The organism is Actinomycetospora sp. C-140, from assembly GCF_054796175.1.
Map to the genome: position 1 here is coordinate 113,785 of NZ_JBTWNF010000009.1, position 57,671 is coordinate 171,455.

A 57,671-nucleotide genomic window follows, 5' to 3' on the forward strand; every position below is an offset into this window, starting at 1 on the left:
AATCCCGAAGTGACACCTTGACCCCCCAGTCGTGTCGCGTTGTTGCTCAGGGTGGCGTACCGAGCGGCTCCCGTGCACCCCGTTGACACCGGAACCGTCTGGGTTTAACTCTATCGGGTGTACGTCACGCCACCAGAAAACACAAGCTGTGACCGATGACTGATGACTTGATCGCTCCGGGGGGGGCAACGTGCATCGTCCTGCGCTGTGGGAGGCCGAACGTCGACACCTCGCTTTGTTGGGTGTCGACTGCGTTGCGTGGGTAGTCGCGCTGGCTGCGGTGATATTTGCGCCGCTGTGGGCACCGGGTACCGACGTACATGATCGCTTCGTCGAGTTCGCGCTCGTGGCGATCGTCGGCACGGCGGCCGCCGGCACCGCGTGCTCGATCTACCGAGGTCTGCACCGCCTGGGCAGCGCCGAAGAGGCCGTCAGCCTCGCGATCGTGTTCGGTGGAGTCGGAGCACTCGTCGCGGGTCTCGCGACGATGAGAAGGATCAGCGAGGGCGCCGTGCCACTCACGGCGACACTCATCGCGGCCGCCACTGCCGTCGGCGCGCGTCTGGCCCTTCGCCGCATGCAGGAAAGGCGTGCTCGCCGGACGCCGGCGACGGAGCGCGTTCTCGTTTTCGGTGCCGGCCACGTGGCGATCGAACTGGTGCGCTCGATGCTGGCCGACCCCCGCGGCGGACACGTGCCCGTGGCGATCATCGACGACAGTCTGAGCCCCCGGCGTCGGCGCATTCACGGCGTCGGCGTCTACCCCGGGGTGGAGTGCCTGTCCGTGGTGGCCCCCAAGGTCGGAGCGACCGCCCTCGTCGTGGCCACCCGAAGGGCTCAGCCCGAGACCGTCCGTCGGGTGTGCGCCGAGGCATGCCGGATCGGGCTGTCGGTCCATGTACTTCCGCCACTCGCTGAGCAGTTCCGCCCGCGGATGACCGATCTCCGGTCGATCGAATTGTCGGACCTGCTCGGCAGGCGGCCGTTGCAGACCAATGTCGCGGCGGCGGCCGGCTACCTGCGCGGCCGCCGGGTCCTCGTCACGGGGGCGGGTGGTTCGATCGGATCGGAGCTGTGCCGGCAGGTCTCCGCCTTCGGTCCGGCCGAGCTGATGATGCTGGACCGCGACGAGTCCGCGCTGCATGCGGTGCAGCTCGCCATCTACGGCAGCGCCCTCCTCGACACACCCGATGTCATTCTCGCGGACATCCGCGATCGCGACAGCCTCCTCGAGATCTTCCTCGAACGCCGTCCCGAGGTGGTGTTCCACGTCGCGGCGCTCAAGCATCTCCCGATGCTCGAGCAGTACCCGGATGAAGCATGGAAGACCAACGTCCTCGGCACCCTCAACGTGATGGACAGCGCGCTGCAAGCCGGGACCGAGACGTTCGTGAACGTCTCGACCGACAAGGCGGCCAATCCCACGAGCGTTCTCGGCCGCTCCAAGCGGCTCGGCGAGCGAGCCGTCGCGGCGCGCTCGCTCACCGCGGGTGGCCGATACCTTTCCGTCCGTTTCGGCAACGTCCTCGGCTCTCGCGGGTCGGTGTTGACGACGTTCACCGAACAGCTCTGCTCCGGCGGGCCTCTGACCATCACCCATCCCGACGTCACGCGGTTCTTCATGACGATTCCTGAAGCCGTCGAGCTCGTGATACAGGCGGGAGCTGTCGGTGGACCGGGCGAAGTCCTGGTTCTGGATATGGGCGACCAGGTCCGCATCGCCGACGTCGCTCACCAGCTCATGGCTCTCTCGGGGCGCCGCGCCGACATCGTCTACACCGGCCTCCGCAGTGGCGAGAAGCTCCACGAGGAGTTGTACAGCGAGAACGACGCCGCCGGCGTACGGGTCCACCCACTGATCACACATGTCGCGGTGCCGAGTCTGGACCCCAGCATTGTCCGTGCGTCATCGGCCGCGGACATGGCGGCGCTCACGACGATGGCGACCGCGCAGCCGGCGATCGCGCCCGAAACCGCGCGGCCGACGGCCGTTTCCGATGGGCGTCAGCCGGCATGACCGACGACCGCGTTCACGACGGCCGCGGCACAGCTCCACCAGGAGCACCAGCGAGGTCTCGTATCAGCCTCTTCACCGAAGCACGATTTCGTCGCACCGAGGACGGGAGCTGGCGAGCGTTGCACCACGCGGAAGCCGCGAGCATCGCCCGCTTCGCCGGCGCGGAGCGGGACGTCGTGGTGGTGGCCAGGGCGACCACGAGACCGACGGACGGCGACGGCGTGCCCGTCGACGCATCGGTGCAGCCCCTCCCGTACTACGTGGGGCCTCTGGCGTTCGTCGCAGCCTTGCCCCGTCTCGTCCCGGCCGTGCTCCGCGCCGTCCGCACGGCCGACCGGATCGTCCTGCGGATGCCCGGCACCATCGGGAGCCTGGCTGCGGTGGGGTGTCGCCTCACGGGACGTCGCTATGCGGTCGAAGTCGTCGGTGATCCCGTGGCCGTCATGCGCAGCGGGGTACTCGGCGCGGGAGGACACCTGCTCGCGGGCCTGTTCGGTCGTCAGATGCAGTGGGTGGTCCGCGGGGCGAGTTCCGCGGTCTATGTCACCGAGAAGACGCTTCAATCCACCTATCCGCCGTCGGTCGGCACGGTGAGCGCAGGTATCTCCGACATCCGTCTCTCGAGGGAGATGGTCGCCGACCGGCCGCCGAGCGCCCACCCAGGATCCTTCCACTTGGTCACGGTGGGCCACCAGGATCAGCACTACAAGGGGCACGACGTCCTCCTGCGCGCCATCGCCCTCCTACGACGGAATGGCGTGGACGTCCGCGCCACCGTCATCGGCGGCGGTCGTCTGCACGAAGAGCTGCGGACGCTGCGCGACCAACTGTCGCTGGGCCCCTGGGTGGAGCTCACGGACACCCTCAACGACCGCAAGGCAGTCACCACGCACCTCGACTCCGCCACGTTGTTCGTGCTTCCGTCCAGGACAGAGGGCCTACCGCGAGCGCTGATCGAGGCCATGGCGCGGGGCCTCCCTGCTGTCGCGTCGCGCGTAGGGGGAGTTCCCGAGCTGCTCGGCGCCGAATGCCTGGTGCCCCCGGGGGACCCGGGCAGCCTTGCCCGGAAGATCGGTGCGCTGCTCGCGGACCCCCAGCAGCGCATTGCGCTGGGACGGCGAAATCTCGAGCACGCCCGTCGCTTCGACGCCGCGACACTGGAGAGGAGGTGGGGATCGTGGGTGGACGCGCTGCCAGCATCGATGCCGTGACGGGACAGTCGGCGACTCGCACCCGAGCCTTGCTGCCGTCGGGTCTGGCGGCCAACGGCGCCGCCCTCGCGCTGTCGGCGTTGGCCGTCCTCGTCACCGCTGTCGTCCTCGGCGCGGCCGGACGTGGCCAGATCGCCGTGCTCACCGTTCTCGCCTCGTACAGCGTCGTGGCAGTCGGCTTGAGCCTGGAATCCGGCATCCTCCACTTTGGGTCCGGGTCGACATCACGCCGTGCTCGCTCGCTCCGACGCGACACCGCAGTCATCACCGGTGTCACCTTCGTCGTCGGTGTCGTTGTCCTGGCGATCGCCTGCCGCCTCCTGGTGCACCCACCCCTCTCCGCGGCGCTGACGGTCGTCTTCGCCCTGGGGTACGCATCTCCGGTGCTGATCCCGCCGGCGACCGCTTGGGACCGCTTGCAGGGCCGCCACCACGCCGCGACCTGGCGCCCGGTCGTCGTGCTGATCGCCCAGCAGCTCGGCGGTCTGGTCGGGCTGTGGCTCGATCCGTCCGTCGCGGCTTTCGTCGTGTGCGGGGCAGTGGCCTCTGTGCTCGCAGTGATCGCGACGCTGGCCCTCCACCTGCGGCCGGCGGCTGGCCGACAGCTCGGGCCCGGAGGAGACACGCGGAACGCTGCGACGACGCCTCCAGGCGACTCCGCCGGGGATCACCCGACGCCGCCCACCCCGGGCCGCCGGGAACTGATCACGTACTCGGTCAAGGGGCATGGCGGGGTGCTGTTGCACCTCTATGCGATGCGGGTGCCGCTCATCGCCGTCTCATTGAGCGCCGGAGCTGCGGCGGCCGGGCTCTACTCGGTCGCGGCGGCGTTGGCCGAAGTGGTCATCGTCGTCAGCCAGGCCCAGCTCGGGCGCGTGCTGGCGGCGGCGACGGGCGATCGGGGCGACTTCACGGTCCTGCGGCACCAGCTGAAGCTCGGCGCCGTCCTGTCCCTGGGGGTCGGACTCATCCTCCTCGGCGTCGCGGCCGTGGCCCCTCGGCTGCTGCCCACCGATTTCGCCACGCTCGTGCTGCCGACCGCGGTGCTGCTGCCCGGCATCGTCGCCCTCGGCACCTGGCGACTCGCCGCGTACGACCTGGCCGCCCGCGGCGGAGCGGGTGCGCGCACGACCTCTGCCGCCTGGGGCGCCTCGGTCGTCACCGTGCTCTTGGTGGTCCTCGTCCCGGCCTGGGGTGTGGTCGGGGCCGCGGCTTCCGCAACGGTCGGCTTCGCCGTGATGTTGGTCGCCCTCTGGTGGGCGGCCGGCCGTCCGTCGCTGCGGGGAGACCGAGGATGACCACGGTCATCACCAGGCCGGAGCGCCCGACACGCACGCTGTCGTCCACGGTGAACCGCCGGGAGGTGCTGCTCGGCGCGGCCGGAGTCGGCGTCACGGTCGCGTCCATCACTCCCCTCGCGGCCGTCGCGGCTGCCATCCCCCCCGTCGTCGTCCTGATCGGCGAGTGGACCGGCCGGCGCGCGTGGACCGTCACCGGCATCGTCGCCTCCACCCTCTACGTCGTGCACGCCCCCGGGGGCTTGCGGGAGTCGTTGCTCGTCGCGTTGTGCGCCCTCGCGGGGATGGTGGCTCGCCTCGTCCTCGGCGGGCTCGAAGCTCCGGTCCACCGCGCCGTCCCGCCGGCGCTCCTGCTGCTGGTCGTGACTCTCGATTTCCTGCTCCGCCCCCCGGTCAGCGTCCCGGGCCAGTACTCAGTCTTCGAGCAGACCGTGCTGCTGGCGTGCTTGATCGCCGTCCTCACCCAGGGCCGGACCGAGCCCGACGAGACGCGCCGCACGGAGGCGGCACTCCACCTCGCCCTCGTCGCCACGGCGCTGACCGCAGGGGCCGACTCCCTGAGCGCACTGAGCACGGCCGACGCCGAACTGATCGCCGCTCGGCAGGTGCAGAGCGTCTTCGGCGCGAGCAACTATGTGGCCGCGCTGCTCGCCCTCGCCGCCGTCGCATGCATCTACAAAGCTTGCAGCGGGTCCGGCTGGCGACTGCCCAACATCATCGCTGCCGTCGCCTGCCTCGTGATGATGGTGCCGCAAGCGTCACGAACCAGCACCATCGTGGTGCTCCTGGTCGTCACCTGGCTCCTGGTGCGCTATCGCCGGTTCGTATGGCTGTTGATAGCCGTGGCCTTCGGCGGCGTCGTCCTCTTCCTCTCCCCATCCATCGCCGTCCTCGACCGGTTCCAAGCTGCCGAGAAAGCGGGCGAAGAGCTGAACGGGCGGGTCGAGCTGTGGGACTTCGCTCTCCGTCTCTTCCGGAGCAACCCTCTCGTCGGTGTCGGCTCCGGCCGGGTGAGCGACGCGCTGCAAGAGGCGGCGTTCGTCCCCACCTACGTCCACGATCTCTGGCTGAGCTTCGCCGCGCAGTTCGGCATCATCGGCGTCGTCTTCCTGGCCCTCGGGACGCTTTGGATCCTTGCGGCCCGGGTCGGGCGCTACGCCCGCGTCCTCGCCATCACCGCCCTGGTGTCCTCGACGGTCGAGCCGGTGGTCGAGACGCTCGAAATGGGGCTTATCTTCACGGCCGTCATCTGCGCCGGCGCTGTACATCTGTCCTGCCTCACGAGCACAGCCAAGAGCGAGGAAGCTCGGTGATCTCCGCAGTTGTCGTCTATCACTCGGACCTCGAGCGCCTCACCGCGACGGTCGCCTCGTTGCGCCACCAGGTCGACGAGCTGATCGTGATCGACGTCAGCCCCTCGGGCGGCGCGGCCGGCCTCCCTGCCTCCGACACGGTCGTCCTGTCGAGGCCCGCCAACGAGGGGTACGGCTGGGCGTGCAACATCGGCATCACCGAGAGCAACGGCGATGTCGTCCTGATCTCGAACGCCGATATCCTCTACGAGGACGGGGCGATCGCGGCCCTCGCGAGGGCAGCTCGCTCGGGCGGTCTGTGTGCACCGCTCCAGACGACACACCGCGATTCCAGGCTGCCCGAGGACACCGCGGAGAGCCTCCAGCTGGGGATCTCGATCGCCGCATCGGCCAACCGCTGGCTCGGTCTGGGGCGACGCCGCTTCGCGGCTCGCCGCAGCGAACTCCTGACAGACCTTCCCGAGCTCCTGGCCGTGCCTACCACGATGACGCTGAGCGGAGCCTCGCTGATGGCCAGCCGCGCCACATGGGACGAGGTCGGGGGATTCGACGAGCGCTTCTTCCTGTACCAGGAAGATGCTGATCTCACCGTCCGATGCCACGAGCTCGGCGTCCCCGTTCACCTCGTCGCCCCGGCGTTGACCTTCCACGAGAGCGGGAGCTCCCGAGGTGGGTTCGACCGCGCCGTTCTCCGCTGGGCCATGACCAGCGAGCTCTCCGCGTGGCGGGCGCATCACCTACCCCGGCCCGTCCTGTGGCTCATCCAGCGGGTCGGTCTCCTCATCCGCGCTGCGCACGAAGCCGCCCGGGGCAACCGCCGACACGCCCACGAGTGGATGCGGCTCGTGCGTACGCAGGCGTCCACGCCGTGAGCGCCCTGGCCCGGCGGCTCAGGCCGACAGCCCTTCGCGCCCTGTGGGCGTTGGAGCGCAGATTGTGGACCTCGGACCTCGAACGACTGCGGCGCACCGGTCGGGTCGTCGTCGGACGCCACTCCTACGGTGAGCCACGAGTTCTGGAGTTCGGGCACGACCGCACGCGCCTCGTGATCGGCAACTACTGCTCGCTCGCGCGCGACAGCATGTTCGTCCTCGGGGGCAATCACCGCATCGACACGGTCACAACGTTTCCCCTGCGGATCCAGCTGGGGCTGGCGGGCGCAGGGTCCGATGGCCAGCCATGGTCGAAGGGCGACATCGTCGTCGGGTCGGACGTGTGGGTTGGCGCCCGCGCCACCGTGATCAGTGGTGTCACGATCGGTCACGGAGCCGTGATCGCTGCGGGTGCGGTGGTCACCCGCGATGTCCCACCGTTCGCCGTGGTCGGAGGTAACCCCGCCGTCGAGCTACGGCGTCGCTTCGACGAGCGACGGTCCCGCGCCCTGCTCGACATCGCGTGGTGGGACTGGGAGGACGAGGCCGTGCGCAGCGCAGTTGGTCACCTCGCGAGCACAGACGTCGATCGGTTCATCGAGACCTTCGGGACGCAGCGGGCGACGACGTGAGGCGGCCGGCCTCGATCGTTCGGAGGACGCCCGCGTCGCCAGCCACGGTCGGTATGGGCGACGCGCGGTCTCTCGTCCGAGAGGACGAGGTCAGACTTCGCCACGTACTGCTATGGCACCTACATCATCGACATCACCCGACCGTGCTGGCTGCGGCTGAGCACTAGCCCGTAACCCGACCGCCCATCACCGGCGACTGAGCACGACGAGCCGTTGTCGAGTGACGGGTACAGGCGACGCCGGACGCCGGCCCTCCGCTGCCAGGAGGTCCTCCAGCCCACCCACGCGCCGCAGCTTCTGCCACCCGAGCCGGATGCCGCCGAGCGCCGTGACCACCGACCGGATCAGCACCGTGTACATCAGCTGCCGGTAGACGATCTGCTGCAGCGGCAGGAACACCAGCACGCCGAGCTTCTCCCGCTCGAGCCGGAAGGCGATGACCGCGGCCGCGATCTGCACGGCCAGCACCGACGACCACATCACCAGCGTGGTGACCGGGTCGAGGAACAGCAGCCCGTAGACCAGGAAGATGTCGACCAGCGGCGCGAGCAGCGGCAGCAGCACCTGGAACACCGCGAGATGCGCCAGCCCGACCCGCCCGAACCTGCCCGAGGCACCGGACTCCACCACCGCGCGGCGGTGCTTCCACATCGACTGCATCGTCCCGTAGCTCCAGCGGTAGCGCTGGCGCCACAGCTGGCCCAGCGTCGCCGGGGCCTCGGTCCAGGCGCGCGCGGAGTCCTCGTAGACCACCCGCCACCCGGACCGGCAGATCGCCATCGTCAGATCGGTGTCCTCGGCCAGGGTGTCGTCGCTGACCCCGCCGACCTGCAGCAGCACCTGGCGGCGGAACGCGCCCACCGCACCCGGGATCGTGGGCATGCAGCGCAGCACGTCGTAGACCCGGCGGTCGACGTTGAAGCCCATCACGTACTCGATGTGCTGCCAGCGCCCGAGCAACCCGCGCCGCGACGCGACCTTCGCGTTGCCCGCCACCGCACCCACCGTCGGGTCAGCGAACGGCTGCACCAGCCGGCCGACCGTCGACGGCTCGAGCACGGTGTCCCCGTCGATCATGACGATGACGTCGTGGCGGGCGTGCGCGATGCCGGCGTTGAGCGCGGCGGGCTTGCCGCTGTTCTCCTGGCGGATCACCCGGACTCGCGGCAGCCGCAGCGCCTCGACGATCTCGGCGGTGCCGTCGGTGCTGCCGTCGTCGACCACCAGCACCTCGACGGGGTGCTCGCTCGCCACCAGCGACCGCACGGTCGCCGCGATGTTCTCCTTCTCGTTGTAGGCCGGGACGATCACCGACACCGACGCGGTCACCGGCGGTCCCCACGAGAACCCGAGAGCGTGCCGGCGACGGTGGTGGCGCACCGCGACCACCAGCATCAGCACCAGGCGGATCACCACGAGCACGCCGACGATCACCAGCAGCCAGGTCAGGACGTCGACGACGACCCCGGCCACCGCGACCAGGCCGATGAGGGTGGCGCCGGCCAGGTGCGCGCTGGTCGACGCGGTCCGGTTGTCGACCGGCAGCCCGACCGCGGTCTCGGCGGTGGCGAAGCGGTAGCCCTGCGCCTGCATCTCGGGGATGAGCCGGTCGAGCGCGGCGATGGTCTGCGAGCGTTCGCCGCCCGCGTCGTGCATCAGCACGACCCCGCCCGCGCCGTTCGCGGGCACGGAGTTGCGGACGATGGCGTCGACGCCGGGCCGCTCCCAGTCGCGGCTGTCGGTGTCGGACAGCACGGTGACGTAGCCATCGGCACCGGCGGCCTGGAAGGAGCGGAGCGCGTCGAGGGTCACCGCGTTCGCTGTCGACGAGTAGGGCGGGCGCAGCAGGTAGCTCGACTCCCCCAGGGCCCCGGCCAGCACGAGCTGTGTCTCGGAGAGCTCGCGGTCGATGCGCAGGCCCGACGCGTCGGACAGGTCGGGGTGGGTGAACGTGTGCAGCCCCACCTCGGAGCCGGCGGCGCGGATCTCGCGCAGCAGCTCGGGGTGGCGCGCGGCGTTCGAGCCCACCACGAAGAAAGTCGCCGGCACGTGGTGGCGGCGCAGCACCTCGAGCACCCGCGGGGTCCACGTCGGGTCCGGGCCGTCGTCGAAGGTCAGCGCGACGGTCTTCGCGGGCATCCGGGCGCTCGTCGGGTTCGCGCCGCGCGCGTCGATCACGGGGCCGCCGTCGGTGATGGCGGGCGGGACGCCGTCGGTCGCGTCGACCTCCGGCACGGCGCCGCCGGCGTCGACGCCGACCTGCGAGCGTGCCAGCCCGTCGACCAGCAGCAGGCAGCTGAACATCGTCAGCGCGATGACGACGAGCACGACGCCCCGGCGCGGCAGCCAGGGGCGCCGGGTGCGGGGTGCGCGCTGCGCGGACCGGAGGTCGCGGCCGCGGCGGGCGGAGTGGCGGGCCACCGTCAGGCTCCGATCGCGAGGATGTCGGAGCCCGCCGCGCCGAGGGCCGACGCGCCGGACGTCGTCGTCTGCGTGCTGTCCGTCGTGGACGCCGCGTGCCGCGGCGCGTGGTGGTGACGGTGGTGGTGCCGCTCGCGGTGCGTCTCGAGGTCGTCGCACGCGCGGTGATGTCCGCCGGTGGGCGAGGAGACCACCACGGGTCGCGACGTGTGGGTGACGACCCGGACGGTCACCAGCGACGAGCGGGTCACGCGGTGCACCACGGGTGCGGCGGCGGGCTCGGCGGCACGGTGACGCCCGCTGCCCGCTGCGGCGTGGTGCGGACGCCCGCTGCCCGCTGCGGTGTGACGCGGGGTCTCGCTGCGGCTCGCGTGCCGCGCCGCCGGGCGGGAGACCGCCGCGTCGGTGACGCGGGTGGGCGCCGGGGTCGCCGCGACGACGGTGTCGGCCGGGACGTCGACGCTGCCGTCGTCGTCCCCCTCGTCGATCTGCGGGCTCGGCGTGAGCGGCACGCCCGTGGCGGCGTCGATCGTGCCGCCGGTCGAGGTGACGGTGAGGCCGAAGGCCGCCAGGTAGGCGACCGACGCCGAGGCGCCGAGGTAGCCCAGCACCGAGAGCCCGCGCCGTCGGCGCCCGCTCGCGTCGACGAACACCGGCGCCGTCGCGACCTTCTCCCCCTCGGCAACGTCCATGACCGTCCCCCCGTGTGACCCGGACCCGCGGAGTGGATCCTCTGATCAGCCATCGCCACGGAGGGTGGTCATCGCTACGGCATCGGTGTCACTCGAAGTAGTGAATACCGGTCACCGGTTCGGCCGCCACGCCGCTCCGTCGCCGTCGGTGACGCTCGCGTCAGCCATCGCCGACACGTTCGGCGCGGGCCACTCGGCACCGATGTCCCGCAGCGCCTGCCCCATGGCGCGCTGCTCCGTGGCGATGCGGTCGGTCAGGGTGTTGATCTGCTGCACCGCCGTGAGGATCAAGGTCGCGGCGCCGCCGACCGCCACGAGGATCGCGCCGCAGGCGGCCGGGATGCCGACCACGGTGGCGGCTCCGACGATCGCGGTGACGACGGCGATGAGCATCAGCGCGGCGGCGGCCCCGAGCGCGAGCCAGAAGGACTCGATCTGGTCGGCGAGCCCGTGCAGCGAGGTCGCGAGCGCCTGGCTCTGCGCGATCATCGTGCCGAGCTGCTCGCCCTGGCGGGGCACCATCGCCTTGTACGCCTCCGCGCCGCCGCCCTCCCACTCGATGTTCGTCCGCATCTGGTCGAGGCCGAGCTTGCCGCCCGCGTCGCTGAGGGCGTCGGCGATCACCGCCCAGCCCGCCGCGGCCTGCCGGAGCCGGTCGGGGTCGCCGGGTTGGTCGAGGAACTGGCCGAACCGGTCGAGCACCGACTGCATCTCCGCCCGCACGCGCCGGAGTCCCTCGCGCACGGCCTCCAGGAGCTCGGGCGAGTGGAGGATCGGCCCGCCCACGGGGACGGGCGCGGACGCCGCGGCGCCCAGGGCCTCCTCGACGGCGGCGAAGAACTGCCGGAGCTTCTGCTCGAGGTCGTCCACCTGGGCGCGGACGTCGTCGACGACGGTCACCGCCCGCCGCCGGAGCGCAGGGCGTCGAGCTCGTGCGCGCCGGCCGCGTCCTCGCGCTCGTAGACGTCGGCCGCGGCGCTCAGCGCGTCGGCGATCGCGCGGAAGGCGGCACTGCCCTGGTCGATCAATCGGCCCATCCGGTCGCGGACGTCCTCGTAGGTGCGGTCGACCCCGGTATCGACCGCCCACATCGAGAAGGCCGCAGGCTCGACGAGCGCCAGTGCCAGCTCGCGGCGTGGCTGCTCGAGCGCCACGATGCCGGCCCGCCACACCTCCGCGTCGGTGCGCAGCGCCGCGAGCTCGACGTCGATGCCGCCGGCGTCCGGGCCGGTCACGGCCGCATCCCGGCCAGCCGGACGAGCCGTGCGGGATCGGCCGCGAGCTGCTGGAGCGCCACGGTCGCCGGGTGCGCCGGGGATGTCCTGGCTGCGTCGTGGCGACCGGAGAGCGCCTCGCCGACCTCGATCTCGATCTCGCGGGCGGAGGCGCCGCGGGCCCAGGTGATGTCGACGGTGACGTCGGTGACCACGCCGTGGTGGGCCGTCGCGGTGACGTGCTGCCGCGTACTGGCCCGCGTCGTGGCCCGCGGCGCCCGCGGCGGCGCCGAGCGCCGGGCGAGGTCCCGGGTGACGTCGGCGAGCAGCCGTTCGAGCGAGCCCTGCCAGGGCGTCAGATCGGGTGCTCCCGACGGCGTCGGGGGCGGCGCGGCACGGAGGTTCTCCTCGAGCCGTCGCCGCACCGCCCGCCCGGCCGCCGCGACGACCTCGGCGCCGAGCCGGCAAGGGTCGACCGACTCGCGCCAGTCGTCCGCCACCGTGACGTCCTCGAGCTCCCCGTCCGGGCCGAGGGTCACGACGACGACCTCGGAGCTCCGCGCCGGCGGCACAGGGGGCGGGCCTGTACGCGCGAACTCCGCGAACTCCGCGTCGTCCAGCCCGGCGAAGCCCCAGCGCCGCTCGTCCACGTGCCCCACCTCCCCCAGCGCACCCGCTCGGAGCGTGACACGGCGATCGATCGCGGAGGGGCCGAACGGAGAACCGGGTGCGCTCCGCGCACGTGAGCACCTCGGAGTGCTCTGGCACGCGGTACTGCTCACGTGCGCGCAGCGCACCTCTAGAGTCGCGCGGTGCGTCGTGATCGACCGGTCCTCCCCCGCCGCGGGTTCCTGACGCTCGGGGCCCTCGGTGCCGCGGCCGCGGGCTGGACCGTGCTCGCCGGGTGCAGCAGCCCCACCGTCGCCGCCGCACCCGGGCCGAAGGACCTCACCGACCCCGCCCGCCGCCACGTCGCCGAGGCGATCATCAGCACCTTCGAGAACTCCACGGTCGAGCTGCCCTACGCCGCCGCACAACGCCTCGACGACGGCCGCGGCATCACCGCCGGCCGCGCCGGGTTCACCAGCGGCACCCACGACCTGCTGCTCGTCGTGGCGCGCTACGAGCAGGTCGCCGGCGCCCCGACCCCGCTGAGCCGCTACCTCCCGGCGCTGCGGACCATCGACCGCCAGGTCCAGGACGGCAGCGACGGATCGAGCACCAAGGGCCTCGGCGGCTTCGAGGAGGTCTGGCGCTCGACCTCCCAAGCCGACCCCCGCCTCAACCAGGCCCAGGACGCCGTCTACGACGACCTCTACTTCCGTCCCGCCATGGACCGCGCCCGCGCGGCCGGGGTCACCACCGCCCTCGGGCAGCTCTGCCTGCTCGACACCGGCATCCAGCACGGCGTCGGCACCGGCCCCGACGACCTCCCCGCCCTGATCACCGAGACCGGACCGCAGGCCGGCGACGACCCCGCCTGGCTGCGACGTTTCCTCGAGGTCCGCCGACAGCACCTCGAGCACCCCGCCTACGAGGAGACCGCCGAGGTCTGGCAGGAGTCGCTCCCCCGCGTCGACACCCTCGAAGCCCTGATCGACCAGCAGCGCTTCGACCTCGACACCCCCATCTCCTGGACCTTCGCCGGACAGCGGTTCCAGGTCTGACCAGCAGCATCGCGGTACGGTGCGCCCCATGGAGATCGCCGAGATCGCTTCGGCCCTCGACGGACATCCGGCCACGGCCGGGCTCGACGTCCTCGTCCTCCACGGCTCGCGCGCCCGCGGCGACGCGGGACCCGGCTCGGACTGGGACTTCGCCCATCTCGCCGACGACGGCTTCGACCCTGTCGCTCTCCTCGCCGTCCTCACCGAGACCCTCGGCACCGACGCCGTCGACCTCGTCGACCTGCGGCGGGCCAGCGCACTGCTGCGCTTCCGCGCGGCCCGCGACGGCGTGCTCCTCCTCGAGCGCCGTCGAGATGCGTTCCTCGAGTTCCGTCTCGACGCGGTGATTTTCTGGTGCGACGCCGGGCCGGTCATCCGCGCCGCGCAGTCGGACGTCCTCACCTCTCTCGGATGAGTCGGGCCATCGACGGCGAGCTCCTCGCCGAACGCAGCGCGACCGTCCTCGCCCACCTCGACCGAGTCGCCGACCACCTCCCCGACGACCCGGCCGACCTTCGCCCGATGACGTCGGCGACCGACACGGTCGTCCTCCACCTCTGGCAGGCGATCCAGGTCGTCATCGACCTGGCCGCCGCGACCTCCGTGCGACTGGGCCTCGGGAGCCCGCCGACCTATGGGGACGCCTTCCGGCTCCTCGCCGACGCCGGCGTCCTCGATCCCGAGCTCGGAGCACGCCTGGGGCGCGCGGCGGCGTTCCGCAACCTGCTCGTCCACGCCTACGGGCGCCTCGACCTGCAGCGGGTCCACGCCATCGCCCGGAGCGGCCCCGACGACCTGCGCGCGTTCCTCGGCGCGCTCCGCGACCTCGTCTGACAGAACCCGGCCACATCGCCTGGTGCCATCTGCGTCAGGACGAGCGCGAGTTCACCGTCGCCAACATCCGGGATGTCGCTCCGCCGCCGTGAGCAGCGCCGACGTGCCGACCCCGAAGCCGGGCCCGCCTCACCCGAACCCGTCCGGCCGTTGGTCCGCCGCTTCCGCGCCGTCGTGGGCGTCGTCGCGCGGCGCGGGCACGTCCGGGTCGGCGCCACGCGACGTGTTCCCCGGGACACGGAACGACTCGCGCGGGCCGTCACCCGTGTCGTCACCCTCGGCCGGAACGCTCCGGACGACGATCGGGACGTCCGGCCCCGCGAGGCGCGCGACGACGAAGGCCACCGCGACAGAGACGACCAACCAACCGCCCAGCCCGACCAGCACCCACCCCACGATCGACATCGCCGCCCCCCGCCCGGCTCGACCCGCGAGACGGGCCCCGATCACCTGCTGACCTCGACGGGTTCCCCGGCCCAGAGTACGAGCGCGGCCGCCTGGCGGACAGACGTCGCGGCGCGCCGACCCTGGCCCGATCAGCCTCAGGCGCCGTCCCCCCGACGGTCCGCCGTCTCGGCGTCGTCATGGGCGCCGTCGCGCGGGGCGGGCACGTCCGCGTCGGGCTCCTCGGGCTCCTCCGGCGGCGACCTCGCGTCCCCCAGCCGGCGGTGCGTGTCCAGCAGTTCCAGGGCGGTCGGACGGTCCTCGCACATGAGACGGGCCAGGACGAGGGCGACGACGACCGCGACGGCCAGCCACACGCCCAGACCGACGAGCACCCACCCCAGTGTCGACACGGCCGCCCCCACGCCCGTTCCAGGGGCAGCACGGGACGCCGTCCCCGCCCGATCACCCGAAGTGACCGGTCAGCTCGACCCTAGGACGCTCGGCCACTCGCCGGGACCAGGCGGCATCACGATTCCGTCGCGAAGCGCGACTCAGGACGGCAGATGGGCGGTGAGCAGGTGGGCGGGCAGCATCCGCCGCCCGTCGCCGTCCAGCGGCAGATCGGGGCCCCACTCCGGCGGGGTGTACGCGTGGATCGCCGACGGCCGGATCATGTCGACCGTCCAGTACGGCGCGACCGCCTCGCGCAGCTCCTCGGCGCTCACGGCGTTCGGGCGGACGTCGTCGGGGAAGGGCGCGGTCACGTCGAACACGAGGACGTGCAGCACCGCGCCCGGCTGTGACGCCCGGGCGATCGCGGCGAGGTAGCCCGCGCGGCGGTCCACCGGCATCGAGTGGAACAGCGTCGAGTCGAGGACCGTCGCGAAGCGTCCGTCGTACCCGGTGAAGTCGGTGATGTCGGCGACCTCGACCTCCGCGCTCAGCCCGCGGTCGCCGATCGCCGCCCGGGCCTGGTCGACGGCCGCGGAGGCCGCGTCGAGGCCGACGACCTCGTAGCCGCGAGCGGCGAGGTCCAGGACGGTGGCGCCGATGCCGCAGCCGGCGTCCAGCACCGGGGAGCGCACCCACCCGGCCTCGACCAGCGCCGCGATCGCCGGCTGCGGCTCGCCGATGTTCCACGGCACCTCCGCGACGCCCTCGGCGACCGGTTCGCCCTGGTAGGCGGCGTCGAAGTCCGGCAACGAGCCCATGGCGGATCCTCCGTGACGCGACGATGGCGGCGAACGACCGCCATCGTCACCCCGCACCCCGACACCCGCAGGACGCGCCGCCTCAGGTCCCGACCGGCGAGCGGTCCGGACGCCGCGCCGTCGCCGCCGCCACGATCATCGCGACGCCTCCGAGCACGACGGTGATGACCGGACCGGCGTAGCCCGCATCGAGCACCGCCAGCTCGAGGAGCGCGGAGACGACCGTGTCCCCGGCCAGCACCGCGACGCCCGCGGAGACCGGCCCGCCGCGCCGAGAGACGGCGACCGCGACCGCCGCGAGCAGCAGAGCCGCCGCCTCCGGCTCGAACGTCTGCCGGACGACGAGCACGAGCGGCGCGACCACCGCGAGCACCGCGACGGCGCCCCCGAGCCAGGCCCACGGGTGGGCCACCTCCGGGAGGGCCGCGTCGCGGTGGAACCCGAGCAGCAGCAGCGCGACCGTCGCCAGCTCGAACAGGGAGAACGCGAGGGTCATGAGCGTCGACGGGCCGGCGGGGAGGACGAGGGCGACCACGTCGGGCACGCACGCCGCGGCAGCGAGCACCAGGGCACCCCCGCGCCGACCCGAGGTCAGCGCGGTCCAGGCCGGCAGCCAGCAGAGACCGAGCACGAACGCGATGCTGCTCCACCAGCCCACACCCGCGGGGTGCAGCAGCCCGTCGGTGACCACCCCCGCCTCGGAGGGTCCGACCACGATGGCGACGAGCTGCCACAGCACCGTGACCGCGGCCCCGGCGGCGTTGATCAGCACGGCACCGACGGCCGCCGCCCGCACCGTGTCCCCGACTCGGCGGGGCCCGGCCGGCGCCCCGTCACCACCCACCCGCGTGCGCACCGCCAGCCCCGCCACCGATGCGGTCTCGCCCCACCCGGGCCAGCCGTACTCGGCGTCGAGGTCGGCACTGTCGTCCCCCGCGCGACCCTCCAGGAAGACGTCGACCATCTCGTCCTCGCGCTCGGCGCGGTACCAGGCGGGCAGCACCCGCAGCAGGCGCCGGTAGCGGTCCTCGAGGCGGGTCATGCGGTGCTCCCTCCGGTCTCCGGGCGGGGTCGTCGGGCGCGCTCCAGGGCCACCCGGGCCGTGACCTCGCGGCGCGAGCCCTCGGCCACGAGCTCGGACAGGCCGAGGTCGCTGATGCGGTAGTACCGCCGCAACCGGCCCTGGTGGACCTCGTCGCGGTCGGGCTCGACGAGGCCGTCGGCGGTCAGGCGGTCCAGCACGCCGTAGAGCGTGCCCACCCGCAGCCGGACCCGTCCCTCGGAGATCTCCTCCGCCACCCGAACGATGCCGTAGCCGTGCATCGGCTCCTCGGCGAGCGCGGTCAGCACCAGGAAGGTCTGCTCGGACATCGATCGTTGTGCCACGAGCGATATATATCGCACACCGATGCATCGTGTCGACCCCCGCGCTCCGCCGACCGTGACCGCGCCGTGACCCGATCGTTGGATCGACGCGCGCCACACATCGACGGGCGCCCCATCGAAGGGACTCCATGCGCACCTCCGCGATGTTGCGGCGCACGCTGCTGGTGATCGTGACCGCGCTCGGCCTGCTGGGCCTCGCCGTTCCGGCCGCTCTCGCCTGGGAAGGCGGCGACGGCCACGGGGGCGGGGGCGGGGAACCCGGTCCGTCCGGCACCGTCGAGTACGTGAACATGGGCGACAGCTACAGCGCGGGCAGTGGCGTGCAGCCGCCCGCGCTCGGCGCGCCGCCGCAGTGCCTGCAGTCGGCGCGCAACTGGGGTCACGTCCTCGCGACGCGCTGGGGCTACGAGCTCACCGACGTCTCCTGCGGCGGCGCGGAGACCAAGGACTACACGACCTCGCAGTACCCCGGCGTCCGGCCGCAGGTCGAGGCGCTCTCGGCGTCGACCGACGTGGTCACCATGACGATCGGCGGCAACGACAGCGGCGTGTTCATCGGCGCGATCCAGGCCTGCGGCACGGCGGCGGCCACGACGGCCGGCACCGGCAACCCCTGCGAGCAGCAGAACGGCGACCGGTTCGTCGACACGATCAACAACGTCACCTACCCGTCGCTGGTGCGGGCCCTGGAGACGGTGAAGGACGCGGCACCGCACGCCCGGATCGCGATCGCCGGCTACCTGCAGATCCTCCCGGCGGAGCGGGGCTGCTATCCGATCATGCCGGTGGCGACCGGGGACGTCCCGTACCTCAACGACATCGAGGCCACCCTCAACGACGCCGTCCGCCGCGCCGCGGCGGCCACCGACGTCACGTTCATCGACGTCACCCCGGCGTCGCAGGGCCACGACGCCTGCCAGCCGCTGGGGACCCGCTGGATCGAGCCCGTCGTCGGCGGCACCAACCCCGTCGTCGTCCACCCCAACGCCCTCGGCGAGCAGGCCATGGCCGACCGCGCGGTGGCCGTCCTCGACTGACGGGCGTCGTCAGACCGCGGCACCGTCCCGCAGCCGCCGCTTGAGGATCTTCCCCTGCGGGTCGACGGGCAGCTCGTCGACGACGTGCACGGCCTTCGGGACCTTGTAGACGGCGAGCTCGGCCTTGCCGTGCGCCACGAGCTCGTCAGGACTCAGCTCGTGCCCGGCCCGGACGACGACGAACGCCGTGACCGCCTCCGACCAGTACGGGTCGGGCAGGCCGACGACCGCGACGCGCTCCACCGCGGGGTGGGCGTAGAGGACGCGCTCGACCTCCTGCGACGACACGTTCATCCCGCCCGACTTGATCATGTCTTTGAGCCGGTCGTGGAAGAACAGGTTCCCGTCGGCGTCGACGCGCACCATGTCGCCGGTGCGCACCCAGCCGTCGCGGAAGACCTCGGCGGTGCGCTCCGGGTCGTCGAGGTAGCCGAGCATCGCCGACGGCGAGCGGCAGATCAGCTCGCCGACCTCGGCGTCCCGGTCGTCGGCGTCGACGACCCGGATTTCGAGGTGCGTGACGGGCTTCCCGATCCACGTCGGGTCGCCGCCGGGGACGTCGTCGAGCGTGCGGAAGAAGCCGACGGTGCCCAGCTGCGAGAGCTCCGACTGCCCCCAGTACGTGCCCCACAGGACCTCGGGCGCCGCCGCCGACCAGGCGTCGATCACGTGCGGCGGGATCTGCCCGCCGTAGGTCATGCAGCGCCGCACCTGCCCGACGGTCTCCGGCCCGAACGCCTCCTGGGCGGCGAGTGCGATGTAGAAGGTCGGGGTCTGGGCGATGACGGTGACCCGCTCGCGCCCGATCACGCGCACCGCGGTCGCGGGGTCGGCGGTCGCCGGGAGCACGAGCGTCGCGCCCATCAGCGTCAGGCTGGTCATCGACCCGAGCCCGGCGATGGTGTGGAACGGCATGACGAACAGCCACGTGTCCGCCGGCCCCGTCTGCAGGCCCCAGCCCCACGCGGGCGCCGTCGACGCGAGGTAGTTGCGGTGCGGGATGAGCACGCCCTTGGGCGCGGCCTCGGTGCCGGAGGTGTAGACGATCAGCGCGACGTCGTTCTCGTCCAGCTCGACCACGGGCTCGTCGGCCGGCTGCTGCGCCAGCTCGGCCTCGAGCGCCGGGCCGTAGGCGAGCTGCTCGACGCCGTCGGGACAGGCGCCCGCGACGACGTCGCGGAACGCGTCCTCGGCGAGCACGAGCCCGGCCCGGCTGTGGGCGAGCTGGTGGGCGACCTCGGGCACGCGGTAGAGCGGGTTGACGCCGGTGAACGCCGCTCCGATCTTCAGCGCCCCGTAGTAGGCGGCGACGACGTCGACGCCGTTGCGCGCCATCGACGCGATGCGCCCGCCGCGGCCGATGCCCCGCGCGGTGAAGAGCTGCGCGAACCGGTTGGCCCGCGCGTCGAGGGCGCCGTAGGTGGTCTCGGTGCGGGTGCCGTCGGCTGTGTAGGCGATGAACGCGACCTTGTGCGGCTGGGTGCGGGCGTGCCGGCGCAGCTGGTCGCCGATCGTGGCGCGGCCCAGCAGGGTGCGGTGGTGCGGGGCGAGCTCGGCCACAGTCAGACGCCGGCCGCGCTGAACAGCGGCTGCCCGTAGGTCTCGCTGGAGACGATGTCCTCGACCGCCGAGCGCGTGAGCTTGCGGGGGAAGCCCTTCGCCGGGTAGCCGATCGCGAGGTGCGCGGCGGTGAGCACCCCGTCCGGGATGCCCAGCAGCTCGCGGACCTCGTTCTCGTGGTGGCACAGCAGCGTCGTCACCGCCGACCCGACGCCCTGGTCGCGCAGCGCGAGGCAGAAGTTCTGCACCGTCGGGTAGATCGACGCGCCGCCGACCACCGAGGCCCGGTCCAGCTCGAGGTCGGTCGGGTGCAGCCCGTCGATCTCGGCGCAGACGACGACGATCGCCGGCGCCTCGGCCAGGTGCTCGGCGAAGTGGTCGGCGTCCTGCACGGTCTTCGGCAGGGCGCCGACGTTCACCGAGCCGTCGCCGATCGCGCCGAGGTACGACTTCCACAACGGCAGGTAGAGATCGGCGAGCGCCTGCTTGCGGGCCGGGTCGCGCACGACCACCCAGCGCACCGGCTGGCGGTTGCCGCCCTGCGGACCGAAGCGCGCGGCGTCGAAGGCCCGGTGCAGCACCTCGTCGGGCACCGGGTCGTCCGTGAAGTACCGGCAGGTCCCCACGGTGCGCATCGCGTCGGTCAGCTCCATCGCCAACTCCTACCTATCCGTGGTTAGGTTCGTTGCGACCGGATCGTGCTGTGGCCCACGGCACAAGTCAAGCTGTTCCCGACGCTGACAGGGGGCTCATGTCCGCAGCAGTGACTGACACCGGCGGGGCGGACCTGGCGCAGGCGCTCGAGCACGCCAACCTGCCCTCGCTCGTGCCGGTCCTGATCCAGCTCACGGGCGACCGGCGCTGGCTCGCGGACCCCTACCGGCCCACCCGCAGCCGCGGCATGGACAACAACGACGGCGGCGGCTTCGCCGACGACGTCGCGGACGAGATCCGGGCGGCCGTGCTCGACGCCGTCGTCGCCCACGAGGCCGGCGTCCCGGTCGCGATCCCAGCCCCGACCGGCGAGCTCCTGCTCGAGCTGCTGAGCCTCGCCACCGGCGAGCCGGCCCCGCCCGAGTACGCCGACATGCTCGCCGAGGACCTCGGCTTCGCCCCCGAACCCGCGCCCACCGCGCCCGCCGGCACCGACATCGACGCCGTCATCGTCGGCGCCGGCGTCTCCGGGATGCTCGCCGCGATCAAGCTGCGCGGGGCCGGCATCGACCACGTCGTGCTGGAGAAGAACGACGAGGTCGGCGGCGGCTGGTGGGAGAACACCTACCCCGGCGCCGGAGTCGACACCCCCAGCCACCTCTACTCCTACTCGTTCGCCCCGCGGGACTGGAGCACCCACTTCGGCAAGCGCGACGAGGTCGAGCAGTACCTCCGCGACGTCGCCGACGCCCACGACCTGCGCCGGGTGATCCGCTTCGGTACCGAGGTCACCGGCGCGGCCTACGACGAGGACTCCGCCACCTGGACCGTGCGCACGGCTGACGGCAACGACGTCACCGCGCGGGTCCTGATCAGCGCGACCGGCGCCCTCAACCGCCCGAAGACGCCGGCGATCCCGGGCCTCGACAGCTTCGCGGGGCCCCTGTTCCACACCGCCGAATGGCCCGAGGACCTGGACCTGAGCGGCCGCCGCGTCGCCGTGGTCGGCGCCGGGGCCAGCGCCATGCAGGTGGTCCCCGCGATCGCCGGCACCCCGGAGCGCCTGACCGTCTTCCAGCGCTCACCCCAGTGGATCGCGCCCAACGACGTCTACTTCGAGGCATTCCCCGACGCCGTGCACCAGCTGATGAACCGGGTGCCTTTCTACCGCGAGTGGTACCGCGCCCGGCTCGCGTGGAACTTCAACGACCGCGTGCACCCGAGCCTGCAGGTCGACCCGGAGTGGGAGCACGGGAGCCGCTCGGTGAACGCCGTCAACGACGCGCACCGCCGGGTGTTCACCCGCTACCTGGAGGCCGAGCTCGAGGGCCGGCCCGACCTCGTGGAGAAGTCGCTGCCCGACTACCCGCCGTTCGGGAAGCGGATGCTGCTCGACAACGGGTGGTTCCGCGCCCTGCGCCGCGACGACGTCGACCTCGTCGCCGAGGGCGTCGCGGAGGTGACCCCGACCGGGCTGCGCGGCGACGGCGGCACCACCGTCGACGCCGACGTGATCATCATGGCGACCGGCTTCCACACCCACCGCTACCTGTGGCCGATCGAGGTCCGCGGCCGCGGCGGGGTCCGGCTCGCCGACGTGTGGGGTGCCGAGGACGCCCACGCCCACCTCGGGATCACCGTGCCCGGCTTCCCCAACCTGTTCATCACCTGCGGCCCCGGCACCGTCCTCGGGCACGGCGGCAGCTACATCACCATCGCCGAGTGCCAGGTGCGCTACATCGTCGACCTGCTCACGACGATGGCGCGGCGCGACCTGAAGGCGGTCGAGGTCCGCGACGAGGTCGAGCAGGACTACACGCGCCGCCACGACGAGGCCCACGCCCGGATGCTGTGGACCCACCCCGGCATGACCAACTGGTACCGCAATGCCGACGGCCGCGTCGTCTCCACCCTGCCCTGGCGCATCGTCGACTACTGGCGCATGACCCACGACGCCGACCTCGACGAGTACGCCGTCGAACCGCGATGACCACCGCCCGCAAGCCGACCGGCGAGCGCCGCACCGAGATCGTCGCGGCGGCCGCCGGGATCTTCGCCGACCAGGGCTACGCCGCGGTCGGCATGCGCGACATCGCCGACGCCATCGGCATCCGCGGCGCCAGCCTCTACCACCACTTCTCCTCCAAGGAGGAGATCCTCTACGCGATCTGCCTGACAGTCACCCAGGAGCCGTGCGACCAGAACCTCCCGCTGCTCGACGCTCCCGGAACGCCGAGTGAGCGCCTCGCCGCCCTGATCCGCGCCCACATCCGCCACCTGCTCCACCGCCGCGTCGAGTACATGGTCGGGCTCCACGAACGCCCCGCACTCACCCCGACCCACCGCGCCGAGATCGACGACTACCTGCACCACTACAACCGCCGCGTCCGCGACGTCCTCGCCGCCGGCATACGCAGTGGTGAGTTCCGCGCCCTCGATCCCGGGATCGCGGCGCTCGGGATCCTGGACATGCTCAACGGCGTCAGCGGGTGGATCCGGGGGACGAGCGACGAGGACACCGACGACGTCGTGGCGACCTACACGGCGCTGCTGTTCGACGGGCTGCGGGTATGAGGCCGGCCAGGGCGGACCGCCGAGTCACCGTGCGACGGGTCGCTTCGTTGATCGGGGATGCCGTCCTCGCGCCGCCACCGGAGAGAGCTGCTGCTGACCGTGGTGATCGGCGGTGCCGTGTTGCTGTTCACGGGTTGCCAACCGGTCGGTGGAAGACCGACCGCCTCCTCCGCCACGCAGGCCCCGAGCTCGACGTCGTCGTCCCCCGCCGCGCCGGCCGGCACGTCGGTCGCTCCTCCGGGGTCGACGACCGCCGCGGACCCCTCGACGACGACCACGACCACGCCGGTGACACCGGGCTCGACGACGACGGTGGCGCTCCCCCCGACGTCGCGGACGTGCACGATCGCGATCACGCTCGGCCCCGGCGAGGGAGCCATGGGCTCGCAGTACCAGCCAGTGATCTTCACGAACTCGGCTTCGACCCCATGTCAGCTGACCGGCGGCGCGCACGCCGAACTGGTCGACGCCGACGGCGCCGTGGTCGGGACGTCCTCCCCCATCGACGGCGGCACCACGCGCCTCGCTCCGAGGGAGGCCGTGACCAGCACGATGCGCAGCACACCGACGTACGCCTTCGACGAGGACCGCTGCTCACCCCGGCCGGTGGCCGGGCTGCGTGTCACCCCGCCGGCCGACGCCGCCTCGACAATGCTGCCCAGCCCCGTCGGTGCGACGGCGTGCACGGGGATCAACCGGAACACGCCGACCTTCACCGCGCTGCCCGTGGCCGGCGAGGGTCCGTGACCCGAAGACGCCCGAGGCCGGAATCCCCGCTGGTGTCTCCTGCCGGGCAGGGCCTCGGAGATTGGCCGTCTGATGGTCGGATCGCCACGACCTGCTCACGTGGAGCAACGGACCGGCGCGAGGGATCCATTCCGTGACCCGTTCAGCGGATGCGAGGAGAGGTCGTTCGGGCGCAGATTTCACTGAGAGCACAGGGCAGCGCGTGGGGGCGCCATGGGGGGCAGCTCGTCGCCGGACGACGTCAGGACACGGACCGGACTCCGGCCCCGTCCATGACCACGATCGACGACCCACCCGCAAACCTGCCCGGCCCGAGGGACGGGCCGGACGACGAGCGCGAGAGCGCCTCGAACGGTCACGGCACCACGAGTGATCCACTCCGTCTCCGCGAGATCATCGCCTACGAGGCGTCGGCGACCGCCGACCAGGAAGCCGCGAGCGCGCAGCGCGACGCCGCGCGCAGCCAGCTCAAGAGCACCCGCATCCAGGTGTGGAGCACCGCCCTCGCGCTGATCGTCGCCCTGGTGGCCGCGACGCAGGGGACCATCGGGCTGATCATCGCGTCGAGCGCGACGGCGTCCCAGGCCGACTCGGTGGAGCGGCAGAACCGCGAGACCCGTCTGGCCACCGCGATGGAGGCTCTCGGATCCGACGACCCGGCTGCTCGCATCGGCGGCTTCACGCTCCTGCAGCGCAACATCGAGGAGCGACTGGCCGTCGCCGAGACGCCCGAGAACACGGTCGCGGACAGGGAAGACGCCGCCGTGCTCTACAACAGCGCGCTCGACCTCGTCGAGAACTACCTCAAGTCACCGGACAAGACCGGCGGCGACCCGACGACGGTCGGCCAGGGCGTACCGCGGGTGCCCGCGGAGGTGAGCTACGTCGTCGGGCGCCTCGGATCGCTGGTTCGCCTTGGTCCTCGCGTGACGGCGATCCGGCGCGGCACCCACTCCCCTCGGCCGAACATCGACCTCGCGAATGCGATGCTCTACAAGACGACGTGGAACAACGTCGACTTCAGCGACCTCCCCGAGTCGAGCAAGTTCTTCCCCCGCATCGACCTGCGGGGCGCGAGCCTCGGTGGTTCCGGCTGGGCGGGAGTCACCCTCACCGGCGCCTTCCTCCAGTGCGCCGTCGTTCCCCGGGCCGGCGCGGACACCGCCCGTCCGGTCTTCGTGAGCTTCCGGAACGCCGATCTCACCCACGCCGATCTCCGCGGCGCGGACCTCTCCGGCGCCGACTTCACCGACGCGAACCTCGAGAGCGCGGACCTACGCGGCGCGAACATCGCGGGCACGATCCTGACCAATGCGGGAGTCGTGAACGCACGGTTCGACGACACCTTCGGCACACCGACCGGTGTCCCGGTCGGAAGGCCCGCCCACGCCCCCCGTGACGGCCCCTTCAGCCTTGGAGACGGACGACCCGGGAACTTCGGCGACGTGAGCAGGGCGAACTGCTTGGCCTCTCCGATCGGCACCTCGTCACCGTCGGCCACACCCGAGCTCCCGGCTGCCTGGCCCCGGCCGCGGCCGGTCTGATCCCGACTCCTCCAACCCGTCAGAGGGCGTCATGACCACCACCGATCCCGCGGTCCCTGTCACCGTCACCCGGACCGTCGAGGTCACCGAGCTCCGCGTGCACGGTGTGCACGGCACCCCGCCCTCGGCGTTGCTCGGCGACCCCTATCCCGAGCAGGTGGCGGGCGACTCCGACGCGCGCTTCTACCGGCGACGGGGCGACGACGGGAATCCGCGGCGCGAGGCGTTCTGGTGGGCGCACATGACCTCGGGCTCCCCGCTGCGCGCGTTCTGGCTGCTCTTCCTCCCGTTCGCGCTCGTCAACCTCGCCCGGTTCGCCCTGCTCACTTGGGACGACGCCCGCGACGGTGAAGCCCCGGCGCTCCAGCGGCGCGTCCTGGACCGGATCGCCGGCGGGCTGCTGCGTCTCATCGGAGCGGTCATGACTCTCGGGTTGGTGATCACGACCTTCGGCGTCTGCGTGGACCTCGTCGTCCGGCAGTGCGCCATGGTGGCGGACTGCCGCGACGACTTCTCCTGGCTGAACTGGCTGGAGTCGTGGGACGCCGGGCCCGCACTGGTCCTGGCCGCCCTGCCCGCGGCGCTCGTCCTCGGGCTCTTCGAGTACATCGGTCGCCAGACCTACGTGCGCTCCTCGCCCGACGATCCTCCGATGTGGTCGAACGAGAGGCGCTTCGGCGACCAGGGGTTCTGGCGGGAGGCCGCCGAGAGCACGGTGCTCCGGCGCCTGCACCTCGGCGTCTGCGCGGCCGTGGTCGGTGTCCTCGCCGGCGCCGTCGGGTCGTCGGGCGCGACCGCGATGACCGTGATCGGGCTCGTGATCCTCGGCGTCGTCCTGGTGCTCGTCGCCTTCAAGAACGGCGGCCGGTCGTGGCGGTTCGCTACCAGAGTGGCCGCCGCGGCCGGCGTGTACATGGTCGTGGCCGTCGGCCTCGCGGCGAGGGATGGCTGGAGCGGGGCACTCGTCGCGACGGGCGAAGCGCCGGCCGAGGGTCTCGCGCTTCGATGGCAGCTGCGACTACCGGATGCCCTCGAGCTCGCGATCAACCTCGTCGGTGTCGGTCTCGCCGCGCTCCTGCTCGTCTTCGTGGTGGTCGTGCTCGTCCAGGCGCGACGGTTCCGCCGGGACGAGACCCGTGCCGCGAACCGGGTCCATCGGCCGGTGCCGTGCCGTCCCGACGCCTTCCGGCCGATGTGGGGCGGGATGGCTCCGGTCGTCCTCGTCTCGCTCGGGATGACGCTGTTCTTCGCATACGCGACGGGCATCGTGTTCGCCATCGCCGACCTCCTCGGCACGGTGCGGAAGCTGCGGGCCGATCAGGAACAGGAGACGTTCATCCAGGTCGGCAGCGCCTACTGGAGCGCCGCTCTCGGTGCCCTGGCCGCCGCAGTGATCGTCGCGGTGTGCGTGGCGCCCCTCGCGGCGTGGGTCCTCGGCCGGCTCGCTACCGCGATCACATGGCTCGTCGCGTGCCTCGCTCTCGGGGCTGGTGTCGTGCTGGTGAACCTCGGCGGGGTGCTCGTCGCGGTGGGTGAGGCGCTCATCGGGCTGGCCGTCGTCGGCATCATCGTCGGTGCGGTCCTGTGGGTCCGCGCTGGACGGCGACCGGCGCCCGGGAGCGGCGCGATGCGGCCGGACGACGACTATCCCGTCCCGACACCCGCGCCACCGAGCGACCTGGCGGAGTCGAGCGACAAGCTGCTGAACCGGATCTGGAGGGCGTGGCTGATGGGCCGGGCCAAGTTCCGCTACCGCGACGTCGCCGCGTTCCTGGCCACCGTGGGCGCCCTCACGATCCTCACCGGAGGCGCAGTCGCGGTCCCCAGGCTCTGGGGAAGCACGTTCCCGGCGCAGCCGACGCTCACGAGTCCGGCCAAGGACTGGGTGGGGATGGCCGGCGCCGCCGGTGCGGCCCTGGCCGGCGCCTTGCTGCTGGCCCTGCTCTCCCTGGGCATCACGACCTACCGCAGTCAGGCGGTGCGGACCACGGTCGGCATCGCCTGGGACCTCATCTCGTTCTGGCCGCGGCTCGTCCATCCGCTCTGCCCGCCGCCTTACGGAGGCCGGGCGGTGATCGAGACGGCCGCACGGGCCACCTACCTCGTGACGGAGAAGGACACGCAGCGCGTCGTCGTGCTCTCGGGCCACAGCCAGGGCAGCGTTATCTGCATGGCGGCCGCGACATTGCTCGCGGCCCGGGCGGACCGGTTCGACGAGATCTCCCAGCGCCCGCCGATGACGACAGGACCTCAGCCGGAGATCACCCTCGCGGAGGCCCGGGCCACGGTCGATCGGCTCGCGCTGCTGAGCTACGGATCGCAGCTGCAGTGGGCCTTCCCACGGCTCTTCCCCTGCTTCATCGGCTTCCACCACCTGAAGCGGCTCTACGAGACCGGGCTCGAGGGACGCTGGCGTTCGCTCTACCGCGAGACCGACCCCCTCGGCGGCCGCGTCCTCAGCTGGCACGGCGGTCCGGCGCGGGGCCTCGCTCGGGATGGGCAGGGCTTTCTCTCGCCCGCACGGATCGGCGCCGCGGAGCGCTGGGGTCCGGACGTCCGGCTCCGAGACCCGATCACTCTCGCTGTCCTGCCGACGGCGGTCCGTCCCCACGCCAACGGGCACAGCGACTACTACGACGACCCGGCGTTCGAGCGGGTTCTCGCCGAAGTGGCCGAGGAGGCCGGGGCGACGCCGTGGGCGACGGACTTCGTCGCAGAGCGCGGCGCGTCAGAGGCGGCCGAATTCCGGTCGTGAGCGACCACCGCTCGCAGGTCGGCGGCCCGAGAGCGTGAGCCGGGGGGTCAACTCACGCGTGTCCCTTGCACAGGTTCCGCAGTCCGTACTTGATCGACAGGGCGACCACGATCGTCGGGACGGGATGACCCGCCATGCCCGCCACCGCGTCGATGAGCGCGGACGCGTCCGTGACGCGGTCGGCCGCGTCGCCTTCGTAGAGCCCACGGGTCTTCGGGCAGATCTTCTCGCGGATCTCGTTGAGGTGAGACGAGAACCAGCGCCCACCCTCGCGGCGGAGCCGCTCCTCGTCGTCCGACCCGAAACCACGCCCGTCACCGAACAGTGCCGCGCCGAGCTCTTCGTGGAGATCGTCCTCATCGAGATCGAGGTAGCGCTGGAGATCAGCATCCGACATGGTCGTTCTCCTCTCGCACGCGGCGCTCGATGATCCGCGCCAGGGTGATCGCTGTGCCGAGTCGTTGGGTGGGGTCGGTGACGCCGAGGCGACGCAGGCCACCGGTGGTCTCCCGGAAAACCTGAGCGAACGGGAGTCGTCGTCCGCGATCGCCGATGCGGCCACGCACCTTGTCCCTCAGCCCCAGGGCCTCCAGCCCGCTACGCCAATCCGGGCTTCGGAGCTGGTCCGCGATGGCGACGAGATCGATGCCGCTCTCGCCACCGAGGTAGGACAAGAGACGGTCGGCGTTCTCCAGCGGCCCGGCGGCCAGACGGTCGATCTCGAACACCTGGCGGACGTCTCGCTCGCCGCGAGGCTGGAGCACGACGTCGGGGTCCTCCATCATCGTCTTCCACCACGACGCGTCGAGGTGCTCAGTGAGGTCGCGCGCCCGGTCGCTGATCACCCGGACCCGCCCGACCAGCTCCGCGGCGACCGCCCGACGACCCTCGGGGAGCCGCTCGAGGATGCGCTCGGCGCGCACGCGCGGGTCGGGGTGTGTGCGGCCCGCCCGGACCGGTGAGACGTGCTCGAAACACTCCACGGCCAGCACGGCAACCAGCGCGCCGAGAGCGTCCGTTGCGCCGAAGAAGCCCGCCACATCGAGAGTGTCCAGAGCGGCGCTGTCCGCTTCTTCCTCGAGAGTCAGGTCGTCGACACCTGCCAAGCCGGCGCTCGGGTGCCCGAGGTAGTGGTGCGCGCACTCGTGGGCCACCACGAACTGGAGCGCTTGCATGTTGATGCTGTCGACGACCCGCTGCGCGTCGTCCGGAAGGCCCCGGTAGACCGACGACGACGTGCCGTAGAAGCGCTGATGGAGCAGCGTCCACCGCAGGAGGCAGACGTCGACGGCGCGGGAGCACTCGTCCTCCCGCCGACGTACGGCGGACGCGCGGAGGAACGCGTCGTCCGTCAGCAGCGGCAGGACGCCCGCCGCCAGCCCACCGCTGAGGACCAGCTGCTTGCTGAGCAGATCGATCAGGCCCATGAGCCCGTTGCAGACCTGGATCAGGCCGGTGCCGTCGGTGAACGACCGGTAGTCGGCATTCACCGTCGTCTCCTCGGTCGGACAGATGAGCACGCGCTGCGGATCCCGCAGGCACCGCGAGCCGTCGACCGACGCGATCACCTGATCGCGCATTCGCACGAAGAGCTCGGGAACGACATCACCTTCCTTCTCGAAGCGCGCGAGATCCTGTCGCAACTCTGCCTCGAGAGCGGGGTACCGACCGTCGGAGAACGCCTCCAGACGCTCCCGTGCGCGCTCGACCCGGTCGACCGCGTGGGCGCGGGCGGCCTCCGCCGCATCGGAGCCCTCGAGACCGTCCATCGGGTACGGGTGATGCCTCCGGTGCCATGCGGCGATGCGCTCGCCCCACGTCCATCGTCTGCTCACCGCGCTTCTCCGTCCGGACCCTTGCTCCCCGTCGGGTCCGTGGACGGCTTCCGACGCGACAGGGCCCGGACCGGCAGTCCGATGCCGGCCCCGGCGCCGGCGATCATCAGGTAGCGCCCGAGGTCCCGGTCGTCGGTGGCCGCGTCGCAGGTCGGGGTGTCCTCGATGACATAGAAGCGGCCGTACCCCGCGACCGTGCAGGAGTCGGCGACCTCGGCGTTCGCGGAGTACATGTCGACGCCGACGAACAACACGACGACCGCCACGGCGATGCCGGCCCAGTAGGGCGGTGAGATCGCCCGTATCCAGGCCGGCACCGTGAACGGTTCGAACGGCCCGTCCGTGCCGGGTCCGTTCGAGGACGCCGTCGATGACGTCCGCTCGACGAGCGGCGTGAACCGCCGCGCCGGGATGCCCACCGTCGCCGGCTCGTTCGGCGCCTCGTCCTCCGAGGTCTCCGCGGCAGCGTGACGCGGCCGGGGTGCGACTCGGAGCGCCAGCCCGCAGGCGCCGCAGAAGCGGTCACCGACCGGCCCGGCGACCCCGCACCGCGGACAGAACGCCGACAGCGTCCCGGCCGTCAGATCGCCTCGCGTCGGGGCTTCGTCATGGTCGAGCGTCACGCCACCACCGCCTGGGACGGCCCGGCGATGCTGAGCCGGGCGTGTGTATCGAGACGAGCGAGCTCAGCAGCAACCGTCTGGAGGAAGAGCCGGTACATCCAGAACCCCTGGACATGGGCCGGTCCGGCGGGGATGAAGCCGTACCAGGATCGGCTCTGCAGGTAGCGGTCCATGCCGCCGACGCGCAGCACCGTGCGGCTACCGCGGGTCTCGACGCGGGCACGGAAGTGGCAGTGGCCGCCGATGTGGAGCCCGACGACATGGTCGTCGGTACCCGCGATCTCGACGTGGTCGTCGAACACCACGAACCAGTTGCCCCGCACTGCCGTCGCGCGGCGGACCGCCTCGAGCGCCGCGTCGGGCGGGAGCGCCGTCTCGACGTGGAGGGCCAGGCGGGACCGGGCACCGGCCGTGGGCGGGATGAGGAACGAGACGGAGCGCGGCGGTGGCGGCGTTCCCGGCCCGGCCCACCCGGGGCGGGAGCTCGTGGTGCCGTGGCGATGGTTCACGAGGGCGCCCCACGCACATGTCCCGACGAGGGCTAGGGGCACCAACACGACCCACAGCAGCGCATCACCGCTCGAGCTGCTGCCGAAGCCGGTCCACCCCGCGGCGATCGCGAGGGCTCCCCCGGCCGCCGCAGCGACACGCCAGAACCACGGCAGCGTCGGCGTGAAGATCGCGGCGAGGGCGAGGAAGCCGACGACGATCACCATGGTGCCGACGCCGGCGCCGGAGGCGCCCGACGCTGACGACGACCCGGACACGGCCAGCAGGAGTCCGGTCGCGACGGCGAGCGCCAACCCGCCCCACAGCAGCCAGGCACGCGGCACGCGCGCGGCCGTGACGACAGCCCGCCCTCGTGCCGCCACGGCAGCAGGGCCCAGGGCGGCCATGATCGGGGCACTTCCGACGGCGGCGAGGGCCGCGGCCGCGTGGAGCACGAGGACGGCACCGAGGCCGAGGCCGTCGGCGTCCGACAGGGAGACCGCTACGAGGGTCACGGGCCACGTCGCCGCCAGCACCCACGCGGCGACAGGGCGTGCGGAACGCAGCCCGACCGCGCACGCCCCGCCGGCGCCGGCGAGCAGCAGGAAGATGATGCCTCCGCCCGCGGTTCCCGGTCCGGACAGGCCGCCGTAGGCGAGGCCGACCAGCCCCGCTAGGGCTGCTCCGGCGGTCCACCACGACGCCAGCACCGACGCGAGGCCGGTCGGCGTCGACAGCGATCGCGACCGCGAGGTCGCCAGGACGACCGCTGCGAGCGCGATCGCGAGCATGGCGGCGAAGGCACTCACCAGGCCGTCGATCACCGACCCGGCGGCGAAGGCCGTCACGACGACCGCCACCGTGGCGGCCGCGCCGACCGCGACCGCGCGCCGCTGCGCGACAGCGACGACGACCGCGAAGGCGCCCGCCGTCAGCACCAGCCGCGGCAGCACCAGGATGAGGAACATCGCGACGCCGGCCTCCCCGGTGGCGACGCGCACGGCGAGCACGGCTTCGAGGAAGAGCACGAGCGCGAGGAGACCTCCCGCGCCCAGGGCCGCGGCGTGCCAGATGGACGCACCAGGGGCGGGGACCGTGTCGCCCGCATCCGCAGCCGCCGGGAGGGGACGCGGCGGCGGTGTCGGTACCGGCGTCGGTGTCGGTCTCGGCGCCGGTCGAGCCGGAGGCCCTGGGGCAGGGCGGGCGACCCGTGGCTCGGGCACGCGGAATGCCACGGTGTCGGGGTCGTCGTCGTGGCCGGCGGTCTCGAGCGCGGACTCGGGCGCGCGATGGCGACCGCCGACCGCCGACGCGGGCGCCGGAGCCAACGCCTCTTCCACCGCGGCCGAGATCGCCGAACGCTCGAACCCGCAGTCGCGGCAGAAGCGGTCGGTGGCACGAGCGGGTGCCCGGCAGCGCGCGCAGGTGAGCGACACCGACGGTTCGTTCACCGGAACCGAGAGCGCCGCGCGCTCGTACCCGCAGTCGCGGCAGAAGCGGTCGGTCGCGCGAGCAGGCGCGTGGCATCGCGCGCAGCTGGTGAGCATCGAGTTCCCCTGGGGATATGGGGTCGTCACGCGGGATCGCAGATGGCGTCGTAGCCGTCGCCGGGCCGCACGCCGGTCTCCCCCTCGGTGGGGAAGTACCAGCTCACCGAGCGGTACCCGGGGTGCCCGTGGCAGTCGCCGAGGTCCGACGCAACGATGATCGCGGGGCGGGCCACGGCGTCGGCCTGGATGCCGTCCGGCGGGACCCAGTAGGCCGTGCCCCGCCCGCGTGCCTCCGGGCCGCCCCACGACTCCCACGTCACGTCGTCGGCATGGCTGGTGCCGTCGCCGTTGGCGTTGATCTGCCCGGGCCGCACGTCCCCGAATCCGCGTCCACCGGGCACCCATGACGCGTCGCCGAGCGTCGGTTGCGCGCCCGTGGCCGGGCCCGTTCCGATGCCGCCCGGTGTGGTGCCGGCCGTGGTCCCGGCGCCGGTACGCATCGCTGTGTTCCCGGCATAACCGCCGGTGTGGGAAAGGCGCTTGGCGTAGCAGTCGTCCGGGATGATCCCGTTGTTCGCACACCACGCATTCGCCGCGTTCGCGGTGGGGAACGGCTGGTTGACGACCGTGACCCAGAAATCGTCGCCGCGGAAACTCGTGAAGGCGCCGGACCAGACGAGCAGGGCATCGGGGTGTGCCGCGCGGAGCCGCTGGTGGTCGGCGAGGACCGCCGCCGCGTCGTAGCTCGTCCCGTCGACGACCATGCCCTCGCGCTTGGCCGACAGCTGCGGGATCCACGAGCCGACCAGTGCCTCAGCCGCCGAGGCGTCGCTCTGTCGCTGGTCTTGTAAGGCGGCGCGGGGGTCCGCGGGCGCGGACACGCTCGTCGGGGCCGCCGCCGGCGCCGAGGTCGGCGCTGCCGTGACGGGAGCGCCGGCAGACGCCGCGAACGGGTCGAACAGCACGACGACGGTCGCGGCGATCGACACGACCGTGACCAGCAACGACAGGACCACCACCATCCACCGACCCGTGCCGCGACGGCGCTGAGGTGCCGCCGGCGATGGCCGGGGCGCGAAAGCTGGTGCGGGCACCTGTGGTGGCGGCACGACGGTCGGCGGTCCCGACCATCCCGGCCGGGGCTCGACGGGCGCGGGCCACACAGCCTGCGGGTCCGGGGGCCGCGGGGTGCCGCAGTCCACGCAGAAGCGCGCTCCCGGCCGCAGCGTCGCGGCACACCTGGAGCACGCCGCGCCCGGCACGTCGATGGTCGTCACAGTTCCCCCCGGAGTCGCGGGCTCGCCCCCGAGACCGCGGCGCGACGGTAGACCGGAACGGCGAGGACGACCACTCTCCGAAGCCGATTTGCGGGATCAATCGGACAGTCCCAGAAAGCATTCACTCGAACGAGTCAGGCGCTACTGAGCCGATGTAACGCCGAGCGCCTACCGGACGACTCACTTTCGCTTTTCGACGGTCGTGGGTGCCGTCGGAGCACTCCGGGGGGAAGCTCGTGACCACCATCGTCCCGCCCGGCCGGGCGCCGTCCCCTCCGCCCTCGCCGGCATCGGGCGGTCCGTCGACCGCCGTCGTCGTCGCCTCGGTCGCTCTGGCCGCCGCGTCGGTGCTCGTCCTCATCGCAGCGCTCGTGCTGCACGGCCGCGGAGCGTCGGAAGCGACATCGGCCGTCGCGCCGTCGGCGGTCGGCGAAGTCGAGGAGGTGTCGATCGGCGCCGGGACCCAGGCCGTCGCCGTCACGCCGGACGGCCGCACGGTGCTCGTGGGCCTCGCGCCCGCGGACGGTTCCGGCGCGGTCGCCATCCTCGACGTCGCTTCCGGGCGGGTCACGGCGACGGTTCCGACCGACGCCGGCGTCCTCGGCATCGCCGTGACCCCCGACGGCCGCCGGGCCTTCGCGACGGCCGCGCGGGCGAACACCGTCGACGTGATCGACCTCGAGGCGCGGACCGTGATCACGAAAACGACGACGAGCGAGTACCCGCAGGGCATCGCGATCTCTCCCGACGGGCGCACCGGGTGGGTCGTGGACTACGCCGACGACGTCGTCACCGAGCTCGACCTCGCGACGGTCCGGCCACGGAGCACGATCAACGTCGGTACGGGTCCCGGCGAGGTCGCCGTCAGTCCGGACGGGCGGACGGTGCTGGTGGGTAACCAGAACGACTCTCGGGCCTCGCTGCTCGACGCCGGCGACCACCGCCGCGACGACTTGATCGAGGTCGGCGAGGGCCCGGGCCATCCCGCGTTCTCCCCCGACGGCTCCCGTGCGTTCGTCACGCTCTCCGACCACGGCTTCAGCGACTTCGGCGTGGCGGCGATCGACATGCGCACACGGACGGTCGAGCGCACTCTCCGCCACGACCGACTCCCGTTCGCCATGGCCGTCACCCGCGACCACGTCGTGCTCACCGACGTCACCCCGCACGGTGGCGGCGAAGGCCACCTCGTTGTCCTCGACGCGGCGGCACGGCAGGTGCAACAGATCGTGCGGATCGGTGCCCAGCCGCGCGCGGTGGCGGTGTCGCCGGACGGCAGCACGGCCTATGCGGTCACCGGAAGCAACGAACTCTCGGTCGTGCGGATCGCCTGAACCTCCACCGACCGCGCGCGATGTCCGGTAACGGTCGGTCCGAGGGGTTCGATGGCATCCCGCGACAGCATCCACGGACCACGAGGTGATGAGGACGATGACCGCCGAGTTGCAGGAGCGACCCCCGTCGGCTCCGCCCACCTCAGCGCCCGGTCCGATCGCTCAACGTCTCGACGCCATCGCCGCGCGCCGGCGCCGACTCGACGAGCAGCTCGTGTCACTGCAGGCCTTCGAGCGCCGCCTCTCGGACGAGGTCCGCGGCGCGAGGAAGTCGCACGCATCGGCCGATCGCGTCCGCGAAACGCTCTCGCGCCTGCTCGGGGTCCGCGCGCGGATCAGCGACACCACGGTCGCGCTCGCAAGGTCCGTCGAGGACGAGGAGCAGCTCCGTGATGCTGCGCGGGCCGAGGAAGAGCGGCTTGAGCAGACGCGCCGCGAGGCTCAGGAGCGTGAGGACTTCTACCTCGCCTGCCTCCAGGCGCCCCAGCAGAAGGCCTGACCCGAAGCCTCGCCCTATCGGTTGCTCCGGTCGTACGCTGTCGTCCTCGTCCGGGGGGATGACTGCTGATGAGCATTGAGACGACCGAGAAGAGCCGGCGTCCGAGCGGGGTCCGCGTCGCGATGTTCGGCCTGGGCCTGCTGATGGTCCTCGTCCTTCTCGCCGCTGGCGGGCTCTTCGCCCTGGTCCAGCACTTCGGCAACCAGGTCGGCCGCTACCCGAACGTCTTCGCCGACGTCGACCCGTCGACCCGTCCGTCCGACAGTCCGAGCCAGACCTTTCTCTTGGTCGGCACCGACACCCGCTCCCCAGACCCCACCACCGGTGGCGACGCGACGGCGCCGGACTTCGTGTTCGGCGCTCAGCGCAGCGACGTCATCATGCTCGCGACCATCGACGCGAACGGTCAGCACGCGAGCGTGGTGTCGATCCCCCGCGACTCCTGGGTCGACATCCCTGGCCGTGGCATGAACAAGATCAATGCGGCCTACTCCTTCGGTGGACCGCCGCTGCTGATCTCCACGGTCGAGCAGCTGACGCGCGTGCATGTCGACCACTTCGCCGTCATCGACTTCGCCGGCTTCGCACAGATGACCGACGCCGCCGGCGGCATCGACGTCACTCTGCCCGCGCCCACGAGCAACGCTGGCGTCAACTTCCCGGCCGGGCCGCAACACCTCAACGGCGCCCAGGCGCTGGCCTACGTCCGTCAGCGCTACGGACTGCCCGGCGGTGACTTCGACCGCGTCCGCCGCCAACAGAACGCCCTGCGCTCACTGGTCACCAGCACCTACCGCAACGGCACGCTCCAGAGCCCATCAGGCGCGTACACCCTCGTCGACACCATCACCCACTACGTCGGGGTCGACGACAGCCTCTCCAACGTCGATCTCGCGACCACTGCCTTCGGCCTGCGCGACGTCTCGCCAGCGTCCATTGACTTCCTGACGGTGCCCACCACCGGGACCGGCACCGAAGGCTCGGCTTCCGTCGTCTACCTTGACGGTCAGGCTGACGACGAGCTGTGGTTCGCAGTCAACAACGACCAGGTTTCGCAGTGGGTCGCAACAAGGCCGGACACCCGCCTTGGCGCAACGCCGCGCTGATTCGACAGGCCAGGCGGGTCTACGTGGTGCGCAAGCCTTCCAACTCTTGCGCTAGCCAGTCGTACTCGGCTCGCAGTCCTTGCTCGAGCGTGACCGCGGGAGTCCAGCTCAGCATCTCTCGGATGCGGTCTGTCGCGCCGCCGGTGCGCGACACGTCCCCCAGCGCTTTCTCGACACGCTCGACTTTCAGCGGCCGCCCAGCAATGGCCTCGAGCTGGTCGAGAACCTCATTCACCGACGTGCTCGTACCGCCCGCCACGTTCAGCACCGTGCCAGGTCGGACGGGCTGGGTGGCAGCGAGCAGGTTCGCCTCGACGACGTCGCCGATGAAGGTGAAGTCTCGAACTTGCTCCCCCGAGCCGTACACGGTGATCGGTTCGTCGAGCAGCGCCGCGCGCACGAAGCGGTGGAACGCCATGTCAGGGCGCTGCCGCGGTCCGTACACGGTGAAGTACCGCAGCGAGATCGTCGGGACGCCAAGGTTTGCAGCGTAGAGCGAGCAAAGGTGCTCGGCCGCGAGCTTGGTGACGCCATAGGGGCTGACGGGCCGCGGGACGTCGTCCTCGCTGGTCGGGTAGCCCTCGGCTTCGCCGTAGACCGAGGACGACGACGCGTAGACGACCCGCTGCACGGTCGGGTGCTCGACGCAGGCCTCGAGCAGGTGCTGGGTCGCGCGGACGTTCGCGTCGACGTAGACGTCGAAGTCCTTCCCCCACGACTTGCGGACACCAGGCTGGCCGGCCTGGTGGAACACGGCGTCGATGCCGTCGAGCAGGCTGGCGAGGTCGACATCATTGAGGTCGCCGTGCACCCACGAGAACCCGGCCGCGTCCTCCAGCGCCCTCAGGTTGGCACGCTTGCGGTCGGGCTCGTAGTAGTCCGACAACACGTCGACCCCGACGACCTCGTCGCCGCGACCGATGAGACGTTCCGCCAACGTGCTCCCGACGAAGCCGCTGACCCCGGTGATGAGTGCCTTCACGTTCCCCCCGCCTTCGTGACTGAGACTGCCGAGAAGCTAACCCGGCCGCCCGGTTCCAGTGTGCGGGGGCTCGTCGGCCATACCGCACAAGTCCGCGACCCGCGCGGCGCAGTCCTCCAGCCTCGGCAGCAGACCGTGATCCCGCGCCTCCGCCAGGGACGGCGCCGCTCGGTCTTTGTCCGAGAGCACGAGGTCGTCGACAGCAACGTAATCGGTCCACGGCAGCTCGAGCGCGGGATCCAGCGGGTCGACCCCGTGCTCGGCGCTCGGGTTGTACGGGGTGGAGCACAGATAGCTGGCGACGGTGCCGTCCTCGAGGGCCAGGAACGCGTGGGCGAGACCCTCGGGAAGGTAAACAGCGGTCATCGTGCTCGGGTCGAGCCGAACGGCGTCCCACTGCCCGAAGGTCGCCGAGCCGACGCGGATGTCGACGACGACATCGAGCAGCGCGCCGGCCACGCACTGGACGTATTTCGCCTGGCCGGGCGGGACATCGGCGTAGTGGAGGCCGCGCAGGACGCCGCGCCGCGACGAGCTCGTGTTGGCCTGGGCAAGGGTCAGCGGGTGGCCGACCGCGTTCCTGAATAGGTCTCCCTGGAAGGGCGCCGCGAACGCTCCTCGGTCGTCGGGGAACACGCGCGGAGTGAACCGCCAAGCTCCGGGCACAGCTAACTCGAGTGCCTCCATACGGCCGAAGCCTAAGAGGGCCGTTAGGCGTCGGAGATGGCCCCCCTGGGTAGAGGCCAAAGAAGAGACGAGAGTTCGTCACTCACCGTCCATGTGCAGTGACACTCCGCAAGTGAGGCACGATCGCTAGTCGATATCGGCAGCTTGGGGGGAACGATGGCGTCGGTTCTGGTGACGGGTGCGGCGGGGTTCATCGGGTCGAACTTCGTGCGGTACTGGCGGGCGGCGTACCCGGGTGACCGGGTGGTGGCGCTGGATGCGCTGACCTATGCCGGGGTGCGGGGCAATGTCGAGGGCCTGGACGGGGTGGAGTTCGTCCACGGTTCGATCGCGAACACCGAGCTGGTGGAGTACCTGCTGCGCGCGTACTCGGTGGACGTGGTGGTGAACTTCGCCGCGGAGTCGCACAACAGCTTGGCGATCCTGCGACCCGGGGACTTCTTCGCGACCAACGTGATGGGCACCCAAGGGCTGCTGGAGGCGGTGCGGCGGGTCGGGGTGTCGCGGTTCCACCACATCTCGACCTGCGAGGTCTACGGCGACCTGCCCCTGGACGTGGATGGCCCGGGCACAGCGTTCACCGAGGACTCCCCGTACCTGCCGCGCACCCCGTACAACGCGGCCAAGGCCGGCGGCGACCACGTGGTGCGCGCCTACGGGCTGACCTACGACGTGCCGGTGACGATCACCAACTGCGCCAACAACTACGGGCCCTTCCAGTTCCCGGAGAAGGTGATCCCGCTGTTCACCACCCGGGCGCTCGCGGGGGAGGCGTTGCCGCTGTACGCGTCGACGAAGAACCGCCGGGAGTGGCTGCACGTCGACGACCACGCCCGCGCCATCGACGCGGTGGTGCGCCACGGACGGGTGGGGGAGACCTACAACGTTGGCTCCGGGCACGAGGTCGACATCGAGGGCATCGCCGACACGATCCTCGGCGCCCTGGGGCTGGGCCCGGAGTACAAGACGATCGTCCCGGACCGGCCCAGCCACGACCGGCGCTACCTGCTCGACTCCTCGAAGCTGCGCGCCGAGCTGGGCTGGACCCCGCAGATCGGGTGGGACGAGGGCATCGCCGCCACGGTGGACTGGTACCGGGCCAACGAAGCCTGGTGGCGCCCGCTGATCGGGCGCAGCCCCGTGGTCGAGGGCGCCGACACCAACTGGGACAGCGCCGGCGGCACCCGGTGAAGGGGATCGTGCTCGCCGGTGGGTCGGGGACCAGGCTGCACCCGGTGACCCGCGCGGTGTCCAAGCAGCTGCTGCCGGTCTACGACAAGCCGATGATCTACTACCCGATCTCGGTGCTGATGCTGGCCGGGATCACCGACATCCTGGTCATCTCCACCCCGGTCGACCTGCCGGCGTTCCGGCGGCTGCTCGGCGACGGCGGCGAGCTGGGGGTGCGGTTCTCCTACGCCGAACAGGCCGCGCCGAACGGGCTGGCCGAGGCGTTCGTCATCGGCGCCGAGCACGTCGGCGACGACACCGCCGCGCTGGTGCTGGGCGACAACATCTTCCACGGCCAGAACTTCTCGACGATCCTCGCCCACGAGCGGGCGCGGCTGGAGGCGGAGAAGGGCTGCGTGCTGTTCGGTTACCCGGTGCGTGATCCCGGGCGCTACGGGGTCGGGGAGGCCGACGAGGCGGGCCGGCTGCTCTCCATCGAGGAGAAACCCGCCAAGCCCCGGTCCAACCGGGCGATCACCGGGCTGTACTTCTACGACAACGACGTGATCGACATCGCCCGCGGCCTCACCCCCTCGCAGCGGGGCGAGCTGGAGATCACCGACGTCAATCGGGCCTACGTGGCCCGCGGCAACGCCCGGCTGCTCGACCTCGGGCGCGGGTTCGCCTGGCTCGACACCGGCACCCACGAGTCGCTGATCGAGGCCAGCCAGTACGTGCAGGTCCTCGAACACCGCCAGGGCGTGCGGTTCGCCTGCCTCGAGGAGATCGCCCTGGTCAAGGGCTGGATCACCCCCGAGCAGGCGCTGACGCTCGGCGAACGCCAGGCCAGCTCGGGCTACGGCGCCTACGTCGTCGACATCGCCGAACGAGTCCGCCGCGCCGGAACCTAACCGAACCGTCAACGCCTCTAGGTAGCTCCCCCGCTCGGCGGCCCTATTTCCGAAACACCAAAATTTATCGACCCTCAACGGCGCACTTCCCTACCGACTGAGACTCAGGCACGCACAACTAACCAACCCGTCCAAACACTACTGTGGGGTCACCCAACTGGACTCTGTCGCCAGGCCTTTCCTCGTTCTTCGCGGAAGGCCGAATGAGGGCTCTGAGGATCAACGACCCCGCCACTACTGCGAGAATATAGCGAAAATCGTTCAGTAAGCTGTTCCCAAAGAACGACCAAGCCATCCAACTCAACGCAAGCCCGGTGACTGGTGCGAGATACGATCTCCGTCCAATTGAACGCGCATAGGCTAATGTCGATGCGGCGCCCACCGCCAAGGAGAAGACAGCGAGGCCCGGCAAGCCGAAGTCGTAGCGCAGATCTAGGATCGAGGTTCCGACGTTCGTGTAATATCGTTCGTCAAAAAGTTGCACCACATAGTAATCATAAGTACGCGGCGCCTCAGGTACCGGCATCCCGAACCGTTGAAGCAGGCTAAAGAAATTCTTGAATGTGTAAGCGCCATAACCCACTGGTGGGCCGCCCGAGGACAGACCCAATCCTGGCGGAGGCTCCCAATTCGGGTTGTACAACGTCCGCGAGGAGAGACCCAGGAATCCCGACCCAAGATATTGAATGAGCGATTCTATGCCAGTGGCGTTTGCAGTGCCAGTATTACGTAATTGTAACGGAACGAAGATAGCTACTGCACCGACCACAGCCAAGACGACTGACGGGGCGATCCCCGATCTCGTCGTCTTGACTACGTCGACATACCGAGTGCGCCTAAGGGCCAGTGTTGTCGCAACGAAAAGAAGTAGAGACATTACAAACGAAGAGCGCTGAACAGTAAATACTGAGTACGCGGCAGAAATAACGATCGGCAATACCGAGATGTAGCGATAACCATGAATCCATAGTATCGCGCCTGTAAATAGAGAGGCGTGACCCAGAAAGAGTACGTACCCCAACAGTCCAACCGCGACATTCCCTGAGCCAATCGCGGCCTGGGCCCCGTCTACGGCGCTCGCAATTTGCTGACGACGAAACTCGTCTCCGCCTCCGGATACGATTCCACCCACTCCGCCGAGCCTCGATATGATCGCCCTAGAGCTGTAAAGCTGAAACGCGCCATAGAACGTAAGCAGAACACATAAGGCGACGTGCCAGTAAAGCGCGGACCGGACCTTCACTTGCGCGACTCGCTGCGCAATTGGCAACTTCAGCCTAGAACGCAAGTAGATCGCAGTAAACACGGAACTGAGCAATATAGCGCCGACGAAGACAAATACTAGTACCCAGAAGTCATCGTTAGGGCTAGGATATGCAAGCCGAGTAGATGCCGTGAATAGAAGCAAAGGGCCCCAGCATACAAGCAGGACCGAGGCATTATTCACTCGCGGCATACCGACAAAGAAACTTACGACGGTGGCAAGCACGAGAAGGACCACCAACGTCAAGCCCCACATAGTCGTCCCCCAGTTTCGCGGCCGACCTATCCTATTCCAGGCAGCAACGCCTGGTCCACGCGATCTAGGATTGTTTGGGCGTCTTCCGCATCAGCGCCCGCGAGGTTCCGCACTCGTCGCGAGATCAAGACATCCTCTCGACCAAGCGCGACCGCCAATCCATACAGGCCAACCTTGCCGAACGACGCCCACTGCTTCATGACGGTCTTGCCACGCCCAATCGCCATTGGGCCGTAGGCGCCCACTATTCTACGGTCAAAATGCGCAGTGCTCCTATATGTACTCAAGGAGAAGTTGCCCACCTCCCGATAGAATAGAAGCGGTTCGGCGATCTTGCGGAACTTCGATTGCCCGCTAGTTCTGCACCACAGCTCCTTATCTTGGCAACGGAGAAGCGCCTCGTTGTAAGGATTCGCTCGCATCCACTCAGCGCGAGCCATAACCGTTGGATGCACGATAGACGCGTTATCAAGGAAACCCGCCTGACTGTCCGGCAGTGGGTCAGTGCTCTTTCGCCCATAGACCTGACCCTCTCCCGTCATCGCGAAGGCGGCGCTGCACACCAGGTCAACATCTTCGACGTCGAAAGCCTTAAGCTGTTTCTGCAGTCTATCAGGATGCATGGCATCGTCCGCATCCATCCGCGCGACGAGCGTCCCAGAGGCCACGCCTGAGATTTCATTCAAGCGCGCAGCTAGTCCGCGATTTGAGCCATCGCAGAGAACCCTTACCCTTGGATCAGATTCCAAGCGGCGTACCAAGTCAAGCGAACCATCTGTCGACCCATCGTCTACGAGAATAAGTTCCCAATTCGAGTACGACTGTGCGAAAATCGACTTCAACGCCAACCGTAGCGTCGAATAGTTGTTCCGGAATGGCAATCCGATCGAGACCATCACGGCAACTCCACCCCGCTCAGATCCCCCTGATCTCCTCGGCGCATTGCGTCCCGCAACAAACGATATCTGTCGCCGGACCCTATAAACAAGCTCCACATCCGCAACGCGGAGACGTATAGACGCTTATTGAACTGCCTCAACCACCAGTTGCCCTGCCAATAATGGCTCTCGAAATAGACCCGATTTCGATTGGCATAGAATGCACGCCGGTCGGAGTCCGCCAACAGCACGCGGCCAAACGCCGTCCGGCCTTTCGACGCTTCGTACCAAGACTCGTCTGCTTCAGTGACGATCGAGCTCGTTACTAAGAGCAGCTCTCTGTGTCTAGCAATGCGACGGGTGAACTCAGCGTCATCTTCATACAGTGACATCTCCCGATTGGGTAACCCAACCACTCGGATGAGCTCTCGATCGAACAGCAGCCCACCGTACGGTCCATAAGGTATAGGTATTACCTTCAAAGGGTTGACGCCTGATGCATGCTTACGCCAACGCCGAAGGATTTGGTGCGGTACGTCCACAATGTTGAATCCGGCGTACCCCCCGGCTGTGGGATATGCGACCTGCGGCCTAGCGCCTGCCAAGATAGCGCGCATGTACGCTCGCGCTGGTCGTGCTGAAAAGAGAACAGGAGGAGCAGCCCGACGATCCGGCAGATCGTTGAGAACCTTCAGCAATTCCGTCAGAGCATCCGAACGAGGTACGTTATCGTCGTCAAGCAGCCAGATATAGCGGCGCTTCGCCCCAAGGGCCTCCTCGATGCCAGCAGCGAATCCGGGAGCTGAGCCATCATTCCGCTTAAGCTCAACGACCTTCGAGCAGTCACAGTCGGCAGAAAGTGCCTTGAGCTTTGCCACATGGTCTGGCGCCATTCCGTTGGCAACAACAACTAGCGCGCCGACGCCGAGTCCTTTCGCAGCGGCAATCAATCCACCGCAAAGATCGGACCGGTCCGCGTAGGTGACAGTGACGATGCATACGTCTTTCGGGAGAACCTCAGGACCGAAGGCTGCTTCGGATCGAACTGTCACTTCGTCACCTGTTCGTAAATACCTCGAACCTCTTGGACCATCTTATCAATCGAGAACTCGATCTGTACTCGATGAGTGCCGGCTTCCCCCATCTGCCGTCGAAGGGCTTCGCTACCCAATAGTCGATCTACACGGTCAACCAGGGCGCTGACTTCTCCCGGACCCACTACGTATCCCGTTACCTGGTCTTCGACTTGAGCTGAAATATCACCGACCGAAAACGATACTACTGGAATGCCTGCCCGCATAGCTTCGAGCGGCACGAACGGAAATGCTTCCCACGCCGACGTCATAATTAGAGCGTCGCTGGCAGCGTACAAAGTTGGAGGGGCGAATTCCTCCTCGTTGACGAGCAACCCTCCTGCTGTCACAAGGTCCCTGCCCGCAGGCGACTGTGCCAGTCCGGGCCCCATCGCGACAACTCGACCACGTAGTAGCGCACGCTGAATCACGGGTAGCAGCGTCGGCTGCTTCGCCGGATCATCGCGTCCAACCCACGAAACGACAAGGGCGTCAGTAGGGATCCCAAGGATGCGTCTTGAAGACTCTCTGTCGTGCCGCTCAACATCCGCAACACCGGAATGCACGACGGACATCTTAGAGTCCGGACCGATATGAGCTGACCTCGCACCCGACCTCTCGGACTCGCTTACTAGTACGAGATGACGGTGTAAGCGTGCGAGAACGTTCTCGGTCAACTTGTAACTCAACCTCGCGATAGGTCCGAGGTCACGCTGGAATGACCAAGTGTGCGGAGTGTATACGGTTGGCGTTCTAGTCACTAGTCCTGCAATCGCCACAAGAAGCCCCGCTTTACTACTATGCGCATGCGCAACATCAACGCTACGCATTGCTTTCATAAGCGTTACAAGGGCACGGAGGTCAGCGAGAGGACTGATACCGTTCGAAGAATTGAGGTAACCAACGACCAGACCTGCCGACTCCAGCTCAGAGCGCACCGTGTTCTTCCAAGGGCAGACGACCTCTACATTGCAGCATGTTGAAGAGAGACCAGTGGTCAAGCTTGCGACGTACCGAGGGACCCCTCCAATCGAAGGTTGGAAAACCTGAAGAACACGCATCGCAGCGCGACGGCTATTCTTATGCAACAGCCCTCTTCTCCCTGGGAGACCGAAAGATGCCCAATAGTGTGGGATCGATGCCACGCTTCTTCCAGCAAGCCCGCGCGAGTAGGAGATTCCATATGGCACTGCAAACCAGCATCGCGATAGCGCTCCCCGCGCCCGCAAGCGGCCCAACTAGTATCAGAGTAAGCGGAATGCAGATCACCGCGGCAACGCCGAGACCGACTGCGGCATCGCGCTCGAGACCCGTCATTATCAGGAGCAGCCCGCAGGGACCCGCGCTGAAGTTCACAAGCCAAGCAATCGCGAGGATTCTAAGAACTTGTGAGCTGCTAGCGTAGCTCCCACCAAAGAGCTCAAGAATCTGGGGCGCGAAGACGATCAACACGACGACTCCGACTCCTGTAAGCCCCAGAACTCCACACGTCACTCGGTTGACTATTCGCTGTAACCGCTCGATTTTGCCTTCCGCATACAACCGAGCAATAAGTGGGCCTAATACTTGGTTCGCCACGAACTCGGTAATTGTTAAGAGGAACGCGACCCTACTGCAAACAGCATATCCTCCGGCAGCGGCACTATCGTGGAAAATTCCCACGGCAATGGTTCCGAACTCGACGATGAAGACGTTCGCTCCACTCACTACGATCAGAGGAACCGCCGACTTTAGAAGCCCGCCGAAGTCTCGGCGAAAGTCCCGTGACAGAGCCCCGCGTCCCCCAAGCCGTTCCTCATTCTCGCTGTGGTGATGTAGAGATCGCCGCATCAGGATTAGCCCGACGGCCAAGGCGCCGACGAAGGCGACACCTCTTAGAGCGGTAAGAAGGACTGCTTCATCCTGGGACGTGCTCCACAGGGTCTGAGCTAGCGCAACGCCAACTAGTAGAAGAACTGAGTACACCGCGTCTTCAGGGACGCGCGACAGCACGATCCGTCCGGCCCCCTGCAACGCGCCACCGTTGGCCGCCATTAGGCCAACGAATGGTAACGCGAACAGTGCCACCACGAGACACTCGAACTGATTCGTCTCCGGGTCAGATACGAACATCCCCACGGGAACCGCGGCTACTACCGCCGCTACTGAGACTACGACAACTACAATGTAGCATCGACGAGTCAGCCCTCGGCCGGCCAAGCCTGCGCCTCTGGCGCCCAAGGCTGCTAGTTCGCGAACAAGAAGTTTGTCGAACCCCAAGGTGACCACGAGGCGAAGGATGATGACCCACGACATAGCCCATGCATAGTCTCCGTAGGCTTGGGCGCCGAGCAATCTAGCGATCAAGAACGTTGCGACCGCACTCATACCGATACCGCTGGCCCTTAGAGCGAAGACGCCCAACGATGCACGTAGCCAGTGGCGCGATCTACTCAGGCTACTATGGGGCATCGTAATCCGCTTCCTACCGACACATCCAGTGTCCTGATGCCGTTCCGAGGGCCTCACCGAGGACGTGGAGACGGGTGACCGGGCGACCCAACCCCATGTTTGCTATGGTTAGCGCCCCCCCGAGGCATGTCTTCGCGCGTCGGTGCATCCGCGAAGGCGTCATCTCTCCGTGTCGTGCTGTCGACATCGACATAGTACGAGTATGCTTGGCGGGTTTCCTGTGGTGCCATGTTCAAAATGGCTCCGGCGAGTTTCGCCTGAACAGCCATCAGGGATCGGCTTGCCTCAGCCGCCTGAGTCGTCCTAGTCGCAGCGTACCTGCAGACAAGGACGACGCTGTCTGCGGCCCTCGAGAGCGTCACAGCGTCGGTAACAGGCAGGACTGGAGCGGTGTCGATGAGAACGACATCGTGGCTCCTACGCAACTGATCTACGGCCTCCATCATCTGCTCTGAGCCTAGGAGCTCACTAGGATTTGGAGGTCGCGGCCCCGAGGTGAGCACATCGATGGATCGCCCAGGAAGGCGTTGTACTGCATCCGCCAAGCTGGTTCGGCCGATTAGAACGGTGGTGAGCCCCACGCTCGGCTCCAAACCCAACGTGCTAGCGATCGAAGGACGCCGAAGATCGGCATCGACAAGTACGACGCGTTTGCCACTAGCCGCCATCGCACTCGCTAGAGCACAAGAGACCGTCGTCTTACCTTCCGCCGGCGATGGGCTTGTAATGAGCGTGACTTGACCAGACGCGCCTAGGTTCGCAAACTCAAGGTTCGTCCGTAGCTGGCGGATTGCTTCTTGAACGCTCGGATTATCCGCCGCTCCGTCCGGGATCCGTCCGATCTGGGATACTCCTGAGGCTTTTTCAAGTGCAGGTCTTCCCTTGATGCGAGTATCGATTGCTGTCCACAATACTGTGACGCCCGCCGCTGCGACTAGGCCGCCAACCAGCCCGAGGAGCGAGACGGCGACAGGAGAACTCGACGAAGGCGTGTCTGGAATATACGCTGGCTGAACGACCCGCACTGCAACGGGCGGAGATGAGGCGGCCCCTTGTGGTCTCTCGACCTCAGCGACTATCCCAGGGAAAACTCGTCCGATAGAGTTCGCGATATCCGCACTTCGCGTAGCAGAAGTGTCATCGACCTGGACATTTATTACGACCGAGTCGACCTTATTCGTGGCCGTTACACGATCGAGGAGATCGTCCGGAGTGACCGGAAGACCCGCCGCGTTGATAACGTCGCGAGCGAGACGGTCACTCTGGATAAGCTCCACGTAGGAGATCGCTCGCTGTTGAGAGAGCAAGCTTCCTTGATAGGTCCCAGTAGGATCGTCGGTTGGCTGTGCAGAGACGTAGAATGTCACTGACGACGTGTAGGTAGGTGGCTTTAGGAACGCCCACGCTGACACGCCGATGGTGATCGCCAGAAGTGTTCCCAACGCCAGCAAACGATGCTTCTGGACCGCTTCAGAGATTGTTTGGAACATTTAAGGTCTCCGGTCGATCCAGCACGCAGTATTCGAGGCGCGGATCGTAGGCAAGGATCGGCCGAGCTTAGCTTGCAGGTTGCTTTGGACTCTTACCGGAGGCATGAGGAGTCACGCGCCTTCTGCGATTACGTATGCAAAGGTCGATGCTGGACGGATTTGCAACCTTGAAGCAATCGGCCACCATTTTTCCTCGAGCGCCTGTAGGGGCTGGAATTTCCTATAGTAGTCGTGGCCGTAAAAGGGGACTATACTGACTTCCTTGAAGCCCTGCGCTTCGATCTTTCTACAAGTGGGTTCCAAAGTGTTGCACCAACGGTAGTACGCCGGGAACTTGGGGGCAGACCTAAGGTCACGCTTTGGAAATGCCCGGCGCAAGATTTCATGCGAGGCCCTCTCAGGAAGAAGGCGGTTCACTACGAAAGGGAGGGCGAACAACGTTGGGATGAAGTTTATGAGGAGGCCGCCCGGCGCCAGCATTCGTGCGACGTTACGGTAGCCCGACGCTGGACTGGTGACGTGCTCAAAGACCATATGAGAAAAGATTAGATCATACCGTTCAAGAGCCTCGCTGCGAGCAGTGAGCCCTGGATCGGCGATATCGCCCAATAATTGGCTTGTCCATTTGGGTGCCAAGCTGAGTTCTTCACGGTCAATGTCGTTGACGGTATAGTCCGCGCCTAACCGCCGAACTTGGTCCTCAGTGAGCGACGGACTGCGGCCGCCTCCTACCTCCAGCATTCGTGGAGCATCATAGCTGGAGGCGGCCCTCAATATCATCTCCTTATACCCGCTCCACGCATGCTTGTAGTGCCCGTTGGCTCGAAGGTCCGCGATTTCCCCTTCAAGGACCATGCTCTTCCCTCCACTCTTAGATCCTCATACTGAGTAGTTCATAGCTCTCGTTCATGCCAACTTGGGTAGATGGCGACAAGCCTATCGTCCCCGCGCAAACAGGACCTCGGTCGCCGTCCGCAGCAGTACCTTCGCATCCAGCCAGAGCGACCAGTTCTCGATGTAGTAGTTGTCGAAGCGAGCCCTATCCGAGATGGGGGTGTCTCCGCGCAGTCCGCTGACCTGTGCCAGGCCTGTGAGGCCCGAAGGAACTCGGTGCCGGTGCGCGTAGCGGGTGTACTCGGCGGAGAACTTCTCGACGAAATGCGGCCGCTCGGGACGCGGGCCCACCAATGTCATATCGCCACGCAGGATGTTCCACAGCTGGGGTAGCTCGTCGAGAGACGTACGGCGGATGATTCTTCCAACTGGGCCCACCCGCTTGTCTGTGCCGATGTTCCATTGTGTAGCGGACTCGGACGAAGTCGTCGGCTTCATGGAGCGGAACTTCAGGCATTCGAACGTCCGGCCGTCCCGACCGACGCGCTCCTGATGGAAGATGACCCCGCGACCGCCCTCCATCCGGACGGCGAGCGCGCAAGCGGTGAGCACCGGTGAGAGCAACAGCAGCGCGCCGGCGCTGACCGCCACGTCGAAGAGTCGCTTGATCCGCCACGCGGGTCCAGAGAGCGAAGGATTCCTGATGCGCATGACCGGGACCGATCCGATGTGGTCAGCTTGACCGGTCTGGGTGTGGAAAGCGTTCAGCCTCGGCACCACGAGGAGATCGCAGGATGCGCAGTCCGGCTTGCGGACGTAGTCGAGGAGCTCGAGCTCATCGAACTGACCTTCGGCGACGAGGATGACCTCGATGTCGTTCGCGGCCACGACGAGCTCTAGGTCGTGGATGGCTCCGAGGTGCGACGTCACGAAGGAGGCGTCGCACCGCTCACCGTCGTCGACGAAGCCGGCGAGCGAGAGCCCGTAGCGCGGGTACCGCTCCAGCAGCGTGGCCATCTCCGCGGCGAGCGCTCCACCACCGATGAGGACGGTGCGGTGGGCGACCACCGCCCGTCGCCGAGCGCTGAGGATGAGCGCGGTCGTGACGAAGCGGCCGGCGATCAACAGCGCGATGCTGGTGGCGGCGAGACCGAGGAAGTCGATGGCGGAGCCGGCGTCGTGGCGAAGCACGAAGGCAAGGGCGACGACCGCCGTGGCCGTGAGAGATCGCGACAGGATGCTGGGGAGCTCGTCGAGGGCCGACAGGTGGAGCCGGGCTCGGTACCGGCCGTGCCCCGTGAGCAGGCCGAGCGACACCACCGTGAGGCCCAGCAACGCGATGAGCGCGTCAGGAGCCCACAGCGCAGGAACGAGGAGCATCACCGCGTCGACGGGGACGACCAGCATCCACGCCTCGAGCCCGCGGGACGAACGGAACCCGGCGAGCGGCCGTGACATCCTCGGCGCCTGAGCGGTCAGGTACTGCGGATCGCTGACATCGCGCAGATGCCGCGTCGGCGCCCCGTCGTCCGACAGCGGCTCGATGACCGCGCTGGACCTGTTCGCCACGACATGTCCCCCCATGTCTTCCTGCCGAGCGCCCGCGAGGGCGCCCCCATCCCCGAGCCACCGTCGACTGGCTTGGTGTGAGCCAGCTCGCCCGGGGCCGCGAACTGTTACATGCCCCAACGAGGCCGAGACCATTCCGTGACACCCATCGGGATGCTGGCCGTGCACAGTAGACCACCCAGAGTAGGGACGACACCGTCGTCCGCTCGAACGGGCGATGAGCGGTCTGTCCTGGTCTCGGGACGGGCGCGCAGCTCGCCGGGCGGGCGGGGATCAGCGGCCCTTGGCGAAGAGCACCTCACCGATAGTCCGGAGGAGGACCTTCGCGTCGAGCCAGAGCGACCAGTTCTCGATGTAGTAGTTGTCGAAGCGAGCGCGGTCGCAGATGGGGGTGTCACCCCGAAGGCCGCTGACCTGCGCCAGACCGGTGAGGCCGGCGCGGACGCGGTGGCGGTGGTCGTACCGGTCGATCTCTGCGGCGAACTTGCTGACGAAGTGGGGCCGCTCGGGGCGCGGGCCCACGAGGGTCATGTCGCCGCGGAGGATGCTCCACAGCTGCGGGAGCTCATCGAGAGACGAGCGGCGCAGCACCTTGCCCACCGGGCCTACGCGGTTGTCGTTCGCGATGTTCCACTGCGTGGCCGATTCGGCCGACGTCGCCGGCTTCATTGAGCGGAACTTCAGGCACTCGAAAGTACGGCCGTCGCGGCCCACTCGCTCCTGACGGAACAGGAACCCAGGACCGCCCTCCAAACGCACCGCGACCGCGCAGGCGGCCATGACGGGCGCGAGGACCAGCAGCAGGAGCCCGCTGACCACGATGTCGAAGGCGCGCTTGATGGCCCAGGCGGGCCCCTCGAGCTTGGGGGTGCGGATGCGCATGACGGGGACGGAACCGATGTGGTCGACCATGCCGGCCTGCGTGTGGAACTGGGGCAGTCGCGGGATGACGAGCAGGTCGCAGTCGAGGCAGTCGGGTCGCCGCACGACGTCGAGCAGGTCGGCCTCGGAGATGTCACCGTCGGCCATGAGGATGACGTCGGCGCCCGAGGCGGCAACAGCCAGATCGAGGTCGTCGACGCGACCGAGGCGCGGGAGGACGCTGCCGGCTGCGCATGCCGAGCCGTCGTCGACGAAACCGACCGGCGCCAGGCCGTACTGGGGGTAGCGCTGCAGCAGCGTCGCCATCTCCTGGGCGCGGGTACCGCCGCCGATGAGGATCGTCGGGTGCGCGACGACGCGACGCTTGCGCGCGATGAGGATCAGCTGCGTGGTCAGGATGCGCCCGGCGATGACGAGGCCGATCGTGCCCAGCATCTCGGCGAGGAAGGGCGCGACCTCCTGCTGGGTGTTCACGAGCGCGAAGAGCGTGCCGACGATGGCGCCAGAGGTCAGGAGGCGGCCGATCAGGCCGGGGAGCTCGTCCAGCACGCTGAGGTGGAGACGAGCGCGGAAGCGGCCGGTGCCGTTGAGGACGACCATCGCCACCGCGGCCATGAGCAGGATGGCCTTGACGTGCGAGCTCCACAGCAGCGGCAGCAGGAGCATCGCCAGGTCCACGGGCGGGACCACCATCCAGGCCGCGATGCGGCGTGCCGACTTGATGCCGGCCAGCGGCCGGCTTGTGGGCAACGGGACGGGGTCGACCTTCGGCGCCGGGCGCTGCTCGGGAACGAGGGTGAGCGGCCGGTCCCGCAAGACGGTCAGCTGGTCACGCTCCGTACGAATTCCGAGACGAGCCCCGTTCGTCTCGATCGATTCCGCTATGTCGACGCCACTGCTCATTTCCTGATGTCCCCCTACATCACGGGTGGTGAGTGACCACCCAGTGGTGTGACGCGCCGACCGGTCCTTCCCGTTGAACCGTGTGCCGTCGCTCTTGACCCGCTATCGGAGGGTGTTGGCCAGGTCGTTACACACCACGTGGTCTGCTCCCTCGGCGTGTCTCGCCGACACGCCCGAAACCATGACGGCCATTCACTCGTTCGGCCTCATGTGACCTAGACCGCTCCGTGACCGGCTAACGCCGCGAGTGCGAACGGAGCGCCCCCCGACCGGGCGTGACACCACTCGTCCGAGTACCACCGCACCGTGCGACCGTCTTTCCGTCCCGTCGCACGGCTTGTCGGACGAGCGACAGCACTAGGCCGTCCGGGGCACTGCCGTCCTGTCGCCCTCTCGCGACCGCGAAAGGTGCGTGAAAGCGGGACGGGTTCTGCTCTCCGTCACGGGCCGAAGGCCCGGCGGCAGGGGGGGAGCGGGCCGATGTCGATCGATCCGCTCAGCCGCCGGTCCCGGCCCGGGGCCACGGGTGATGCTCTCGCCCGGCCTGGCGAGGGGGGTACGTCAGGACGGCGGGAGCAACCCGAGCGGACGGGCGTCCGGCGGGACAGGGGGACCTCCCGCCGGACGCCCCTGCGCGCCGCCGGCCCGCACGAGACGGGCGAAGCCGCGAGCGGCCTCCGCCCACGGCGCCCAGCCGAGCCCGTCGGCGAGGGACGCGGCGAGAGCGAAGCGCTTCTTGGCCTCCGCGCGGTCGACGACGACGGCGGCCGCGAGACCCCGGTAGAGCGCCTGCGGGCCGAAGGTGGCCGACCCGATGCCGACCACGACGACGGCCGTGGGGTCCGGCGGCATGTCGCGGCGCACGACCTCGGCGGTGGCCGCGTCGCCGAGGGCGAAGGCGGCGCATGCCGCGAGGCAGAGACCGGGACGGTCGAACAGGGCGCCTTCCCGGCCCTCGCGCTTCCGGTGCCAGTCGGCGAGGTGCGAAGCGGCGGTCTCGAGGTCCCCAGCGGTCGCGGCGTCCACCGCGGCGGCGGCCGACCAGGCGGCGACCAGCGGGTACATCGCGGCGGCCCCGGCGGGCAGACCCTGGAGCGAGGGCAGGGTGCCGGCCAACAGGTGCCGGACGAGCAGATGGACCCCGTAGGCGCCGACCGCGTCGGGCAGCCCGAGCTCCTGGCCCCGCTGCATGGCCGCGAGGGCGGCGGCGTCGGCCTCGTCGGTGTCGCCGCGAGCCAGGGTCAGCCCGGCGTCGAGCAGGGAGACCATCCACATCGTCCGCGGCCGGTGGCGGTCGACGGCAAGGGGCTCGAGATCCCGCCGGGCGGCGAGGGCGTCGTCCTGGCGGCCCGCGGCGAGCAGCGCGGCGATGCGCAGCTCCTCGGCCTCGAACCAGAGCGCGTCGTCCCCGGCGTCGGCGGCGAGCCGGCTGGCCTGCTCGCAGACGGCGAGCCGCTGCGTGGCGGGCACGGGCGCGTCGACCAGGTGGTTGGCCTCGAGGACGCGGACGCCGGCGAGCAGGCGGGCGTCCCCGAATCCCTGGGCGGCGAGGGCGAGCAGCTCGGGCAGGGCGGTGGGGTCGCCGACGTCGCCGTGGAGCTGCTCCTCCTCGAGGATCAGGCTGCGCAGGACCTCGGCGCGCTGCCGGTCGGTCAGGGGCAGGCCGCGGACGCGGCGCAGTCGCCGGGCGCGTCGGGGGCGTCCGGCGACGTTGATGCCCATCGCGTCGTGACCGACCGCGGCGACCACCGCGTCCGCGACGACACCGTCGTCGACCTCGCGAGCGTCCGCCGCGGCCTCGACCTCCTCGACCCCCGCCGCGAGGGCCGCGGCCTGCTCGACGACCTCGTCGAGCACCTCGTCGGCGTCTTCCTGGAGACCCATCGCCTCGAGCACGAGCCCGCGGTGCAGGGCCACGGAGCTGGGGTGCGAGGTGTCCAGGACGGCGTCGAGCTGAGCCCGGGCTTCCTCGAGCGCGCCCTGGCCGTACGCCGCGACACCGGCGCCGAGGCGGGCGTCGCCCACCTCCCGGTCGGTGAGCAGCGGACCGGCGCCGACCGCGTGACGCAGCAACGTGAAGGGCTCGGGGACGACCTGCTCGACGAGCACCCGGTACCGGGCGTGGTGCAGCGTCTGCGCGCTCGCCGGGGGGACGGCGTCGAGGACGGCGTCGCGTGTCAGGGCGTGCCGGAAGACGAACCCGTCGTCGGTCGGGGCCAGCAGCCCGCGGTCGACGGCGCTGCGCAGCAGGTTCGACAGTGGGCGGGGCGCGATCTCGAGCATGGTGCCGAGGTCGGCCAGCGAGAGCGGGGCGAGCACCGCGAGAGACTCGAGGGCCTCCCGGGCGGCCGGGTCGAGGCCGGCGAGCTGGTGGTCGAGCAGGGGCCGCAGGCGGGCGGGGATGACGGTGGCGAGCTCGTCGACCGCCTTCTCCCCGTCGGGCTGGTCGAGCCCGGCGAGCGACTCGATCACCGCGGAGACGTGCAGGGCGTGGCCCCGGGTGCGCTCCCAGAGGGCGTCGGCGACGCGTCCGGCCCCGTCGGGGGCGAGGCCGGGCAGCTGCCCGACGACGAGCCGGCGCACGGCCGCGCGGCCGAGTTCGGGCAGCCGCACGTCGCTGACGGCCTCGAACAGCGCGAGCTCGGCGTGCGTCGCGCTCCAGCTCGGGTGGGAGACGGCGTCGGGCTCGCGGGCGGCGACGAGCACCACCGTCCCGGCGGGCACCCCGGCCCGGCCGACCGCCCGCAGGGCGGCGAGGGTCGCGGAATCGGCGAGGTGCGCGTCGTCGATCGTGATGAGGACGGGCCGGGGACGTGCCGAGAAGCGCTCCAGCAGGGCACGGCCGGGGGCGGGCTCGCCGGGGTGGACGGGGGCGACGCCGAGCTCGTCGAGCGCCTCGGCCCACGCCGACCACGGCGGTGCGTCGGCGTCACACGTCCCGCCGCCGACGCACGCCCCGCGCATCCAGGCCTCGCGACGGGCGGCGCGCAGCAGCGCGGTCTTGCCGATGCCGGCCTCGCCGGTGACGAGCCGGACGGCGCCGCCGTCGGGGGCCTCGAGCAGGGCACGGACGGCGGCGAGCTCCTCCTCGCGCCCGACGAGCGTCGGGCGGGGGTGGCGGCTCGGGACCGGGGCGGTGAGGCGGAGCTGGAGGTCCTCGATCTCCGCGCCGGGGGTGACGCCGAGCTCGTCGCGGAGGTGTTTCCGCGTGGCCGACAAGGCCTCGAGGGCCTCGCTGGTGCGCCCCTGGCGGTGCAGCCCGGACGCGGCGATGACGGCGAGGCGCTCGCGGGAGCGGTCGGCGGCGAGGTCGTCGGCGACGAGGTCGACGGCCTCGGCGGGACGGTCGAGGTCGAGCAGCGCGGCACCCATGCGCGCGACGAGGCGGACCCGACGGTCGATCGCGCGGGTCTTCTCGGCTTCGAGCCGCGGGCCCAGGGGGGTGCCGGCGAAGGGCTCGCCGCGCCAGGTCTCGAGGGCGCGTCCGCCGAACTCCATGACGGTCTCGCGCGTGGCCTCGGGGTCGAGCGCGACCGCGGCGTCGTCGTGGAAGCGGTGGAGGTCGATCGCGTCGCGCGGGAGGTCGAGTCGGTAGGTCTCGCCGATCGGCGGGATCGGCAGCCGCGTGTCCTCGTCGGGCGCCTCCCGGCGCAGCCGGCTGACCAGCACCTGCAGCGCGCCGTCGGGCCGCTCGGGAAGGACCTCGCCCCAGATCTCGTCGATGAGCGACGGCACCGCCACCGTGCCGCGGCACGCCGCCGCGAGCAGGGCCAGCAGCGTCCGCAGCCGCCGCCCCGGCCATCCGACGGCGCCTGACGCGCCCTCGATGCAGACCTCACCCAGCACACGAATACGGACATCGGGGGATGACGACGATGACACCTGACCCCCAGGATGCACTCAGCGTGACGGCGAATGGTGACTCTACGTCCTTCCGGACGATCGATCCAGACGAGGTCCAGCCGGGAGACCTACTCCTGGTGACCCAGATCCCCGACGAGGCGCTCGGGCAGATGATGGAGCGCTACGACGGCACGAAGCTCTCGCACTCGGGCATCGCCGTGCACATCGACGAGCACGGCGAGACCCACCGCGACCGGCCCGCCAACGGCATCGCCAGCGCGCTGGCGGAGCGGCTCGACGGCGACTACGGCGGCGTGCGGTGGGACGAGTTCGAGAAGTTCTGGCCGAGCCGCGACTTCTACACCGTCGCGATGTCCGACCGGCACCGCGAGCGCGCCCTGGACTATCTCGACGAGTTCACGCCGGTCCCGGGCGGCGAGGGAGCCTTCTCGTTCGTCAAGCTCGTCAACGTCGCGGCGGGCCTGCGGTCCGTCGCGCTGCAGGAGACGAACCCCGGCCTGGCCGAGGAGCTGTTCGTCGCGGCCCGTGACGTGGCGACGGCCTGGGCCGCGACGCCGGAGGATCCCAGCTCGTCGGCCTACTACTGCGCCGAGCTCGTCGCCCACGCCTACGGCCGGACCTTCACGCGTGCCGAGATGACGCCGCCGGCGGCCCCGAAGGGCGGGATCGAACCGGAGGACATCGAGGAGCCCGAGTGGGCCGAGTGGGTCGTGAAGCGGCTGCGGCGCCGGCTCGACGACCTCGAGGACCCCGACCACCGCACCGCCGCGACCCTGCTCGCCCTGCTCTCCGCGAAGGACTGGGACTTCCTCGCCCTCGCCATCACCTCCGTCGCGACCTCCGGCGGGCAGGCCCTCTCCGGCATCCTCGACGGGCTGCTCGACGACGTGCGCGGCTGGATGCGCCGGTGGGGCTGGACGAACGCCGAGGAGGCCCCGGTCGAGAGGCCCCGCGTGCCCCGGCCCCTGGCCCCGCCCCGGCGACTGCCGACGCTGCGGGCTCCGAACTCCCCGGTCCCGCCTGCGCTGGTCACCCCGCGGATGCTGTGGGTGGCCTTCGGGCCGCAGACGTTGTGTCGCGTGGAGCAGGGTCGTTCCTGAGCTCTCCGAAGCGACCGTCGTTGTCAGGGGTGGTCGCTAGACTCGAACACGTGTTCGATAGCGAGGCCTTCCAGCCGCTGCCGACCGGTATCGACGAGATGCCGGCCGGGGCAGCGCTGGCGGCTGCGCTGGCGTCGGTCGATCCGGCGCGCGTCTCGCCCTACGACACGATGCGGCTGGTCAGCGCCGAGCGCCGGCAGCTGTCCCACCAGGAGGCGCGGTTCCACACCGCGGCGCGCGAGGCGGCGCTGGCCGACCCGACCTGCCCCGGCGGCCGGGCCGATCGCGACCTGTCCGAGGCGTGCGACGAGCTCCGGGCCCGGCTCTCGCTGTCGCGCACGGCCGTCGCCACGTTGCTGACGCTGGCCGACGGCGCCGTGCTGCATCCGGAGATGGGCCGGCGGTGGGCCGAGGGTCGGCTCGACCAGAAGCGGATCGAGCACATCCACCGGGAGACCCGCGATCTGTCCCAGGAGCACGCCGCCAAGGTGATCGCCCGGGTGCTCCCGGTGGCGGCCGACATGCCCTACGGCGCACTGATCGAGCGATTGCACGAGCTGGCGAAGGCGTTCGACCCGGAGTGGGCCGTGCGTCGCGAGGAGAACGCGAGGCGCCAGCGGCGGGTGCGGGCCACGGTGACGGCCGAGGGCACGGTCAACGTGTGCGGGCTCGATCTGCC

Annotated in this window: 51 protein-coding genes and 1 pseudogene (1 of these 52 running past the window's edge); 22 read left to right on the forward strand and 30 right to left on the reverse strand. The window is 69.8% G+C overall.

The window, feature by feature from the left end; all coding sequences use genetic code 11:
- The first annotated feature begins 190 nt into the window (after positions 1-190).
- The 6 genes from ACR9E3_RS16595 to ACR9E3_RS16620 are packed head-to-tail and all read left to right on the forward strand — an operon-like array spanning position 191 to position 7,343.
- On the forward strand, positions 191-2,017 hold the full coding sequence (locus tag ACR9E3_RS16595) for a polysaccharide biosynthesis protein (protein WP_460381413.1): 1,827 nt from the start codon (positions 191-193) through the stop codon (positions 2,015-2,017).
- Positions 2,014-3,228, forward strand: coding sequence for a glycosyltransferase (locus ACR9E3_RS16600; RefSeq protein WP_460381415.1), 1,215 nt, complete (start codon positions 2,014-2,016; stop codon positions 3,226-3,228). Before ACR9E3_RS16595 ends, ACR9E3_RS16600 begins: the two co-directional genes overlap by 4 nt.
- Positions 3,225-4,526 carry a polysaccharide biosynthesis protein gene (locus ACR9E3_RS16605; RefSeq protein WP_460381416.1) on the forward strand — a complete coding sequence of 434 codons (1,302 nt, stop codon included), beginning with the start codon at positions 3,225-3,227 and terminating at the stop codon, positions 4,524-4,526. The genes ACR9E3_RS16600 and ACR9E3_RS16605 overlap by 4 nt, the downstream gene beginning before the upstream one ends.
- Positions 4,523-5,839 carry an O-antigen ligase family protein gene (locus ACR9E3_RS16610; RefSeq protein WP_460381417.1) on the forward strand — a complete coding sequence of 439 codons (1,317 nt, stop codon included), beginning with the start codon at positions 4,523-4,525 and terminating at the stop codon, positions 5,837-5,839. The genes ACR9E3_RS16605 and ACR9E3_RS16610 overlap by 4 nt, the downstream gene beginning before the upstream one ends.
- Positions 5,836-6,711, forward strand: coding sequence for a glycosyltransferase family 2 protein (locus tag ACR9E3_RS16615; protein WP_460381418.1), 876 nt, complete (start codon positions 5,836-5,838; stop codon positions 6,709-6,711). Before ACR9E3_RS16610 ends, ACR9E3_RS16615 begins: the two co-directional genes overlap by 4 nt.
- Complete coding sequence (locus ACR9E3_RS16620) at positions 6,708-7,343, forward strand: CatB-related O-acetyltransferase (protein ID WP_460381419.1); 636 nt, start codon at positions 6,708-6,710, stop codon at positions 7,341-7,343. Before ACR9E3_RS16615 ends, ACR9E3_RS16620 begins: the two co-directional genes overlap by 4 nt.
- Before the next feature lie 186 nt (positions 7,344-7,529).
- Here the strand turns inward: ACR9E3_RS16620 and ACR9E3_RS16625 are convergent, their stop codons facing one another.
- The 5 genes from ACR9E3_RS16625 to ACR9E3_RS16645 all read right to left on the reverse strand — a co-directional run bounded on the left by ACR9E3_RS16625 (position 7,530) and on the right by ACR9E3_RS16645 (position 12,320).
- On the reverse strand, positions 7,530-9,764 hold the full coding sequence (locus tag ACR9E3_RS16625; protein ID WP_460381421.1) for a bifunctional polysaccharide deacetylase/glycosyltransferase family 2 protein: 2,235 nt from the start codon (positions 9,762-9,764) through the stop codon (positions 7,530-7,532).
- Positions 9,765-9,766: 2 nt separating this feature from the next.
- Positions 9,767-10,456, reverse strand: coding sequence for a hypothetical protein (locus ACR9E3_RS16630; RefSeq protein ID WP_460381422.1), 690 nt, complete (start codon positions 10,454-10,456; stop codon positions 9,767-9,769).
- A 111-nt stretch (positions 10,457-10,567) separates the two neighbouring features.
- Positions 10,568-11,356: a hypothetical protein gene (locus ACR9E3_RS16635; RefSeq protein ID WP_460381423.1), complete on the reverse strand. Its 789-nt coding sequence runs from the start codon at positions 11,354-11,356 to the stop codon at positions 10,568-10,570.
- Positions 11,353-11,691: a hypothetical protein gene (locus ACR9E3_RS16640; protein WP_460381424.1), complete on the reverse strand. Its 339-nt coding sequence runs from the start codon at positions 11,689-11,691 to the stop codon at positions 11,353-11,355. The genes ACR9E3_RS16635 and ACR9E3_RS16640 overlap by 4 nt, the downstream gene beginning before the upstream one ends.
- Entirely contained in the window at positions 11,688-12,320 is a 633-nt protein-coding gene (locus tag ACR9E3_RS16645; protein ID WP_460381425.1) for a hypothetical protein, read from the reverse strand. Before ACR9E3_RS16645 ends, ACR9E3_RS16640 begins: the two co-directional genes overlap by 4 nt.
- Before the next feature lie 162 nt (positions 12,321-12,482).
- On the opposite strand from ACR9E3_RS16645, the gene ACR9E3_RS16650 reads away from it, so the two are divergent.
- Genes ACR9E3_RS16650 through hepT form a run of 3 tightly spaced genes read left to right on the forward strand, consistent with a single transcriptional unit; the run spans position 12,483 to position 14,171 of the window.
- Entirely contained in the window at positions 12,483-13,337 is an 855-nt protein-coding gene (locus tag ACR9E3_RS16650; RefSeq protein ID WP_460381426.1) for a chitosanase, read from the forward strand.
- Between the two features lie 28 nt (positions 13,338-13,365).
- Positions 13,366-13,752 (forward strand): type VII toxin-antitoxin system MntA family adenylyltransferase antitoxin, encoded by a 387-nt coding sequence (gene mntA, locus ACR9E3_RS16655; RefSeq protein ID WP_460381427.1) that lies wholly within the window; start codon positions 13,366-13,368, stop codon positions 13,750-13,752.
- The gene (gene hepT, locus ACR9E3_RS16660; RefSeq protein ID WP_460381428.1) at positions 13,749-14,171 is read left to right on the forward strand and encodes a type VII toxin-antitoxin system HepT family RNase toxin; all 423 of its coding nucleotides are present in this window, start codon (positions 13,749-13,751) and stop codon (positions 14,169-14,171) included. Before mntA ends, hepT begins: the two co-directional genes overlap by 4 nt.
- Positions 14,172-14,300: 129 nt before the next feature.
- On the opposite strand, the gene ACR9E3_RS16665 is transcribed toward hepT, so the two are convergent.
- The 5 genes from ACR9E3_RS16665 to ACR9E3_RS16685 form a co-directional block, all read right to left on the reverse strand.
- The gene (locus ACR9E3_RS16665) at positions 14,301-14,576 is read right to left on the reverse strand and encodes a hypothetical protein (RefSeq protein WP_460381430.1); all 276 of its coding nucleotides are present in this window, start codon (positions 14,574-14,576) and stop codon (positions 14,301-14,303) included.
- Between the two features lie 137 nt (positions 14,577-14,713).
- Positions 14,714-14,950 (reverse strand): hypothetical protein, encoded by a 237-nt coding sequence (locus ACR9E3_RS16670; protein ID WP_460381432.1) that lies wholly within the window; start codon positions 14,948-14,950, stop codon positions 14,714-14,716.
- Between the two features lie 159 nt (positions 14,951-15,109).
- Complete coding sequence (locus tag ACR9E3_RS16675) at positions 15,110-15,769, reverse strand: class I SAM-dependent methyltransferase (protein ID WP_460381434.1); 660 nt, start codon at positions 15,767-15,769, stop codon at positions 15,110-15,112.
- Between the two features lie 82 nt (positions 15,770-15,851).
- On the reverse strand, positions 15,852-16,811 hold the full coding sequence (locus tag ACR9E3_RS16680) for a hypothetical protein (RefSeq protein WP_460381436.1): 960 nt from the start codon (positions 16,809-16,811) through the stop codon (positions 15,852-15,854).
- Positions 16,808-17,140: a PadR family transcriptional regulator gene (locus ACR9E3_RS16685; protein WP_460381437.1), complete on the reverse strand. Its 333-nt coding sequence runs from the start codon at positions 17,138-17,140 to the stop codon at positions 16,808-16,810. The genes ACR9E3_RS16680 and ACR9E3_RS16685 overlap by 4 nt, the downstream gene beginning before the upstream one ends.
- Before the next feature lie 143 nt (positions 17,141-17,283).
- Here ACR9E3_RS16685 and ACR9E3_RS16690 point away from each other — a divergent pair, with 143 nt between their 5' ends.
- Positions 17,284-18,192 (forward strand): SGNH/GDSL hydrolase family protein, encoded by a 909-nt coding sequence (locus ACR9E3_RS16690; protein WP_460381438.1) that lies wholly within the window; start codon positions 17,284-17,286, stop codon positions 18,190-18,192.
- 9 nt (positions 18,193-18,201) lie between these two features.
- Here ACR9E3_RS16690 and ACR9E3_RS16695 read toward each other — a convergent pair whose 3' ends face one another.
- The gene (locus tag ACR9E3_RS16695; RefSeq protein WP_460381439.1) at positions 18,202-19,752 is read right to left on the reverse strand and encodes a class I adenylate-forming enzyme family protein; all 1,551 of its coding nucleotides are present in this window, start codon (positions 19,750-19,752) and stop codon (positions 18,202-18,204) included.
- 2 nt (positions 19,753-19,754) lie between these two features.
- Positions 19,755-20,405, reverse strand: coding sequence for a nitroreductase family protein (locus ACR9E3_RS16700; RefSeq protein WP_460381440.1), 651 nt, complete (start codon positions 20,403-20,405; stop codon positions 19,755-19,757).
- A gap of 98 nt (positions 20,406-20,503) precedes the next feature.
- Between ACR9E3_RS16700 and ACR9E3_RS16705 the strand changes: the two genes are divergently transcribed.
- The 5 genes from ACR9E3_RS16705 (at position 20,504) to ACR9E3_RS16725 (ending at position 28,026) form a co-directional block, all read left to right on the forward strand.
- Positions 20,504-22,396, forward strand: coding sequence for a flavin-containing monooxygenase (locus ACR9E3_RS16705; protein WP_460381441.1), 1,893 nt, complete (start codon positions 20,504-20,506; stop codon positions 22,394-22,396).
- Positions 22,393-22,980 carry a TetR/AcrR family transcriptional regulator gene (locus ACR9E3_RS16710; protein ID WP_460381442.1) on the forward strand — a complete coding sequence of 196 codons (588 nt, stop codon included), beginning with the start codon at positions 22,393-22,395 and terminating at the stop codon, positions 22,978-22,980. Before ACR9E3_RS16705 ends, ACR9E3_RS16710 begins: the two co-directional genes overlap by 4 nt.
- Before the next feature lie 288 nt (positions 22,981-23,268).
- Entirely contained in the window at positions 23,269-23,727 is a 459-nt protein-coding gene (locus tag ACR9E3_RS16715) for a DUF4232 domain-containing protein (RefSeq protein WP_460381444.1), read from the forward strand.
- Positions 23,728-23,999: 272 nt separating this feature from the next.
- Positions 24,000-25,271: a pentapeptide repeat-containing protein gene (locus tag ACR9E3_RS16720; RefSeq protein ID WP_460381445.1), complete on the forward strand. Its 1,272-nt coding sequence runs from the start codon at positions 24,000-24,002 to the stop codon at positions 25,269-25,271.
- 31 nt (positions 25,272-25,302) lie between these two features.
- A complete protein-coding gene (locus tag ACR9E3_RS16725) occupies positions 25,303-28,026 on the forward strand; it encodes a hypothetical protein (RefSeq protein ID WP_460381446.1) in 2,724 nt (907 codons plus the stop codon).
- Between the two features lie 52 nt (positions 28,027-28,078).
- Here the strand turns inward: ACR9E3_RS16725 and ACR9E3_RS16730 are convergent, their stop codons facing one another.
- The 5 genes from ACR9E3_RS16730 to ACR9E3_RS16750 all read right to left on the reverse strand — a co-directional run bounded on the left by ACR9E3_RS16730 (position 28,079) and on the right by ACR9E3_RS16750 (position 33,485).
- On the reverse strand, positions 28,079-28,423 hold the full coding sequence (locus tag ACR9E3_RS16730; RefSeq protein ID WP_460381447.1) for a hypothetical protein: 345 nt from the start codon (positions 28,421-28,423) through the stop codon (positions 28,079-28,081).
- Entirely contained in the window at positions 28,410-29,795 is a 1,386-nt protein-coding gene (locus ACR9E3_RS16735) for a M48 family metalloprotease (RefSeq protein WP_460381448.1), read from the reverse strand. The genes ACR9E3_RS16730 and ACR9E3_RS16735 overlap by 14 nt, the downstream gene beginning before the upstream one ends.
- A gap of 62 nt (positions 29,796-29,857) precedes the next feature.
- Positions 29,858-30,484 (reverse strand): hypothetical protein, encoded by a 627-nt coding sequence (locus tag ACR9E3_RS16740; RefSeq protein WP_460381450.1) that lies wholly within the window; start codon positions 30,482-30,484, stop codon positions 29,858-29,860.
- A complete protein-coding gene (locus ACR9E3_RS16745) occupies positions 30,481-32,001 on the reverse strand; it encodes a hypothetical protein (protein ID WP_460381451.1) in 1,521 nt (506 codons plus the stop codon). Before ACR9E3_RS16745 ends, ACR9E3_RS16740 begins: the two co-directional genes overlap by 4 nt.
- A 545-nt stretch (positions 32,002-32,546) precedes the next feature.
- Complete coding sequence (locus ACR9E3_RS16750; protein WP_460381453.1) at positions 32,547-33,485, reverse strand: hypothetical protein; 939 nt, start codon at positions 33,483-33,485, stop codon at positions 32,547-32,549.
- 491 nt (positions 33,486-33,976) lie between these two features.
- Between ACR9E3_RS16750 and ACR9E3_RS16755 the strand changes: the two genes are divergently transcribed.
- The 3 genes from ACR9E3_RS16755 to ACR9E3_RS16765 all read left to right on the forward strand — a co-directional run bounded on the left by ACR9E3_RS16755 (position 33,977) and on the right by ACR9E3_RS16765 (position 36,679).
- Positions 33,977-35,074: a YVTN family beta-propeller repeat protein gene (locus ACR9E3_RS16755; protein ID WP_460381454.1), complete on the forward strand. Its 1,098-nt coding sequence runs from the start codon at positions 33,977-33,979 to the stop codon at positions 35,072-35,074.
- 97 nt (positions 35,075-35,171) lie between these two features.
- Positions 35,172-35,573 (forward strand): hypothetical protein, encoded by a 402-nt coding sequence (locus ACR9E3_RS16760; protein ID WP_460381455.1) that lies wholly within the window; start codon positions 35,172-35,174, stop codon positions 35,571-35,573.
- 68 nt (positions 35,574-35,641) lie between these two features.
- Positions 35,642-36,679 (forward strand): LCP family protein, encoded by a 1,038-nt coding sequence (locus tag ACR9E3_RS16765; protein ID WP_460381457.1) that lies wholly within the window; start codon positions 35,642-35,644, stop codon positions 36,677-36,679.
- 19 nt (positions 36,680-36,698) lie between these two features.
- Here the strand turns inward: ACR9E3_RS16765 and ACR9E3_RS16770 are convergent, their stop codons facing one another.
- Together ACR9E3_RS16770 and ACR9E3_RS16775 are read right to left on the reverse strand one after the other, a co-directional pair.
- Entirely contained in the window at positions 36,699-37,661 is a 963-nt protein-coding gene (locus ACR9E3_RS16770; RefSeq protein WP_460381458.1) for an NAD-dependent epimerase/dehydratase family protein, read from the reverse strand.
- Between the two features lie 36 nt (positions 37,662-37,697).
- Positions 37,698-38,348 (reverse strand): dTDP-4-dehydrorhamnose 3,5-epimerase family protein, encoded by a 651-nt coding sequence (locus ACR9E3_RS16775; RefSeq protein ID WP_460381459.1) that lies wholly within the window; start codon positions 38,346-38,348, stop codon positions 37,698-37,700.
- 156 nt (positions 38,349-38,504) lie between these two features.
- Here ACR9E3_RS16775 and rfbB point away from each other — a divergent pair, with 156 nt between their 5' ends.
- Together rfbB and rfbA are read left to right on the forward strand one after the other, a co-directional pair.
- Positions 38,505-39,539, forward strand: coding sequence for a dTDP-glucose 4,6-dehydratase (gene rfbB / locus ACR9E3_RS16780; RefSeq protein WP_460381460.1), 1,035 nt, complete (start codon positions 38,505-38,507; stop codon positions 39,537-39,539).
- Entirely contained in the window at positions 39,536-40,429 is an 894-nt protein-coding gene (gene rfbA, locus ACR9E3_RS16785) for a glucose-1-phosphate thymidylyltransferase RfbA (protein ID WP_460381462.1), read from the forward strand. Before rfbB ends, rfbA begins: the two co-directional genes overlap by 4 nt.
- A 118-nt stretch (positions 40,430-40,547) precedes the next feature.
- Here rfbA and ACR9E3_RS16790 read toward each other — a convergent pair whose 3' ends face one another.
- The 11 genes and pseudogenes from ACR9E3_RS16790 to ACR9E3_RS16840 all read right to left on the reverse strand — a co-directional run bounded on the left by ACR9E3_RS16790 (position 40,548) and on the right by ACR9E3_RS16840 (position 55,874).
- Positions 40,548-41,948 carry an O-antigen polymerase gene (locus ACR9E3_RS16790; RefSeq protein WP_460381464.1) on the reverse strand — a complete coding sequence of 467 codons (1,401 nt, stop codon included), beginning with the start codon at positions 41,946-41,948 and terminating at the stop codon, positions 40,548-40,550.
- 26 nt (positions 41,949-41,974) lie between these two features.
- The gene (locus ACR9E3_RS16795; RefSeq protein ID WP_460381622.1) at positions 41,975-42,844 is read right to left on the reverse strand and encodes a glycosyltransferase family 2 protein; all 870 of its coding nucleotides are present in this window, start codon (positions 42,842-42,844) and stop codon (positions 41,975-41,977) included.
- Entirely contained in the window at positions 42,844-43,878 is a 1,035-nt protein-coding gene (locus ACR9E3_RS16800; protein ID WP_460381466.1) for a glycosyltransferase, read from the reverse strand. The genes ACR9E3_RS16795 and ACR9E3_RS16800 overlap by 1 nt, the downstream gene beginning before the upstream one ends.
- Positions 43,875-44,330: a glycosyltransferase gene (locus tag ACR9E3_RS16805; RefSeq protein ID WP_460381624.1), complete on the reverse strand. Its 456-nt coding sequence runs from the start codon at positions 44,328-44,330 to the stop codon at positions 43,875-43,877. Before ACR9E3_RS16805 ends, ACR9E3_RS16800 begins: the two co-directional genes overlap by 4 nt.
- Positions 44,331-44,462: 132 nt before the next feature.
- Positions 44,463-44,960 (reverse strand): annotated as a pseudogene (locus tag ACR9E3_RS16810) (glycosyltransferase); the annotation flags it as partial.
- Positions 44,961-44,979: 19 nt separating this feature from the next.
- Positions 44,980-46,302: an oligosaccharide flippase family protein gene (locus ACR9E3_RS16815; protein ID WP_460381467.1), complete on the reverse strand. Its 1,323-nt coding sequence runs from the start codon at positions 46,300-46,302 to the stop codon at positions 44,980-44,982.
- Between the two features lie 101 nt (positions 46,303-46,403).
- Positions 46,404-47,840: a tyrosine-protein kinase domain-containing protein gene (locus ACR9E3_RS16820; protein ID WP_460381468.1), complete on the reverse strand. Its 1,437-nt coding sequence runs from the start codon at positions 47,838-47,840 to the stop codon at positions 46,404-46,406.
- A 111-nt stretch (positions 47,841-47,951) separates the two neighbouring features.
- On the reverse strand, positions 47,952-48,695 hold the full coding sequence (locus ACR9E3_RS16825; protein WP_460381469.1) for a class I SAM-dependent methyltransferase: 744 nt from the start codon (positions 48,693-48,695) through the stop codon (positions 47,952-47,954).
- Positions 48,696-48,776: 81 nt separating this feature from the next.
- On the reverse strand, positions 48,777-50,243 hold the full coding sequence (locus ACR9E3_RS16830) for a sugar transferase (RefSeq protein WP_460381471.1): 1,467 nt from the start codon (positions 50,241-50,243) through the stop codon (positions 48,777-48,779).
- A 273-nt stretch (positions 50,244-50,516) separates the two neighbouring features.
- Positions 50,517-51,941, reverse strand: a complete 1,425-nt coding sequence (locus tag ACR9E3_RS16835) for a sugar transferase (protein ID WP_460381472.1) — start codon at positions 51,939-51,941, stop codon at positions 50,517-50,519.
- 648 nt (positions 51,942-52,589) lie between these two features.
- A complete protein-coding gene (locus ACR9E3_RS16840) occupies positions 52,590-55,874 on the reverse strand; it encodes a BTAD domain-containing putative transcriptional regulator (protein ID WP_460381473.1) in 3,285 nt (1,094 codons plus the stop codon).
- Positions 55,875-56,008: 134 nt separating this feature from the next.
- Here ACR9E3_RS16840 and ACR9E3_RS16845 point away from each other — a divergent pair, with 134 nt between their 5' ends.
- Positions 56,009-56,992, forward strand: coding sequence for a hypothetical protein (locus ACR9E3_RS16845; RefSeq protein ID WP_460381474.1), 984 nt, complete (start codon positions 56,009-56,011; stop codon positions 56,990-56,992).
- Between the two features lie 50 nt (positions 56,993-57,042).
- Positions 57,043-57,671 carry the start of an HNH endonuclease signature motif containing protein gene (locus ACR9E3_RS16850; protein WP_460381475.1) on the forward strand. 1,447 nt of this gene lie beyond the right edge of the window, so the window shows 629 of its 2,076 coding nt (coding positions 1-629); its start codon is at positions 57,043-57,045; its stop codon lies off the right edge, out of view.

Excerpts from the sequence above, each read along its gene's own strand:
- ACR9E3_RS16600 (WP_460381415.1), top strand. The coding sequence starts at position 2,014 with ATGACCGACGACCGCGTTCACGACGGCCGCGGCACAGCTCCACCAGGA.
- ACR9E3_RS16610 (WP_460381417.1), top strand. The coding sequence starts at position 4,523 with ATGACCACGGTCATCACCAGGCCGGAGCGCCCGACACGCACGCTGTCG.
- ACR9E3_RS16630 (WP_460381422.1), bottom strand. The coding sequence starts at position 10,456 with ATGGACGTTGCCGAGGGGGAGAAGGTCGCGACGGCGCCGGTGTTCGTC.
- mntA (WP_460381427.1), top strand. The coding sequence starts at position 13,366 with ATGGAGATCGCCGAGATCGCTTCGGCCCTCGACGGACATCCGGCCACG.
- hepT (WP_460381428.1), top strand. The coding sequence starts at position 13,749 with ATGAGTCGGGCCATCGACGGCGAGCTCCTCGCCGAACGCAGCGCGACC.
- ACR9E3_RS16665 (WP_460381430.1), bottom strand. The coding sequence starts at position 14,576 with ATGTCGATCGTGGGGTGGGTGCTGGTCGGGCTGGGCGGTTGGTTGGTC.
- ACR9E3_RS16675 (WP_460381434.1), bottom strand. The coding sequence starts at position 15,769 with ATGGGCTCGTTGCCGGACTTCGACGCCGCCTACCAGGGCGAACCGGTC.
- ACR9E3_RS16680 (WP_460381436.1), bottom strand. The coding sequence starts at position 16,811 with ATGACCCGCCTCGAGGACCGCTACCGGCGCCTGCTGCGGGTGCTGCCC.
- ACR9E3_RS16685 (WP_460381437.1), bottom strand. The coding sequence starts at position 17,140 with ATGTCCGAGCAGACCTTCCTGGTGCTGACCGCGCTCGCCGAGGAGCCG.
- ACR9E3_RS16690 (WP_460381438.1), top strand. The coding sequence starts at position 17,284 with ATGCGCACCTCCGCGATGTTGCGGCGCACGCTGCTGGTGATCGTGACC.
- ACR9E3_RS16700 (WP_460381440.1), bottom strand. The coding sequence starts at position 20,405 with ATGGAGCTGACCGACGCGATGCGCACCGTGGGGACCTGCCGGTACTTC.
- ACR9E3_RS16705 (WP_460381441.1), top strand. The coding sequence starts at position 20,504 with ATGTCCGCAGCAGTGACTGACACCGGCGGGGCGGACCTGGCGCAGGCG.
- ACR9E3_RS16710 (WP_460381442.1), top strand. The coding sequence starts at position 22,393 with ATGACCACCGCCCGCAAGCCGACCGGCGAGCGCCGCACCGAGATCGTC.
- ACR9E3_RS16720 (WP_460381445.1), top strand. The coding sequence starts at position 24,000 with ATGACCACGATCGACGACCCACCCGCAAACCTGCCCGGCCCGAGGGAC.
- ACR9E3_RS16725 (WP_460381446.1), top strand. The coding sequence starts at position 25,303 with ATGACCACCACCGATCCCGCGGTCCCTGTCACCGTCACCCGGACCGTC.
- ACR9E3_RS16730 (WP_460381447.1), bottom strand. The coding sequence starts at position 28,423 with ATGTCGGATGCTGATCTCCAGCGCTACCTCGATCTCGATGAGGACGAT.
- ACR9E3_RS16735 (WP_460381448.1), bottom strand. The coding sequence starts at position 29,795 with ATGGACGGTCTCGAGGGCTCCGATGCGGCGGAGGCCGCCCGCGCCCAC.
- ACR9E3_RS16750 (WP_460381453.1), bottom strand. The coding sequence starts at position 33,485 with ATGGTGGTGGTCCTGTCGTTGCTGGTCACGGTCGTGTCGATCGCCGCG.
- ACR9E3_RS16760 (WP_460381455.1), top strand. The coding sequence starts at position 35,172 with ATGACCGCCGAGTTGCAGGAGCGACCCCCGTCGGCTCCGCCCACCTCA.
- ACR9E3_RS16765 (WP_460381457.1), top strand. The coding sequence starts at position 35,642 with ATGAGCATTGAGACGACCGAGAAGAGCCGGCGTCCGAGCGGGGTCCGC.
- ACR9E3_RS16775 (WP_460381459.1), bottom strand. The coding sequence starts at position 38,348 with ATGGAGGCACTCGAGTTAGCTGTGCCCGGAGCTTGGCGGTTCACTCCG.
- rfbB (WP_460381460.1), top strand. The coding sequence starts at position 38,505 with ATGGCGTCGGTTCTGGTGACGGGTGCGGCGGGGTTCATCGGGTCGAAC.
- ACR9E3_RS16790 (WP_460381464.1), bottom strand. The coding sequence starts at position 41,948 with ATGTGGGGCTTGACGTTGGTGGTCCTTCTCGTGCTTGCCACCGTCGTA.
- ACR9E3_RS16795 (WP_460381622.1), bottom strand. The coding sequence starts at position 42,844 with ATGGTCTCGATCGGATTGCCATTCCGGAACAACTATTCGACGCTACGG.
- ACR9E3_RS16820 (WP_460381468.1), bottom strand. The coding sequence starts at position 47,840 with ATGTTCCAAACAATCTCTGAAGCGGTCCAGAAGCATCGTTTGCTGGCG.
- ACR9E3_RS16825 (WP_460381469.1), bottom strand. The coding sequence starts at position 48,695 with ATGGTCCTTGAAGGGGAAATCGCGGACCTTCGAGCCAACGGGCACTAC.